The following is a 41,096-nucleotide window of genomic DNA, read 5'->3' on the forward strand; positions in this document are numbered from 1 at the left end:
CTCCGCGAAACAAACACTCACCCCTCGGCTAATAAAGCGTTGTGCAGAAGAAAATGTATTTGCCTCTCCCCTCTCTCACAGGGATCGGCGCAAATCGGCATCCGTGCCTCGCGCCGACCGCAACATCCTTGTTGTACGAGTGAGAGAGGGGAGAACATATCGGTATGCAAAAATACTTTCAGGCTGATTATTGATTTATTCCGTGTTTAATATTATGTGCAGCAAGCTCATGCGGAAGAATTTCTACTGGCATAGACCGGCGCTCAATGACCTGTCACGCATGGCTTGGGATTGTATCCTTGCTTTCATGTGCAATACGCTGCAGCAAGATGGACGCCCCGGAGCAGTACTGTCGATAGAAAGTGCATGAGAGTATCGTACGGAAGAGGTGTATGCGCCGAAAATAAAATAACGCGGGAAATGCCCGTTGGGTTCCCAAACAGCACGCAAAAGCGGGGCGGGTGAGATAGAATGACACGATGCAGGAACGCAGCGGATGGGGATGCGGTCCGATTTGACAGGAATTCGGCGGGTAATATACTGGCGTTTATGGTAGGAATCTGTGGTGAAAAATGCAAAGTACTATCCTTCTTTCGTTACAGCACATCCTGATTTTGGTCCAATTTGGCGAGAACATATTTCAGACGCTTTTAGCGGATTGACTACTCCTAGTTCTACTTTTTTCGAAGGTTCACTTTTAAATTATACATGGCCGGATAGTAAATGATTCATAAGGTGGTAAAATGGTCGTATTTGCTTTAATATTATCTATAATTCTTGGGTTAATTTTGTTTTTTGCAATGGTGGTGTTCGCCCCCTCCGCACGACAAAACATTAGCGATCGCCTTATTATTACATTTTTTATATCAGTTGGCATTATCGGGTATTACCTCGCGGCAAGCTTGGGTAGTGCTATAAGAGCTATCGTTATTTTTATTATTGTGCTACTCCCTTTTCTATTGTTATATATATTTCTAATAATTAAAAAGTATAAGAAAAAATAAGCTGAAATGTGAATCTATATAAATATATTAGTCGAAGTAAACCACAGTTTTATTTACATCACTTTAACTCGACACATATGCTAATGCCATCTCGATTCTATTGGTAACAGAATGAGATATTTTCTGCTAAATGGAATAGATATCCCGCTTGAGCCTTTACAGGCAAACACTCTGACAGTTAAATCGTCGGCGTTTTAATAACGAGGAAGTATGGAATTAACGATTGGCCGGTATTCGCCTCGCTCAGCAATGACATGAAAAACGAGTATTTTGCGGTGTATTTCACGAATAAAATTGTCTTCTCGAAGATTCAAGTGAAGCCTGAGCTTGATACTGTTGATGCTGATCTTGTGCGGCGAATAACGAATGACGGGATTCTTGACGGGTATGATGCGGTACGGTTGCGGAACAACGGGGCGGTGGAAATATTATGATGGATGTGTTATGATTGTATATCATACATTCTGTGGTGAGTCATGAAGAAGCATATCTTTGTCGGTTTATTGGTAATTGCTATATCGGGTGGATGTTTAACAGGGAAATCCTTGGTATTATTGCCGATTGATTCACGATTGACGGAAGAACGGTTTATGATCGGCAATGTATGGCAATTAGTTACAAATCGCCCAAGTATAATTGAGGTTGAAACAATATATGGGAAAATGGTCGGGGTACGAACAAATTCGGATAAAGTATTAACGATTGAATCTGCAAGTGCGGCAATTAGCATTAATTACCACTACAATGAATGGACGATCCTAAAATATCTCAGTAATGATAATGCGAATGAATATTTCAGCGTGTATTTGACCAATATGCTTTTATGTTCAAACTATATAATTACTGGCAGCTTGGAAAAAAATGATAAGGAACTATTACATCGTATAACAAACGACAGGGTTTTGGACGGATATGATTCGCTTCGATTAAGTGCTGCAAAAGGACGTGGAAGCGCTATTCAGATATGGTACATTAGTAATGACACTGCGTTTATTGGCGTATTTTCCAGCAACATGAATTTCTCAAATCAAGTAAGCAAAATATATATCCCAGTTTATTTTACGGATAAATATACAGCGCAAGAGTTTAATCTTGCTCTTGGGATCGGGTTAGGATACAGACATAAAACTGAATGGGGGGTGCTGGGCGGAAATGTGATACCGTTCATTTATAATTATCAGAACAACAAACAAATACCATATTTAGTATTTGAAAGTGATTTTATGTGGCATTCGATGGGGGAAGTATATCTTAGAGCCGGTGATTTCCTATTTTATGATAAAATCATGTACAGCAGAGCGCCAATTACATTGGGGACGTACCTTGATCCGGTAATTGATGGTTACAGACTAGTATCATATTCGAAATTGATTGAAAGCGCCAAATACACAAATGATACGATATCAAATCAAACACGGCTTGGAATGCGTTTTGGATTTGTTCGTTTATTCTATACACTGGATCAGATATGGGATTCAAGCAGTTCCGTTGTATATAACTATAGTACAAATGGAACCGTGACAAACACTAATTTTTTCAATTACCCATGGTCTTTTGGACTTAGAAATACTATCGAGATAATATGTACCGATAAAAAGATGGCATATGGCAATAATAATACATATTTCTTAAGCGCGCGGTGGTCGTGGCCGAGCCTTAATGTGGAATCATCAAGATTTTCATATAAAGGATTTTTCAATTATAACATAGATGAGGTGTTTTCGTTAACTCTTTTTGGAGAATTCCAACACTATTTGAACCCCAATGAGTACTTTTTTAAATCATTGGATAACTCATCCAGTTCATTTGGGTATCGTCCAGTTCAACTAATGCAAGGATATGACTATTTAGCATTTGCCGGAATAAACTATTGGGGATTCGGTATCATATCGCTCTATCTGTTATCGACAAGGATGAATGAAGTCTATGCCGGGAAAGTTGTAGTATATCCGGAATATCGGATTGGGTTTTCCTTGAATGCATTGCAAATTAAATGCGCCGTGGAGTTTCGGCTGAACCGCGGGAATGAGCTTTTCGCATCTAAAGATTGCTGGTGGAACAATTTCATTTTTAAAATGGGATATTATTTGATGCTTGGAGATGAATCTGATTATGAACGGTATGATATAGTTCGTGTATTTATGGATACAATGTAATGAAATGTATATTGAGTCTTACTTGTGGTGAATAGGAATTGACGATAATACAAGTTAGTCTTTGGAGATATTATATGCATAGAATAGTTACTCATGTAATCGTTATTATAATGTGTTTGGGTATATCCTTTGGGGATATAATCATTCACCCAATAGACAACAGGCTAACGTCCGGGGTATTTCTTGGCAGCAGTAATAGATGGGATTTGATCCAAAAGACTTCGTGCTTATCCAATATAGAGTCTGCGGCAAATACAATTCAATGGGTATATGGTTTCAACGAATGGGCGGTATTTACTCTTCAGAGCAATGATGCGAAGAATGACTATTTTACTGTGCATTTTGCCAACAATGTCGGTTTCAAAGATATACACATTGCATCAAACATAACAGAATATGACACCGATCTTGTGAAAAGAATTACGAATAACGGCATATTGGATGGGTATGATGTAATGCGGCTGCAGCAAGCAGTGTCTCGCGAGAGTACGCTGCAAACCTGGTATCTAAGTAATGATTCCGTCTATTTCGGAACATTCGCAGAAAATCCTGTGACAAATATACCTACAAATATTTCATATGGGTCGCTACAGATACCTTTGTTCTTGACTGCATTTGGGAATCCATACAATTATCAGTGGGGCATGGGCATTGGTGCTGGGTATCAGCATACGTTCGATTGGGCTGTTATTGGAGCGAATATCATCCCATTCACGGGAATAAGCCAATACATGAAAGTTGCATCGAATACCTATCTGTATAGCGACAGCGCATGGCAGATGTCAGGTGAGTTTTACATCAGGACCGGACTATTTCTGATACATGACAGGCTATCCTATTTTCATTCCGATGTCACTGAGAAGATGAATAGTGTCGTGACATCTGGCGGTATGAGGAATCTTGTCTTGTTGCGAATGACCAATGATGTAATATCCAATAGCGTTATCGCCGGGCTTCGCATCGGTCCCTTCCGATGCTTTTATACTTTTGAAAGCACTTGGACGACCGGAAAGGCCGTTGCATTTTCCTATGATACGAATGGAAACCTGACTGGTTCGTCCCCATACACAAATCCATGGCAAATGACAACGCTCAATTCACTTCGTTTGGTTTTGACCGATAAAAAGATGTCATTCGGCAATAATACCACATACTATTTGGATAGTACTTGGAAGCTCCCAGATTTTCAGTTCACTAACTCTCTATTTATTCATCGTATGTTTGGCAATCTTAATATAGACGAGTTGTTCTCAATATATGTATACGGTTATATGGCTCACTCTCTTAAGTTGTTGTACATTAATAAAATAGCCGATAGTTCTTATTTCACCTATACCACATCACAAAGGGCGGAGCTGGCTCTGCTTAGTAGTGATATGCATTTAGAAGGAGGGATCAATTATTGGAATCAATTGGGAACTATATCATTAAGCGCAGCCATGACGAGAATGCATATTGGATTCAATGAAAATGCGATAAAAATGGGCGTCTCAGAGTATAGAGTAGGTCTGACTTTTCGCAGCGCTTGGAACATTTTTGCATGCGGGGCAGAATATCGATTCAATTTTCAACCACAATATATAAAGGAAAATTGGTATGATGGAATATTACTAAAAGCAAAGATAACACTTCCGTTTACCGACAGCGATTTTGAAAAGTACGATATTGTTCGCGCATACATTGAATAAATGAATGCTTAGTCACCATGAAAAACATCTATAGAACTGTAGCGATTGCTTTTTCACTTTTCGTTCTTTTCTTTTCTTTATTATTCCTCCAGTTTCCGCTATCTAATTCATTGCCTGGCAATTGCGACTCATTGCTTGTGATCGCTTTATCAAACAGCTATATCGTAAAGATCAGTAGTCTTATTTCTGCAGTTCCGATAACAACTGCTATGTATCCGGCAATGAATACCCATGCATAGATGTCCGCTACGTGGACGAATTTGCCGATGCATGAGAGTATCGTACGGAAGAGGTGTATGCGCCGAAAATAAAATAACGCGGGAAATGCCCGTTGGGTTCCCAAACAGCACGCAAAAGTGGGGCGGGTGAGATAGAATGACACGATGCAGGAACGCAGCGGATTGGGATGCGGTCCGATTTGACAGGAATTCGGCGGGTGGTATACTGGCTGGTATCGGAGGAGGCGATGTCGGCGAATGAAAACTACTGTTCTTTTTATCACTTTTAGTATTTCAAATCTTTTTTCTTTTCCAGATGCAATAGTCAGCACAAATGAATTAATCTCTCAAGATTATTCTATATTAGATCTACAAATGGCTGACATCGACTCGAACGGTACAATTGATATTATTGCTGTGGCACAAATAAAAAATGAAATAAATGAGAAAAGATGCCTGCTTCTGTATACCGGTACAGATAATTACTATTTAAAAAAAGTTGAAAATTCCAACGCAATACATTTATCAGATGAAGATGGCATGCTCGGGGACCCATTTCGAGGAATAAAAATTACAAACGGTTCAATAGTATTATCTTTTTATGGAGGAAGTTATTGGCGATGGGCGCTGTCATTTCAATTTAGATTTAAAGAAGACAATTGGTATCTGATAAGATACGATTTAAATAACCTTAGCAGTGTGAACTCTGAAGGTTTTGAAGAAAGTTATGATTTTTTATCAAAGAAAATGAAAAGAATTGATACGGATAAAAATAAAAAAAGAAAAGAGATTTGGAGATCATTAGAAAACAAGAAATTGGTTTCTATATCCGATTTTGATATATATAATAAAGGGAAATACTTGAAATAAGAATTATGACACGATGGATAAACCACACATGCGTGCGCCTTTGGCGCAGCCCGGCGGCGAAGCCGCTATAGGTAGGTTGCGATGGTGGCAAATGAAAAGTCCTATCCCTTATTCCACCGTCACGCTCTTCGCCAGATTCCGCGGCTGATCTATCTCGCATCCCCTGCGTGCGGCGATGTAGTATGACAGGAGCTGCAGCGGTATAACGTTCACTATCGGCGAGAGCTCTTCGGGCACATCGGGGACATAGATGATGTCGCTCGCGTGGTCGCGTATCTTCGTGTCCCCCTCGGTGGCGACCGCGATGATGATGCCCTTGCGCGCCTTCACTTCCTGCATATTGCTTATCACCTTGTCGAGAATTGACGACATGGTGGCGATGACGACGACGGGCATGGCTTCGTCGATGAGCGCTATGGGCCCGTGCTTCATCTCGGCTGCGGGGTACCCCTCCGCATGGATGTACGATATTTCCTTGAGCTTAAGCGCGCCCTCGAGCGCCACCGGATAATTGTATCCGCGGCCGAGATAGAGCGCGTTCTCGTAATTGAAATATTTTTCAGCAATAGACTTGATATGTTCAGCCTGTTTCAATACGATGCGAACTTTATCCGGCAGCGAGCGGAGATTTTCTATATACGAACGGCCTTCTTTTTCAGAGAGATGCCGCCTGCGCCCGAAGAGGATGGCGAGGAGCATGAGCACGGTTATCTGCGACGTGAACGCTTTCGTCGATGCGACGCCTATTTCGGGACCGGCATGTATGTACACGCCGCCGTCGGTCTCGCGCGCTATGGTCGAGCCCACGACGTTCGTAATACCGAGCACTTTCGCACCGTGGCGCCGAGCCTCACGGAGCGCCGCAAGCGTATCGGCCGTTTCGCCGGATTGACTAATGGAGAACACGAGGGTGCCGTCCTCGATGATGGGGTTGCGGTAACGGAACTCGGATGCGTATTCGACGGCAACGGGAAGCTCTGCGATATCTTCAATGAGGTATTTGCCGACAAGCCCCGCGTAGAAGCTCGTCCCGCAGGCGACGATGAGCACACGCTTTATGTTCTTGAATTCATCTTCCGTGAGGTTAAGCCCCCCGAGCTTTATCGTCGCTTCTTCGTCGAGGAGGCGGCCGCGGAACGCGTTCTCTATCGTTTCCGGCTGTTCGAATATCTCCTTCAGCATGAAATGCTCGTAGCCGCCCTTCTCTATCTTCTCGATGTCCCAGTCGACCGTATGTATCTTCTTCTCGATATGCTCGGAAGCGATGGTCGTAGTCTTATACATGTCGCGTTTGACGGTGACCATTTCATTGTCTTCGAGATAGATGACGTTGCGCGTATAGGCGACCACCGCCGATACGTCGGAGGCGATGAACATCTCATCCTCGCCCACGCCGACGATGAGCGGCGAACCCTTGCGCGCGGCCACGATGATGTCGGGGTGGTGCGCCGAAAGCACCGCAATGCCGAACGTACCTTCCACATCGATGAGCGCCTTCTGTACCGCTTTCTCAAGATCGCCCTGATAATAATGCGCGATGAGATTGGGCAGCACCTCGGTATCCGTCTCGCTCTTGAAAACGATGCCGTGCGCGGAAAGATGTTTCCTCAGTTCACGGTAGTTCTCTATGATGCCGTTATGCACGAGCGATATCGTATTGCCGTTGTCGTGATGCGGATGCGCGTTCACTGCCGACGGGGCGCCGTGCGTGGCCCAGCGGGTATGCGCTATGCCTATGGTCGCAGCATCCATGGAAGCGGGGATCATGTTCTCAAGCGCGGCGATCTTCCCTTTTTCTTTCGCCGTGACAATGGAATTGTTCAGTATCACGGAAATGCCCGACGAATCATAGCCGCGGTATTCGAGGCGCTTGAGCCCCTCGATAAGAAGCGTCCGTGCGCTTTTTTTTCCGACATAACCGACGATGCCGCACATATGATACGAACTCCTTGGGATCCGATGACCGGTATAACGCTCGCCGGAAAAAACCGTGAAATTACGTGTCGGTCAAAGGGCGAGAAGCAGTATATCACGGATGCCGCACAGTGTAAACTGAAAATTGCATTTTGCCCCCTTCGTGGTATACTCGATCCGCCGGGGAGAATACCTGTCCGGCAAGGACATACGCGTGGGCATGCAATTCGTCGATCTCGCACGGCAATACCGGGAATACAAGGATGCCATCGATGCGAGCATTCGCGGCAACATCGAGCGGACATCGTTCATCGGCGGCGATGGAAAGAAACTTGAGGAAACGCTTGCTGCATATGTCGGCGTGAAGCACGGTATCGGCTGCGGTTCGGGGACCGATGCGCTCCTCCTGCCGCTCCTGGCCATCGGCATACAGCCCGGCGACGAAGTGATAACGACGCCCTTTACCTTCATCGCCACCGCGGAGGTCATCGCCTTCATCGGGGCGAAACCGGTTTTTGTCGACATCGATGAATCGACGTACAACATCGATGTGAAAAAGATCGAAGCGGCCGTCACGAAAAGAACAAAAGCGATGATCCCCGTGTCGCTGTACGGGCAGGCAGCCGATATGGACGCGATCAATGCGATCGCCGCAGAGCACAGGCTTGTCGTCATCGAGGATGCGGCCCAGTCGTTCGGCGCTGTGTACAAAGGGAGAAAGTCCTGTGCGCTGTCAGCCGTCGCGGCGACATCGTTCTTCCCGTCAAAGCCGCTCGGCGCGTACGGCGATGCCGGCATGGCGTTCACCAATGACGATGATATCGCTGCGAAAATGCGGAGCCTGCTCAATCACGGGCAGACGGAACGCTATGTGCACAAGTATATCGGCCTTAATTTCCGTCTCGATTCGATACAAGCGGGTATACTTCTTGCCAAATTCGGCGGCTTCGAGAAGGAAGCGGAAAGCCGTGCGCGCATCGGAAAGCGCTACACCGAACTCCTCGCGGGTGCGCCGCTCATAACACCGAAACTCGCTCCGTATACCGACCGCTCCGTGTTCGCACAGTATTCGGTGCGCGTGAAGGGACGCGAGAAGGTCATTGCGCATCTGACATCGAAGGGGATACCCACCGCCGTCCATTATCCCATTCCCGTACATCTGCAGGAAGCGTACCGCACGAAGGAATACGGCGAAGGGTCGATGCCCGTGAGCGAAATGGTCGCCAGAGAGATAATGAGCGTGCCCATGCACGCTTTCCTTACCGATGATGAACAGCGTACGGTGGCAGATGCGCTCCGCGAGGCGGTGACGGTATGATGCGCATCATTGCACTTGTTCTTCTCTGCGGTATCGCTCTCTTCGCAAAGCCGCTGGTGAAGAAAGCCGCGTCGGCCGCTCCCGATAATGCAACGGAAATGTATGCGCTTGAGCTCACGTATAACGGCAAAAGCGTCGGGGCGACACACGTGACCATAGAACATCCGCATCCGACCGCCGCCGATTACATCATCGAGATGTCGATGAAGGTGCCCGGCATGTTCCCCATCGCCCGTTCGGTGCGATACACGCTCACCAATGACCGCGACATGATGCATTACTACTGCAATTCGCAGATCGATTTTGCGTTCTATAAATACGTGCTCTATGCCACCAATTTCGGATCAAAGGTCTATATGCGGAAAATATTCACCGGCGGGCTTGAGAACGAACGCTGGATACCGAAGAGCGAATTCGATTTCATCACCGGCACCCATTACCGTGACTATCTCATCCCCGGCAGCATCGTGAGCCGCAGGATGCGCGTCCTTGACCTTGAAAGCTCGGAGCTCTATACCGCCGATTTCATGCTCTATTCGAACTATACGCGCATGGTCAACGGAAAAAAAACCGATATCTACGGCATGGCGATACGATCGGATTTTATCACGCAGGTGCTCGAGGTCATGACGAAGAACGAGGTGCCGCTTACGCTCGATATTTCCCTTCCTGTGCTCGGCATGGTCTACACAAAGCTCACCAATGCGTCGATAGGGCCCGTTACGAACGAGTAGCGGCGGCGAAGGAGACATCCCCATGGAATGTTCGATACAGAAGAACGCGAAGGATTGTTCGTGCACCTACCCCTGCTCACGCAAGGGAAAATGCTGCGACTGTGTGTCGTATCATAATGAGCGCGGGGAGATACCCGGCTGTTTTTTCAGCAAGGCCGGTGAACGGAGCTATGACCGATCATTGGATGCGCTTGTACGCGACCGCGCGTAGCGGCTTCGCCGCCAGGCAGCGCCCTTCGGGCGTACGCATAGACGCAGCGAAGCGCGAGGCGTAGCCGCAATATCGTTCCCTTCGCCCCTCTACTTCCACTGAGCGAGCTTCGCGATCTCGCCTTCACTTAAGGCCTTCTCGAACACGCGCACATCGTCGAGCGTCCCAAGGAAATACGTTTCCCCGTCCCCGCGGCCGATGCGGAGCGCTCCCGTGCCCTCGGAGCGTTCACCCGAAAGCGTGCCGGATGCGGCGAGTGTGCCGTCGATATACACGGCGATCGTATTGCCGTTCACAACAGCGGCCGCATGCATCCATTTCCCGCGCTCGACATCCTTCGTTGTCGCGCGCTTCCCGCTGTTCGCATCGCTCACGCCGAAGGATACGGCCCCGGTGGGCGTTACGCCGAGTATGAACTCATAGCCGCCGCCGTCGGGGGCAAGCGTCTTCGAGAATATCATGCGCGGTCTGTTCTCCGCATCCGTGCCGATGAGGCACCAGGTGCTGATCGTAAAATCTCCCTTAATAGCGGTAAGCGGTGTTTCGATGAAGTCGCCTGAGCCGCTGAACGCATACGCGCCGCCCCTGCCGAGACGATCGGGAGCGGGTGCGGCCCCGCGGACTACGCCCATCGGTGCGAACTGCTTGCCGGAGGCATCGACACGGCGGAAGGGATAATACGTCGTCGTGACGAGATTATCCGGGTACCCGCCCTCACGGTAGAGCTTGTCCGCTTCGACCGACGGCAGTGCATCCGCAAAGATGCGTATGTCATCGAGTATGCCGCGGTAGTACATCGTTTCCCCGAACGCATTGCCGATGACAAGATGACTGTGCTCGCCGCCGCTCGCGTTCTTCCGGTACGCCTTCGCCGCTTCCGGCGTGCCGTTGACGACGAAGGTATAGGTCATCTTCTGCGCATCGCGGATGAGGACGATATGCGTCCATTTGTCCGCCGGTACCGACGTATCCGAGGAGACCATCGTCTTCTCGCCGAGGGCGCTCTCATGCACGGCGAGGAGTTTCCCGCTTCGGATGTAGAGCCCCCAGAGCGCATTGTCCTTCTCGAGCTTGCCGTTCCCCTTGAACGTTGCGAGTGCGGTAAGCCCGTCGACGGAGGCGGGCTTCACCCAGAGCGATATGCTCACGCTCCCGGTTATCGAGTTCCCGCCGCGTTCCTTCGGCACCAGTATCGAATCGTCCGTACCGTCGAAATTGACCGCGCATACGCGGCGGCCGAAGCGGTCGATGGCCATTGCGGGTGAGCCGGATATCTCCACTTTATTCTTGTACGAGCTCTGGTCGCGGCCGGTTGCGTCGAAGGATTGATAGAGTATCGGTTCGAAGGTCTTTATCGGCGGGCGTTTTTCCTTTTTGGTCGCATCGTACCGTATGGTATAGGTAAAGAGGAATTTCCACTCCTTCGTTCCCTTCTGGCGTGCCCACACATGCATGAGATAGTCGCCCATGGCGGGGAGCGCAACGGCGATGCTGTGTCTGCCGTTCTCCGCTTTGTATGTACCCCACTGTGTTTTCTTCTCGCCCGTTCTGATGAGATTGTGGGTGAGCTCGGTGTCCGCGCGCGATGTGAAGATGAATTCCTCCTTCCCGTCGGAATCGACCTTGAGGAATTGATGGCTGAATTCCGCCACGTTCATGCCGAGCGCGGCGAGCGTATCGGACATGGGTATGCGCTCGCGCACTTCCACCTCGCCGAGTACCGCGAAGTTCTTCGATTCATAGTCCCCCACGGCGAGCCTTGGCTGAAGGAGCTGATAGCGTTCGTATTTCGGATAATGATAGTTCTGTCGAATCATGAGCTTGGGGTGCGTGAAGAACATATGCCAGGTCGCATCGAGCACGCGCCAGACACCGTCGGCCATGACGAGCGAATAGGCGTGCGCGCCGTCGTGTGAGAGCACCCATTTCGCGCGCATGCCCATGGCGGTGGCGAGCTCATGGAAGAGCTTCGAGTAACCGTCGCACTGCGTCACGCGCGACTTGAATATCTGGTTCACCTCGCGCGGCCCCTCGCGCACATACGTGAGATTGAGCTGCTCCCACTTGAATATCGCGCGGGCCTTCTCGCGTTCATTGCGTGCGCCCTTCATGAAGTACGCTGCGAGCGACGCTATGGTCGATTCGACATCCTTGGGCGTCTTCTTCACATGATCGTCGATGTAGGTGTAATCGTATTCGTAATCGGCGGCGATGAGCTCTTCCGTCGGCATGGCAGACCCGAGGAAGAAGCGTTTCTCATATTCCTCATCCGACAATGTCTGCTTTGCGTAGAAATTCACGGTGAAGAGCGTCTGGAATTCCGATTCGCTCCGCAATCGTGCGCGTATCGAAACAGCATGCAGGCCTGTTTCGATGAACCGAAGATCGAAATATCGCTTCCCGTCCAGCTGATACACGAAGCCGCCTTCGCGCTCGCTGTAGTAGCTTATCTGCGGCGTCTCGAATTCGATGTCGTCCTTCGCCGTTATGATGACGCGTGCGGTGCCGTCGCATACGACGGAGCTTTCCTTTATGTTGACATCGGACGGCGTGAATCCCAGGCGGGAGAACGCCTTGGTGAAGCTGAGCGGTGTCGATGCGCCGGCGCGGCCCAATGCATCGGCGGCCTCTTCGTCGCTTACCGTCTTGGTGACCTTGATGACATAATAGAAAACACCGTTGTAGGTGGAATTCTTCTGCTTGGAAGCGAACACCCAGACGGTGTATGTCCCCGCGTTCCTGGCGAAGAAGGTGAGCGTATGTTTTCCGTCGCTCGATGCGAGATTGACGGTAGCGCCCGGGGGGCTTTCCCTTGATGCGTTCGCCATGAGATACGTCGACGGCGAGCATGAGAACGATGCGGTGAATATATTATCCGCCGTTACCTCGGCGTTCTGTTCCGTGAAGCTTTCGATGGAGAACTCATGCTGCCGGAAGAAGTTGTTCTGCTGTACCGGCCGTGCGAACACGATGCCGATGGAAGCGATGACGACAAGGACCGTTCGAAGTATGCGCATAGCGAACTCCGGTGAAAGGATTTGAAATCGCCAGACTTGTCCTTATAGTATAGGCTATTTCATGGGGGAATCAAGTCATGGCGCGCAGCGCTTTGCGTGATGACGGGCTGCCGCGAAACGCATCGCCGCGTCCGCCGAAAAATGCGCTTGCAATCGGCGATATGCACTATATAATGCCCTCCCGACTTGACAATCATATCGATCTTTGCCCCCCAACGGATACCCACGTGCCAAAAAGAAAAGATATCAATAAGATCCTCATCATCGGGGCCGGGCCTATCGTCATCGGCCAGGCGTGTGAATTCGACTATTCCGGTTCGCAGGCATGCAAGGCCATACGCGAAGAGGGCTACAAGGTCATCCTCGTCAATTCCAATCCCGCCACCATCATGACCGACCCGGAAATGGCGGACGCCACCTACATAGAACCGATAACGCCGGAATTCGTCGAGAAGATAATCGCCAAGGAGCGCCCGGATGCGCTCCTCCCCACCGTAGGCGGGCAGACGGCGCTCAACACGGCGAGCGCGCTTTTCGAAAGCGGTGTGCTCAAGAAATACGGCGTGGAGATGATCGGTGCGAACTATGCCGCCATCAAGAAGGCCGAGGACCGCGACGAGTTCAAGAAGGCCATGCAGAAGATAGGCCTCGGGATGACCGAGAGCGTGTATGTGAAGACGTTCGATGAGGCGATGGAGATAACGAAGAAGATACCCTTCCCGCTCATCATCCGTCCCTCGTACACGCTCGGCGGTTCGGGCGGTTCCATCGCCTATAACATGGAAGAGTATCGTCTCCTCGCACGCCGCGCGCTCGATGAATCGCCGGTGCATGAGGCGATGATAGAAGAGTCCATCATCGGCTGGAAGGAATACGAGCTTGAGGTGATGCGTGATAAGCTCGATAACGTCGTCATCATCTGTTCGATAGAGAACTTCGATCCCATCGGCATTCACACCGGCGACTCGGTGACGGTGGCGCCGCAGCAGACATTGTCGGACACGCAGTATCAGAAGCTCCGCGATCATTCGGTGGCCGTCATACGCGAGATAGGCGTCGATACCGGCGGCTCGAACATTCAGTTCGCCGTCAATCAGTACACGGGAGAGATCAAGGTCATTGAGATGAACCCGCGCGTGTCGCGCTCATCCGCGCTCGCGTCCAAGGCCACGGGATTCCCCATCGCGAAGATCGCGGCGAAGCTCGCCGTGGGCTACACGCTCGATGAGATACCCAATGACATCACCCGCGAGACGCCGGCGTCCTTTGAGCCGACGATAGACTACTGCGTGGTGAAGATCCCGCGGTTCGCGTTCGAGAAATTCAAGGGTGCGAAGGATACGCTCGGCATACAGATGAAAAGTGTCGGCGAGACGATGTCCATCGGGCGCACGTTCAAGGAAGCGCTCCAGAAGGGATGCCGATCGCTCGAGATAAAGAAAGACGGCCTTGACGGCATGTTCCTCAACTATGAGAACAAGAACATCGTCCCTGACATAGAGAAGCCCGCGCTCATCGAGAAGCTCAAGCAGTATCTCACCTCGGCGAATTACAATCGTCTTTTCTATATAAAGGATGCGATGCAGCTGGGCCTTTCCATCGACGAGATCTACGATCTCACCAAGATAGACAAATGGTTCCTGTTCAATATGAAGGAGATCATCGATTTCGAAGGGACGCTCAAAGGCCATCTCAGGAAAATAGACCGCGACACATTGCTCCGCGCCAAGCAGATGGGGTTCTCCGATAAACAGCTGGCATATCTGACGAACACCAATGAGCGCGAGGTGCGCGAGTACCGCAAGTCGCTTTCGATACTGCCGACGTACAAGCTCGTCGATACCTGCGGCGGCGAATTCGAGGCGAGGACGCCGTACTACTATTCGACCTACGATGTCGAGGATGAGATCGTCGAGCTTGCCGGTAATAAGAAAGAAAAGGTCATCATACTCGGCGGCGGACCCAACCGCATCGGGCAGGGGATCGAATTCGATTACTGCTGCGTGCATGCCGTGTTCGCGTTGAAGAAGCTCGGCTATGAAACGATAATGATAAACTCGAACCCGGAAACGGTATCGACCGACTACGACACATCGGATAAATTGTATTTTGAGCCGCTCACGCTCGAGGATGTGCTCAATATCGTCGAGAAGGAAAAGCCCAAGGGCGTGGTGATACAGTTGGGCGGTCAGACGCCGCTCAATCTCGCGCTCAAGCTCGAAGCGCACGGCGTTCCGATACTCGGCACATCGCCCACATCAATCGATATCGCGGAAGACCGCGACAAATTCAAAGAGCTCATCGAGAAGAACAAATTCCTCCAGCCGAAGAACGATACCGCGTATTCCGCGGAGCAGGCGCTCAAGATCGCCAATCACATCGGCTATCCTGTCGTCGTGCGGCCGTCATACGTGCTCGGCGGACGCGCCATGCAAATAGTGTACGCGGACGCGGAGCTAAAGGATTACATGACGCATGCCATCATGGCATCGCCGGAACACCCCATCCTTATCGATAAATATCTTGAGATGGCCACCGAGATAGACGTTGACGCGGTATGCGACGGGGAGAACGTCATCGTCGCCGGCGTCATGGAACATATCGAAGAGGCGGGCATACACTCGGGAGACAGCGCCTGTGTGCTGCCGGCGTACACGCTCACCAAAGAGGTCATCGCGCTCATAGAAAAGCAGACGACGCTCATCGCGAAGGACCTCAAGGTCATAGGCCTCATCAATATACAGTTCGCGCTCAAGGACGGAGACCTCTACTTCCTCGAAGTGAACCCCCGCGCCTCGCGTACGGTGCCCTTCGTGTCGAAGGCGACGGGCATTCCCTGGGCGAAGGTCGCCGCGAACGTCATGGTGGGCAAAAAACTTTCCTCGCTCGACCTTCCGCCGGTGAATATGCGCTATGTATCGGTGAAGGAAGCGGTGCTCCCGTTCAATAAATTCCCCGAAGTGGACATCATACTCGGGCCGGAAATGCGCTCAACCGGCGAGGTCATGGGCATCGATGTGTCCTTCGGCGTAAGCTTTACGAAATCGCAGATAGCGGCCAATCAGGCATTGCCGTTCAAAGGGAGCGCCTTCATCAGCCTGAAAGAAAAGAACCGCGAATTCCTCCTCAATCACGTGAAGCTCCTTGCGGAGCTCGGCTTCAAGATTCTTGCCACCGAAGGCACGCAGAAGCATTTCGCGGCCAACGGCATACCCGCGGAAATAGTGCCGAAGTACAGCGATGCGGTACGGCCGAACATCGTCGATAAGATAATCAACGGCGAAGTGTCCATTGTCTTTAACACACCCATCGGCAAGGGCGCGCATGACGACGATATACCCATACGCCGAGCCGCGGTGAACAATCGCGTGCCGTGCGTGACGACGATACCGGGCATCATCGCGTCAATAGAGGGGATAGCGCAGGCGAAGAAGACGGATATGGTCGTGCGGAGTCTTCAGGAGATACATGGGGATATATTGGGGAAGATAACGATATAAGTGAAAAAAGGTTTTTGGGGATTGATGAAAAAGAATTGCATTTCAAATCCGCTTGTTCCCCTCGTATCAGCGATAATGATGCTGTTCGTTATCTTGTCTTCGTGCGATTATCCGGCTTATATAAAGCCGGGGATGTTCATGAACCCGATCAATCATGGTGCCGACCCATGGATGACCTATTACGAGGGGAATTATTATCTTTCCACAACGCAGGATGATTCAATACGGATATGGAAGGCACCGACACTCGCGTTGCTGGGCATTGTAAGTCCGGTGACGGTATGGCGGGATGATGACCCAAGCCGTTCGCGCGGCATGTGGGCGCCGGAATTCCATTTCATAAGCAATCGCTGGTACCTGTACTATACCGCGACAACGAGCGACAACAGCGACGATGATCACCGTATGTATGTGCTCGAAAGCACCGGTACCGATCCGCTCGGGCCGTACAGCTACAAGGGCCGCCTCTTCGACCCGGCGAACGATAATTATGCTATCGACGGAACCGTCTTTCAAAAACCCGACGGTACGCTGTATTTTCTCTGGGCGGCTCGCCCGGGGCATGTCATAACGATCGCGCAAATGGCGAATCCCTGGACATTGACGGGCAATGGTGTCGTGCTCCCGGCATCGGGATTCGGGTGCACGGAGGTCCGCGAAGCGCCCGTTGTCTTGAAGCGTAACGGCAGCCTGTTCCTTGTCTATTCTGCATGCGATACCGGCGGACCGGATTATAAGCTCGGCATGCTGGTGGCGAATGAAAATGCCGATGTGATGAACACTAATTCCTGGCTGCAGTATCCGGTCCCCGTTTTTGAGAGGAACGATGCGAACGGCGTTTTTGCCCCCGGACATAACGGGTTCTTCCGCTCGCCGGATGGTGCCGAGGATTGGATCGTCTACCTTGCAAAGACGACTTCGGTCTACACCTACGGAGGCAGAACGACGCGCGCGCAGAAATTCACCTGGAATTCCGATGGTACACCAAACTTCGGGTCGCCGCTCCCGCTGCATACATTGCAGCATGAACCATCTGGGACCCGTTAGATGTTCATTCGCATGCAAGCAGCAAGAGCGATAGAGGGGATGAAGGGGAGCGGATAACGTATGGGAAAGATCGAAATACTCACTACGATAATGCTGACGGCGGTCCTGAGCGGCGCATTCGTATTCGCGGGACCCATGAACAGGATAGAACTTCGCGATGAGAATGTGATATCCTTCGTTCCGTTCCTATATCTCCCGGGTGTGGGCATCGGTTACGAGCGAACACTAGATGATAGGTTCACGATCCGAGGTCATATGACATGCCTTTTCGTCAGCGGTACTGCGGACTTCGCCATTGCCGCCGGCATGAATTATTACCCGCACATACTCGGCACCGGGAACAACGGATTGTTCATAGGCGTCTCCCCCGTCGGGAATTTTCAATTCGTCGGAACGGCGGGGTATTCACTTGCCGTCATGGCGATCGGATTGCTTCCCGAGGCGGGATACCGATATACGTTCGGGAATGACGGCGGGTTCTATTTCGCGGCCCATGTCGGCTATCAAATGTCGTACCTGTTGATATATGCCGGTTCGATCGGCGGTACGCCGATGGCAACGGCAGTGAGGTTCGGGTTCAACGGCTCGATCAATTTCGGTGCATCGATCGGGTACGCCTTTTGAGGCCATGCAACCCTATGCCAGCCTCATATTATCGATAAGCCTCGTCTTTCCGCAATACACCGCCATGATCATACGCGTGCGATTATCGGCACGGGTATGCGGCGCAAGCGTTACCGGATCAACGAATTCGATATAGTCGAGCTTCAGGCTTTTCCCTTCGGCAAGAACGGTCTTCATGCTGTCCTTCAGGCGTGCGGGGTCGCGAACGCCCTCGCGGTATGTTTTCCGTGCCGTGATAAGCGATCGATAGAGGAGCACGGCGTCCTTACGCTCGGTCGGCGAGAGATAGACATTGCGCGAGCTCATCGCAAGCCCGTCGGGTTCACGCACGATGGGGCAGGCGCGTACGGTCACCGGAATGTTGAGATCTTCCGTCATGCGGGAGATGATGGCCGCCTGTTGAAAATCCTTTTCCCCGAAATAGGCTTTGTCCGGCGCCACGATGATGAAGAGTTTTGCGACGACGGTCGCGACTCCGCGGAAATGCGTCGGGCGGCTCATGCCGCAGAGCATCGAGGAGAGGCTGTCGACGCTTACCGCGGTGGCGAAACCCGACGGGTACATCATGCGTGCGGACGGATAGAACACGGCATGTGCGCCGATGGTCTCAAGAAGCGCACGGTCGTGCTCAAAGGTCCGCGGATATTTGGAAATGTCCTCGTTCGGTGCGAACTGTGCGGGGTTGACGAAAATGCTCACGATGACGATATCGCATTCCTTTCGTGCCGCGCGTACGAGCGACGCATGGCCTTCGTGAAGAGCGCCCATGGTCGGCACGAATCCGATGATACGCCGTTTGCCGCGCATCCCTTTCACATAGCGGCGCATCGCATCGATGGTATCGAGCACGGCGATATCGCGCGGATGCGGCCGCTTTTTCGAGGGTGATCGTTTCATGCGTCGCCTTTCCTGCGGTCAGAAAGCCTGCGAATGAGCGTGACCTGATTGCCGGATTCATTATAGCGTATCTCCGAGAACACATCGTTCGCCATGCGTATGCCGCGCCCGTGCGAGAGGCCCGCTTCGTTCTCCTTTTCTGCGCTCACCGCAAGGCGCTTCTTCCAGTCGAAGCCGACCCCCTCGTCGCGTATGACGAAGGTTATCGCCATGGGGTTGACGTCATAGCGCACCGTGACCCGCCGTGCGCTGTAGCGTTCATCGTCCTTGCGTTCGCATATGAACTCGACGTAGCGGTCGTTCATCTGCGCCTCGGTCTTCTCATCGAAGGTTATGTTGAGGTTCCCGTGTTCCATTGCGTTGATCATCATCTCCCGGAGTGCCAAGCGTATGAGCGATATCGTGTTGAAATCGACGTAGCGGCGGAGGTTCTTCGTAAGGCGGCGCGTTACATCCTCCACGAGCGCAAGGTGGTTCTCGATGCGGTAAATGCCCGCCTCCTCGGCGAGATATTTCCCGAGCGTATCCTCGCCCACCGGCACGGCGCGCACGAGTATCTCGGGCGTTCCCTCGATGGTCACATGCTCGAAGCGAACCTGCATCTCACGCGGTTCATTGAACGCAGCGGTCGCGAATTCGAGATCGAGCGTGAGCGCTTCCTTCACGGCGGCGAATTCCCTGAGGCGTTCGTTGATGACCGCCTGCGAGAGCGTGTCGTCCCCGGCACGCATGTAGATGAGCGAGGTGAACGGCATGCCGATGACATTCTCAGGGCGGTGTTTGAGATGTGTCGCGACGGCGGCGTTCGCCGAGCGTATCGTGAGGGTCTCGTCGAGCATGAGGATGATGTCCGAGGAGCCTTCGAAGAGACGCCGATAGCGCACTTCCGAAATGGACGCATTGCGGCTTGCCTTTGCAAGCTCGGTGACCTTCCCCGCGAGATCGACGTTGAGCGCCTCGTTCATCGTCGCGAGCGAGATGAAGCGGTTGGTGATGACGAACGTGGTCCCGGTGACGAAGAGGAGGAACCCGTAGGTGGTGAGCACCAGGTTGTAGGCGAGCGCCATGGAATCCACGATATCGAAGATGGCGCATCCGACGACCACCAATGCGCCGATGATAAGATTCCCCGGCACGGTCCTGATAAGCGCATGGATGGACCGACGGATGAGAGGCGGCCGCGGCTGAACATCGGCGAACGCACCGCGCACTTCTTTCCGGAATGCATTGCCGATGCGGAAAAAGATGAAGAAGAGCATTGCCGGTATCGCGGAGATCTGCCAGATGCGCAGAAGGTCGATCCGGAAGGCGCCGCTCGGCGCGACGAACGAGACGGCGGCGATGAGCGAGACAATGACAGAGTACACGATGGTCGCAACGGTGATCTTCCTGAGAAAGAGCGTATCGAAGAACATCGCAATGAGCGGGAGGAGCAGATACAGGCTTGTGAGCTCGACGGAGAGCATGAGATCGGAATGTATCGGGAGCTCATACATGAACGGGGTGCGGCTGAAGAGATAGATGAACAATGACATCGAGAAAAGGCCGTAAAAGAGATTGTAGCGTTCGGACATGCGGCGAAAAAAGATGAACAGATGAAAGAGCCCGACGAAGGCGTAGAGCACGATGAGCGAGAGGGCGAAGGGATTACGCACTTCCTTGATGAGCCTCGAGTAGTAGTCGATGCGCGGGTGCGGCACGATGCTCGTATCGATGTATGACGGCTCTCCGATGAGGACGAAGGTGAGCATGTTCTCCCCGCGCTTGAGCACTCCGAACGGTATGGACGCGATGAGATTGCGGTACATGAGCGGAAAGACGACCTGGCCGAGCGCGTTCGTCCCGAGGTAATGATGGATACGATGAGCGTTCACGTACACTTCGTAATTGAGGCCGAGCTGCGGTACGAAAAGTGCGCGCGGTTTTTCCGAGGAGAGGAATGCATCGTCGGCAACGAACGGCATGGCCGCCGTATAGATCTTATCCGGGCTGCGCTTGAGCGAGAGGAATGCATGTGCTGCGTCAGGATCGTTCAATACGACCCCGGGGATGAGCATGCCGGGGCGCTTCTCGGCGTGTATGCGCATGCCGTTGGATAATATGCGTGTATCGGTGAGCCAGCGCGCATCGAAGCCGTTCGTCACGAACACCGGGACTTTTGTGAGATCGAGGCCGCGGGCGTATGCGGACGCGGCGAGCGTGACCATGGCCGCGGTCAGATATATCGCGCGTGCGAAATGCTGCATGACGTCCGCCGTTCCCCGATAGGATCGAGCAAAGATACGCCATTGTAGACTTTCCCCCGGCACCTGTCAACAACGGCACCGTGCGCGGCTCATTGACATTTTTGACAAGCGATGGTAGTATCGGCGCACATTTTTTCCGGGATAGCTCAGTCGGTAGAGCAGGTGACTGTTAATCACCGGGTCGCTGGTTCGAGTCCAGTTCCCGGAGCATGAGCCCTCTGTACGGGCAGTATCGCGTGAACAGACGCGGTACGAAATCGATCGCAAGGCAATCGCATTGGAACGTTACACCGCATCCATCCGTGCTGTGGCGAGTTATGTCCCCAAGCGCACGATGACCAACCGTGACCTTGAAAAAACGCTCGATACATCGCATGAGTGGATCTATGAGCGTACGGGTATCGCCGCACGGCATATCGCCGCGGAGGACGAACCCGCCTCAGCACTCGGCGTACGGGCGGTGCGGGACCTCATGGCAAAACACCCGATAGCCCCCGAGGATATCGATCTCATCATCGTGCCGACATCGACGCCGGATATGGTGTTCCCGGCCACCGCGTGCATCGTTCAGGCGGCCATCGGCGCCCGCAATGCCGCGACCTTCGATCTTTCTGCCGCCTGCACCGGGTATATCTATGCGCTCAATACCGCTGCGACGTTCATCGAATCGGGTTTCTATCGGAACGTGCTCGTCGTTGCGACGGAAAAATACTCGAGCATACTCGACTGGACCGATCGTACGACGGCGGTGCTGTTCGGCGACGGGGCTTCCGCCACGCTCCTTACGCGTTCGTCGGACGCAAGCGGCATACTGGCCATGGACAGCGGCACCGACGGCGGCAAGTGCGAACAACTGTACATACCCGCCGGCGGATCACGCAGCCCCGTGACGAAAGAGACCGTTGAAAAGAAATTATCCACAGTGCACATGAAGGGCACGGAAGTGTTCAAGAACGCCGTGCCCCGCTTTCGTCAGACGATCGAACGTGTCCTCGCAGCGGCGAAATGTTCCATCGATGACATAGCGCTCATCATTCCGCATCAGGCGAACGTGCGCATCATCAATGCGGTCGCCAAGGACATGAAGGTGCCGCAGGAGAAATTCTTCTCGAATATCGAGCATTATGCGAACACATCGTCGGCGTCCATCGGCATTGCCATCGTGGATGCGCTCGCGCAGGGGAAGATAAAGAAGAATGACCTCGTGCTGCTCACCGCATTCGGTGCCGGTTATTCCTGGGGCTCAACACTCGTCCGCTGGTAGCCTTCGGCATACCGACGAGCCTTCGGCATACCAATGCGGTTTCCAGATTACGTCGGCATATCGGTCTCGGCCACTTGCTTGAGATATTCGCCATATTGGTTCTTCGCATAGAGCCGTGCGCGCTCAAGCAGTTTCTCTTTCGTGATGAATTTCATCCGATATGCTATCTCTTCGATGCAGGCTATCTTCAGACCCTGGCGATGTTCTATCGTCTCGACGAAATTCCCCGCTTCAAGAAGACTTTCATGCGTACCCGTATCGAGCCACGCCATGCCGCGTCCGAGAACCTCGACAGAAAGCGCGCCCTTCTTGAGATAGACCTTGTTCACATCGGTTATCTCAAGCTCTCCGCGCGGCGACGGTGCAAGGTGCTTCGCTATCGAAACGACTTCGCGGTCGTAGAAATATAATCCGGTGACCGCATAGTTCGACCGCGGCTGTTTGGGTTTCTCTTCGATCGAAAGGACTTTCCCGCGCGCATCGAATTCTGCCACGCCGTAACGTTCCGGATCACGCACATAATAGCCGAACACGGTGGCGCCGTTCGTGATGGCGCCCGCTTTCGTCAGTATCTCGGACAGGCCGTATCCGTAGAAGATATTATCGCCCAATATGAGCGCACAGGTGTCGCCGCCGATGAAACGCTCCCCGATAATGAACGCCTGTGCAATGCCGTCGGGCTTGGGCTGTTCCGCGTAGGAAATGGAAAGGCCGATGTCCGTGCCGTCGCCGAAGAGGTCCTTGTAGAGCGGCAGATCGCGCGGCGTGGAAATAATGAGTATCTCGCGAATGCCCGCGAGCATGAGCACCGAGAGCGGATAGTATATCATCGGTTTGTCGAATACCGGCAGTATCTGCTTTGAAATGGAAACGGTGAGCGGATAGAGCCGCGTGCCGCTGCCGCCGGCGAGAATGATGCCTTTCATGATGCCTCCGCGCTGTGGATAGTTACGTGATTGTATCTATCCGTCGGGAAAATGCAAATGAACGGCCGTCATTGGAACGAAATGAATGATACGAAGGGCAATGTTTCCGCAGGGGGGCAGGCCGGGTCACGTGGTCCCCGAGCCTGTCGAGGGGTGACCCGGCCTGCATTTCATATGGATAGTATTTTGTAATGTATGCCTGATTGTGATAATGCATCGAACCGGAGATCGATTGCATTATCATCGCCAATGGATATAATCTTTCCATGCGCATCATCCTCGGCATCACGAGCTCCATATCCGCGTATAAAACGCCCGATCTTGTAAGGCGTTTCTGCAAACGCGGCACCGAAACGTTCTGCGTCGTTACGAAGAACGCGCGCCATCTCGTCGGCATAAAAGCGCTCGAAACGGTGAGCGGCAACCGCGTTATCGTCGATCTCAATGAGGCGAAAGACCCCCTTACGCACATCAATCTATCCCGCGATGCGGACGCATTCCTTATCGCGCCCGCCACTGCGAACATGATAGCAAAGCTCGCCGCCGGCATCGCCGACGATGCGGTGAGCACCATGGCGCTTGCGTTCACCGGCGCACGGTTTTTCGCCCCTGCAATGAACAGCGAGATGTGGAAGAACGCGGCCACTGTGCGCAATGTCGCATCGCTCCTTCGGGACGGCTGGCGCATGATACCACCGGAAGAGGGCGATCTTGCCTGCGGTGTCACCGATGTGGGCAGGCTTGCGGACCTCAATACCATCGTCGATACCGTTCTCGGCAGCGTGAGCGATCTTGCCGGCAAGCACTTCATCGTTACCGCCGGCAGCACGCGCGAATGGATAGACGATATACGCTTCATCGCCAACCGCTCGAGCGGTAAAATGGGCAGGGCGATACATGACGAGATTCGGAAACGCGGCGGTGTCGTCGTGTATATCGAAGCGCAGGTGAGCGCGCGCGTACACGGGCCGCATGTCATCGGTGTCGACACCACGAAGGAATTACAGGACGCGGTGTTGCGCTCGCTCCCGAACGCCGACTGCCTTATCATGGCGGCGGCCCCGCTCGATTTCCGCCCGAAGACGCGTGCGGAAGGCAAGCTCAAAAAAGGCGGCATGAACGCGATAGAGCTTATCGAGAACGACGATATACTGAAACGCGTGCGCGAAGCCGATGCGAAGATAGCCGTTGTCGCATTCGCCGCCGAATCGTCCGATCTTGCCGAGAATGCGAAGGCGAAGCTTTCCGCGAAGGGCGCCAACATCATCATCGCGAACACCGTCAGCGACGGTTTCGGCACCGATGACGACCGCATCACCGTCATACGTACGGACGGTACGAGCACCGAACATAAGAAGATGAGCAAACGGGACTGCGCTAAAGAGATCGTGAACGAAGCACGCGCGCTTATCGGCTGATGGACATCATCGCTGCGTGCGTCATCGCTGCTTCCATCATCATCCTTGCTGCGGTGCGCATCCTCGACGCGCTCATGCGACGACGTGCAGCGGATAGATTCCATGCACGGCAATTCGCCGCTGAGCGCATCTATACCGTCGATGAGGTCGCAGCGGCGTTCCATCTTGAGCGGCATCAGTTCCTGTCGCTTATCAAGGTGCTCGAGGACTTCGATCATTTCCGTTTTTTCAACAAGCGCGGCGTTGTGTTCGCCAAGGATTACTATTCGCCGTTCGAGCTGAAAGCGCTGGTGCGTCTTGTGTCGCGGAAGAACAGATTACCGGTGTAACGATCCGCGCCGCCTGAAAAATCGCGCAAGAAGCGGCGCATAATCAGTGCCGGTAGAAAGCGTCACCGTATCCACCGCATGCCGGCGGAAGAACAGTGTGCGCGCCTCGCTGCGCTCTGTGCACGCGCGCTCGTAGCGTTCCCGGGCACGGCGATCGAAGGTGTCTATCCGTGCGATCTTCCCGGTCTCAGCGTCCGCACATTCCAATATGCCCACGGCGGGGAGGGAGCACTCCCGAGGGTCGGACAGCCGTACCGCGACAAGGTCATGCGTGCGATTGGTCATATCGATCTCACGCTCCGGCAACGGCGCATGAAAATCGGAAAGAAGGAATATGACAGCGCGCTTCTTCTGTATGCGGCTTATGTATGAGAGTGCTTTTGCAAGGTCCGTCCCGCGTCCGCGCGGCGTGTGGTAGACGGCGGTGCGCAGTATCGCAAGGACGTGATTGCGCCCCTTTTTCGGCGGCAGGTATTCCTCGACCTCGTCGGAGAAGAGGGCAAGCCCGACCTTGTCATTGTTCTTCATCGCCGAGAAGGCGAGCACGGCGCCCACTTCCGCGGCAAGATGCGAGGTGAGCTTGTTCGTGCTCCCGAACACCGTCGAGGGCGATACATCGACGAGGAGCATGACGGTGAGTTCGCGTTCCTCGCGGAATCGCTTCACATGCGGGACGGCGTACCGCGCGGTGACGTTCCAGTCCATATCGCGCACGTCGTCGCCCGGTATGTACTGGCGAACCTCGTCGAATTCCATGCCGCGGCCCTTGAACGCGCTGTGGTACTGGCCCGAGAAATATTCGTTGACGATGCGCGACGTCGTTATCTCGATGCGGCGTATGTTCTTCAATATTTCGCTGTGCGTCATGACGAGGGGAAGTATACAGCGGGCAATGACGTTTGCAATATCACGCCGCGGGCGGTTTATTGACAAATCGACATCCATCGGGTACTATGCCTCGACCGTGACAATAATATGCGTGGAGTCGTCCGTGGCAAAAGCAAAGCGATCGAGCAGCGAAAAAAGTTTTTTTGATGCCATGGCGGGCGTTGTGGCGAAAAGCGATCATATCGCGCCGGACCAGTATGTCCGCTACAATGTCAAGCGGGGGCTGCGCAATCCCGACGGCACCGGCGTGCTCGTGGGTCTCACCGACGTCGGCGATGTACACGGCTATATCATCGATGAAAAGGAGAAGAAGCCCGTCCCGGGTCGGCTTTCCTATCGCGGCATCGATATCAAGGAGATAACCCGCGGATTCCACAAGGAGAAGCGGCACGGTTTCGAAGAGATAGTGTTCCTCCTTCTGTTCGGCATGCTCCCGACGAAAAAAGAGCTCGCTGCGTTCACCGCCATACTCGACGAACGGCGCATGCTGCCCGACGGGTTCAAGGAGAACATGATACTTCGCCATCCGAGCAAAGACCTCATGAACCTCATCGCGAGGAGCGTGCTCAATCTTTACTCGTTCGATGAAGCAGCGGAAGATCGAACGCTTGCGAACGTGCTCCGCCAGAGTGTCGAGCTCATCGCGCGCATACCCGCCATCGCCGCGTACGGATATCAGGCGAAGATGCATTATCACAATGACGGGAGCCTGTACCTGCATAAGCCCAAGCATTCGCTTTCGACATCGGAAAGCTTCCTGCATCTTCTGCGCCCCGATTCGAACTACTCGCCGCTCGAGGCCGACCTCCTCGATCTCGCCTTCGTGCTCCATGCGGAACACGGCGGCGGGAATAATTCCACCTTTGCGGTGCACTGCATCGCCTCGACGGATACGGATACGTATTCGTCCATCGCCGCTGCTGTCGGATCGCTTAAGGGGAAGAAGCACGGCGGGGCGAACATAGAAGTGATACAGATGATGGACGATATCAAGAAGCACGTGCGCGACTGGTCGAGCGAGAAGCAGGTCGAGAAGTATATCGTGAAGATAATCGAGAAGAAGGCGTTCGACCGCACCGGCCTTGTGTACGGCATGGGGCATGCGGTGTATACGCTCTCCGACCCGCGCGAGGAGATACTGCGAGAACGCGCGGAGGCGCTCGCCGCCGAGAAGAAGCGTTCGGACGAGTTCAATCTTTATCGCCTCGTGCAGACGCTCACCCCGAAGGTGTTTGCGGACGTGAAAAGATCGGACAAGCCCATCTGTGCGAACGTTGATTTCTATTCCGGCTTCGTCTACAGCATGCTCGGTATACCCACCGATCTCTTCGCACCGATATTCGCCATCTCGCGCATGGCCGGGTGGACGGCGCATCTGCTCGAGGAGCATGTGAGCGGCGGACGCATCATACGCCCTGCGTACAAATACATCGCCGGCGAACGGTCATATATGCCGCTCTCGATGCGTGTACCGTCGGAGCGATGAACGCATCATGAGCGTGCTTCGTGCCGTGTTCTTCGACTGGGGGGGCGTCGTCATCGATGATCCCGCCCCGGGTTTCATACGGACGTTCGCGGACCATTTTCATATCGATGCCGACCGAATGAAGGCGTTCTTTTCGCCGTACGAACACCTGTTCCAGACCGGGCGGATGACGGAGCGTGAGCTCTGGGAGAAAGCATATCTCGCGTTCGGGAAAAAAGTGCCGGAAGGGATATCGCTCTGGAAAGAAGCGGTGCGTGCGGTGTTCATCGATAAGCCCGGAACGATAGCGCTCGTGCACACGCTCAAGTCCCGCGGGATACGGACGGCGCTCGTGACGAACACCGAAGTGCCGACGCGCGACTATTATTTCGAGAAGGACTATCCGTTCGACAGAGCCGTATTCTCCTGCGACGAGGGTTCGGCCAAGCCCGATGAGCTCATATACCGGCGGGCGCTTGAACGCGTATCGGTAACCGCTGCGGAAGCGGCCTTCATCGATGATAAGCCGGCGAACGTGGAAGCGGCCGTATCGCTCGGCATGCGCGGCATTCTCTTCACCACGATAGAGGATGTGACGCGCTCGCTTGCCGATGTGCTTTCAGAGCGGTGACTAGCGGCGTCCGGCGTAGCGCAATGATGCGAGTATGGTATCGAATTTACCCGAGGCGGACGGCGCTTCGCCCTCCGACGATTCGGCGGTGATGAAGAGCACGGCATTCCCCGAATATCCGCGCCAGTATACACGGGTGTACGGCACCGGCTTCTCCTGGTACATACGGGTAAAATGCTCCACGAGATGCATGTATTCCGCGCTCCGCTCAATGCTCCCGAATACAGAATTACCCACAGCCGGGGCCGCCGATCCGCCGGAGAGCCGGTCGTACTGCGATGCGAACGCCTCAAGTGTCGGCGCCTTCTCTTCGGGTATCAAGAGCACCGTGAAAAGCGCGGTGGCCGGCGAACGCACAGCGATAAAACGTACTGTGTTGGTCTCGTCGCGAATGACCTTCCAGCCGTCCGGATAACTGAACGATATGCCGGCATTGCGGTAGATATTCGGGTATGTCATGCGCGGATCGTTGCCGCAGGACGCTATGGCAAGAAGAACGGCACCGGCAAGGAGCATGGATCGATATGTGTTTTCCATAGTGCGCACAGTATAAACCGATTTATGGGGATTGACAAGGGAACATATCGTTCATCTTGCTTTTTTCGCTGAAAAACTGTACATTCCCTGCACTCGCTGCGCGGGGCTGTAGCTCATCTGGTAGAGCGCTTGAATGGCATTCAAGAGGCGACGGGTTCGATCCCCGTCAGCTCCACAGAACTATATGGAACAGACCGCTCTTATTTCAGTATCGTCCCGCAGCATCGGCAGATTGCTCGAATCGATACTCACGCGTATGGGATATGCCGTACGCAACACCCGCCGTTACTACGATGTCATAGCGGAAAGCAAAGCCCCGACGACGGGGCTCATCGTCATCTCCGATTCCGTGGGCAACCGCGACGGCTACGACCTTGCGCGGCGCATCAAGAACTTCGACGCCAACAATACGAAACGCGTCATCGTCGTCAATATCAATAGGCGCAATGCGGACGCCCGGACGCTTGAGCGGCAGCTCATCTATCCTTTGACGGTGCCCTTCCGCGAGGAGGACATACGCAATATCATTCAGCGCACCGCTCGAAGACGCCGCAGTATCGCCGCTGCGAAGGATAAGCAGGTAGCCGTGTTCTCGCCGAAGAAGGAGAGCGCGTCCTCACTCGAGGCGATGCTCCGTGCGGAGCATTTCCGTGCGTATGCAGTGACAAGTCTTGCGACGTTCAGGGAGCGCGTGACCTCCCGGCGGCCCGACGCCGTCATCATCGATGCCGACAGCGTACGCCGCGAGGCATATGCGCTCGCACGCGAGCTTCGCACGCAGAAACAGTACACGCAGATACCGATCATGTTCGTGACCGGGCGCGACATCCTGCACGAGCATGTGCGCGGGTTCGACAACGGCATCACCGATTATCTGCGCAAGCCCGCGGACGGCAGACGGCTCTTCGACCGGCTCACGGTGCTCTTCGATAATATCGCCTCGCCGGGGAAAGCGGTGACGCTTGCCGTCTCCATCGACCCGTCGGTCCGTCATACCATCGCTTATACGCTCGCGAAGAACCGCTTCGCGTTCCGCACGGCGGGGAGCGTCGATGAAGCGATGCGTGCGCTCCGGAGCCAGCGCATCGATGCGGTGGTCGCCGACCTCGAATCCGACCGCATGAAGATACTCCCCCTTATCGGCGCGATACGGCGCAATCACAAGTACGACGATGTGTCCATCATGACCATCGTCGAGCGGGAGACCATCGGCCTCATCGACACGGAAAGCTCCGCGGGCATCACCGATTATCTCCTCATGCCCTTCGACGAGACGCCGTTCATACGGCGGCTCAGGAACAATCTCATCATGAAGAACGTCATCGACAGCATCGAGTACCAGAACAAGCAGCTCATGCTCGTCAACAAGCGGCACAACGACCTCTTGACGTTCACCGGGTACGATATCAAAGGCCCCTTGTCGCTGATACGCAACTATACGAAATTCTGCCTGGAAAAACCCGAGCTCCCGCGCGAGGAGATAGTGCGCTCGGTGAACGCTATCGACCGGCAGGCACGGCTCGCCACACGCATCATCGATACGACGATGCATTACAAGAGCATAGAGACGGGGCGCATATCTCTCGAGAAGACGGACGAGGACGTGGTCGAGCTCCTCAACCGCTGCATCGAGGACAACATGATATTCATGGAGAACCGCGGGCTGAAACTCCGCGTCGAAGTGCGCGATGTCATACCCCCGATGCGCATCGATAAGCTCAAGATATACGAGGTATTCAACAATCTCCTCCATAACAGCGTCAAGCACAGTGCGCAGGGCGGGAGCATCGTGGTCACCGTGGGGCTTCTCGATTATCAGGACGAGTTCTATTCTCTCTTCTCCGAACTCGGCGAGGCGGGCAAGCGCCTCAATAAATTCGTCGAGATACGCTTCATGGACGAGGGGCGCTCGCTCAATGACCGCGTGCAGTCGCGCATATTCGATCTTATCATCAAGAACACGCAGGGGCAGAACGATGATAAGAACCTCAATATCGCCCTCTATATCGTGAAGGCCTTCGTCGGCGCGCACGGCGGCAAGGTGTGGGTGGAGAGCGAGACCGAGGGCGGCAACGCGTTCATCATACTGCTCCCGGTTTCATAGTCATCTCCGGTCATTTCCCCAATTCCTCATGTAAGAAAAATGCAACCGGTGGTTTTCTTTATCCTTATGTGATGCATTGGGTTTACACGGCGTGTTGACAATTACCGACGAAATGTAATATACTGAAGTCATCACAAGGAGTGCATATGAAGCACATCATCATCCTTATATCGTTCGCTGCGATGCTGACGGCAGCCGATTGGCCGCAATTCCTCGGTCCCGACCGGAACGCTGTTTCATCCGAGACGAAATTGATACGCTCGTTCCCCGAGGGCGGCCCTGCGATAGATTGGAAGACCAGCACCGGGGATGGGTTCGGCGGGGCGGCGATAGCGGCGGGGAAACTGTATTTCCTCGACCGCGCGGGCGATAATGATGCCGTCCGCTGTCTTGATGCCGCATCCGGCAAAGAGCTCTGGCGGTATGCGTATCCTGCGCCGGCGAAGATATCGTATCCCGGTTCGCGCGCAACGCCGACCGTCAACGGGGTGCTCGTGTATGTCGTCGGCCCGAAGGGGCATTTCACCTGTCTCGACAAGGAGACCGGCAAAGTCGTCTGGCAGAAGAATATCATGGACGATTACGGATCGAAGCTGCCGACGTGGGGTTATTCTCAGAACCCGCTTGTCTATAAGAAGACGGTCATTGTATCCGTGTTCGCCGATTCGGCAGGATTGGTCGCATACGATCTTGCGTCGGGAGATGTGGTCTGGAAATCCCGCACGCTTTCCGGCGGCGCATGCTATGTTTCGCCGGTTCTCGCCGAGGTCGACGGTATCGAGCAGGTGCTCATTATCAGCGCCAAGACGAAGAGCGGCTCGGGAGAGATAGCGGGTTTCGATCCGAACACCGGTGCTGATCTCTGGTCGTATGACGGCTGGCAGTGCACGATACCCATATCGTTCCCGCTCGCTGTCGGCGACGGGAAATTCTTCATCACCGCCGGGTACGGTGCGGGCTCGGTCATGATACAGGTGAAAAAGAGCGGGTCGTCATTTTCCGTTTCGAAAGTGTTCGCAACACAGGATTGCGGGGCACAGATACATCTCCCGCTCTTCATCAACGGCTATCTCTATGCGCACAGCAATGACAACAGCCGCCGTGACGGACTTGTATGCCTCTCGCTTGACGGCGAGAAGAAATGGGGCACCGGGAAGGAGCCGAATTTCGAGAAGGGCGGCATGCTCTCTGCGGACGGCGTCATCTACAGCGTCGACGGTGACAGCGGTATACTCTATATCATCGACCCCTCGCCGGACGGCTATAAACCGCTTGCGCAGGCGAAAGTGCTTACAACGAAGACGGCGTGGGCGCCGCTCGCGATAGCCAACGGCAAGCTGTATCTCCGCGACCAAAAGACGATATACTGCGTATCGATAGCGCAGTAACGGATACCCTACTCGGACGTATCCCCGGTCGCCACATCGACAGTAATGGAAATGCCGTCCGCGGTCACGGTCACCGTGCGCGTGCCGCTCATGGAGAGCGCCGCCGAGCGGTCTATCGTCCGTGTGCCGCGCGGTCCCGTATAGGTCCCGAGCAGCGTCATCGCGATGGTGCCAGTGAACGCCGCGTATACGACGCCGTCTGCTGACACGCTCCGCTTTACATCGAGGGCGCTGAATGTCTGCGTCGTTGTCCAATCGCCGGTGTAGAGCGATGACCCCGTTGCATGGTTCGACGCCGTGCGCGAACCGCTCAGGGTAACACCCTGTGAACCGTCATTGATGCCGGTGGCCGTGAACACGGTCGCCGTCGACATGGTACGCTCGATGGCACGCCTGATGTTATTGAGCGAAACCGCGGACGCCCGGCTGTACTTGAGCGAGCGTATGGACGCGTTCGCCGCGTCGCCGAGCGATTTCGCGACATTGGGGAGCGGCACCGGTACGCCGCTGGCGTCCAGTGTCGTGAAGAACCAGACATATATGGTTGCCGACTGTATCGTCCCGCTGTAGCGCCCCGGTATGGATACACCGAGATTCGACACGGTGCGCTTGTAGCCGTTGGTCGTCGCATCCCAGCTGAAACCGGTGAGCGTGCCGTTGGAAGCGGTTATCTGTACCGTTGCCGACACGGTCGTAGTGCTCGTGCCTGAATCACCGCCGATGAAAAGATTCATGGTATCGTTCACTTCGGTGGCGGTGCCATTCTCCTGGCTGGCGAAGTCTTCGGCCAGTTCGTTCGCGACGAATGCCTCATCGGACAGGCTGCAGGAGATGAATGTGAGCGCGGCGAGCGCCGCAGCAAGAAAATATTTCATCGAGATCCCTCCTTCGGGGAAAATGGAATTACCTGAATGTACCCCGCATCCCGGGGATTTGTTACAGGGTACTATCGATGCCTAGCCGCAGATGACTGCCCGCGATCGGGGAAAGGATCAAGATCTGCGTTCGATGATATACCGCGCAAGGCCGGTCAGCTGTTCGGCGCCTTTGCACGAGGCTATCGCTTCGAGGGCTGCGTCCACCGCGGCGGCCGCTTTCTTCTGCGCGCCGTCCAGCCCAAAGAATTTCACATACGTCGATTTATCGTTCTTCTCATCGCTCCCGACGGGCTTTCCAAGGGACGCAGTGTCGCTCGTTACATCGAGTATGTCGTCCTGGATCTGGAAGGCGAGGCCTATCGCTTCGCCGTAACGGGTGAGCGCTGTGAGCGTGTCGTCATCCGCACCCCCCGCAACGGCCCCGATGCGTACCGCGGCGCGTATGAGCGCCCCCGTTTTGAGCGCATGTATCGATGTGAGCAGTTCGAACGCGATCGCGCTCCCCTCGTTGCACAGGTCAAGGAATTGCCCGCCCACCATACCGCTGCATCCCGCGGCATCTGCCAATTCGCCTGTCACCGCACGCACCGCGCTGTCCGAAAGCGGCGATCGTGCTGCGAGCGAAAAGGCGTACGTGAGAAGCGCATCGCCCACGAGTATGGCGTTCCCCTCGCCGTAGCGGATATGCACCGTGGGCTTGCCGCGGCGAAGTTCATCATCGTCCATGGCAGGGAGATCGTCATGTACGAGTGAGTAGGTATGGATGAGCTCAAGCGCGCATGCCGTGTCGAGCACGGATGCATCCGCACCGCCGAACGTATCGTTCACCATGAGCACGAGCACGGGGCGCAGGCGCTTGCCGCCGGCATCGATAGGATAGCGCATCATTCTGTAGAACGGCGCGAGATGAGGCGGTGCATCGGTAAAAAGCCTCGACAGATGCGCTTCGACGGATCTCTGTTTCAGCGAATAATAGGACTTAAAATCCGTCATTTATTGTTTATCGTCAGCCCCGGCCAGGAATCGGTGCGGAACGGTGAGGCGGGGAGATACGCCGTGTTGTACAGCGACACATCGGGATTGTTCGCCCAGCCGTAGCGCACTGCCACCGGGTTCGGCACGCGCGGGCTCTTTACGACCACGGTATTCGATTCGATGACGGCTGTCGCCCAGTGGAATTTCTTATCATCACCGGCGATGCTGAACCCGTAGAGATCGTTCGTGCCGTATACGGAAAGACCGCCGGATACATAGTCAAAATTGATGCGTATCGCGGAACCCTCGACGGACATGGAGCGATAGAGGGGCCCCGAGCTCGATACACGCATACCGTAGATATTCTTAAGCGCGGGATACGCGAGACGTCTGCCCACCGCCTGTTTGTTCCAGGGATGTATGTTCGACGCTTCGCCGACATCGATGATGACGGCCATGGCGGTCGCCGGGAGCGAGAGCGTCATCGTCTGCGCTTCACGGAGCTCCGCCCATGCGCATTCCCCCGGTGCCGGTGTCTTCGCCATATAGTTCGCGAGCTGCACGAAATAGAACGGGAAATCGCCGATGCCCCAGCGCTTACGCCAGTCCTTTATCATCGCGGCGAAGAGCTTGCGGTATTGATACGCGCGCCCGGCATTCGATTCGCCCTGATACCACACGGCGCCGCGTATGACGAAATTGGTGAGCGGTGCTATCATCGCATTGAAGAGCGACGAAGGGATGTTCTGCGGACGTGATATGTCCGCGGGACCGACCGGCCGCTGCCCGCGCGGCTCACGGGGCTTTGCCTGCATTTCGATGAAGTATCTCCAGGTGCCGGTAAGCGCTATCGCATCCTTCGGTGCATCTTTCGGGAATATCTTCATCTCGCCCGCCGGGCCTACCAATCCGCCGCCGCCGTAATTATCGAATGCGCGGACGGCGATGATCGCCTTCCCCTGCTTCACCTGCGTTGCGGGAACGGAGTAGCGTCGCGGGTATGCCCACCAGTTCGTCACGTTCGTGCCGGTGGCGCCCACCTCGAAATTATTGAAATAGGTCACATCGAAATCATCAACGGCGCCGATGGCAAGCACGAGGTCTTTATTGTTCCACGATGCGGGGATATCGATGGTCTTTCTGAACCAGAGCGCACCGTCGATGGCAAGCCCTGCGTTTTCCCAGGCCTGCGGGAGCATCATGGTCTGCCACGATGCGTCGTCGAGGTCTGCGCGGGCATAGCCCCTGCCGAAACCTTTATTGCCCGGGTCCTTCAGGCGCTGCGAATCCTCCCAGGCGGCGAGCTTCTTCTGATAGACGATCATCTCCTGTTTATTGTCCTTCTTCGTGAGCGCGTTCGTCATCTGGACAAAACGCGTTCTGAATATCGCGAGTTCCGGATCGTCATCGAATCCTTCCATGCTCGTCCACGATTCTGCCGGCGTGCCGCCCCATGAGGTGTGAACGAGCCCTACGGGCACCTTGAGCCGTTCATGGAGCTCACGGCCGAAATAGAAGAGCGTCGCCGAGAAACCGCCGACATTGCTCGGCGAGCAGGATGCCCAGCCGATGACATCCGCATCGTTGGTGGGCGACATGAGCACTTTCTTTTTTACGGTGAACAATCTGAGCGCCGGGAAGTTGGCGTTCGATATCTCATTGGAGAAATCGATGGTGCGTATCACCGGCCATTCCATGTTCGACTGCCCGGAGCCGATCCACACCTCGCCGAAGAGCACGTTCGTGAGCGTAATGGTATTCGAGCCTTTCACCGTCACCGTGAACGGTCCGCCGGCGGGACGCGGTTTGAGAACGGCGGTGAAGCTGCCGTCGTCCGCGGCTGTCACCGATACGGTCTCCTTGCCGATGGTAACGCTCACGCTCTCGCCGGGTGCGGCGAAGCCGAAAACACGTACGGGCTTTTCGCGCTGGAAGACCATATTATTGCCGAATATCGACGGGAGTGAAACGGCAGGGAAGGCGGAAGAAGCGACTAGGAGAGAGAGGATGACCGGGAGCATATGGCGGGATATCATAACCAACTCCTCACGAATGATGGTGTGATTATATCGCTAAAATCACATGACGCAAGGCCTGGCGCCGGAAGCAATGATCACGCATGATAAAGTGCATTTATCGTACGAGATAGTATGTTTTTCGCATCCGAGAGCACTCACCCCCGCGGGTCCCCCTTCTCTCACCATTCTGCTCGTTTCAGATGGTGGTAAACGGCGAATAGGTTCTCATCAGGAGCGCCGTAATCGATATCAGTGATGTTGAGGGAAAGCCGATGCCATTGACCCTTCGTTGTATCAAGCAACGCGTAAATCTTCTCACCGACTTGTGCCGGAGAACCGTTATTCATGATTTTAGCGTCAATGATCTGAGAAATATCTGCCTCGGGAAATCCAGCCATCGCCTTTCGCGTATTGGAATCATGCCCGATATCGAGCGTCTTAATCTTTGGCGAAAGCTGCCGATACAGACCGATGTAGTCATCGAGCCTTCCGCAATGATGGATCGAAAAATCCCAATGCTGTGCTGTGCATACGTCGGCGATCTCGCGATCCATCGGCAACAGCCATTCCGCATAGGTTTGGGGGCCCACGAGGGGAATGGTGCAATTGAAAATCATGCATCCTGCAGCATTCAATGCCAGCTGCTTTAAAATCAGGTTGGAACTGAAATCCAGAACTGCCCGGGCTTTCTCCGGCGATTCGAACATATCGACGAAGAGGGCATCTCCCCGCAAAATGACCGCTTCATTTAAAACGCCGCGGATCGGCACGGCTGGTATAATGTCTGTGTTAAAACGGCGATTCATGTAGTGGATCTGTCGGGCCAGTTCGTTGTATGGATAGACCGACCACAGATCATCAGGCACACGCAGGGCTGCAGTTTCTTCTTCCGGCAGGTGATGTCCTTGCGGACAATTATCGATGGGGTATTCCACCTTAGCGCCGACTAATGCGGAGGTAATGGCATTTTGCCAATCCGGCAAAACAGGATACGGCTGGGGGGATTCTTCTCCAATATGGATGGTGCTGAAACGCTTGTGTAATAAGCGTCGCATCTCCTGGTGCATGGCTATCCTGTAGTCCGGATCCTTGATCATTTTCTCGCCATATTCGATGCCATAGTTGCGATACCACCACGATGGCATGAAATTGAATTTAACGCTCTGTATGCAGAGTGAATCGTTAATTGCCGCACTGAACCACATAAAGTCTCCTGTCACTATAATATGACCGGGAAACTCTCAGGGCTTGCAGAATTCCATAGGGTGAAATTGTATACATTAAGGAGACGAGAGATGATTGAACACAATCAGTATCGTTGGTTGGAATACGAGTTGTGAAGTAGCGAAGTGCAGTAAAAAGATGCAGATTGTCGAATATGCGCGGCGGGGGGGCAAGGTATGGATTATGAACGATTCGTGCCGCTCACACCCCTTTTGTAATTGACAGAGATTCGGCGGGTGGTATACTGCACATCAGCGGAGGAGGCGATGATGGTGGATGAAAACTATAATCCCTCTATCCCTCATATCCGATGCCAGCGAGTGGAGTTCTCATGCGAGCCATTATCATCGCGATCATCGCCGTCGCACCGGTGTTCTCGGCGTCGATGGCAGCCCTGCCGCGGACGAATTCGATCACTATCGATGGCGATCTGTCGGATTTTGATCGATCAGCACCGGTACGGATGAATGAACGGACGAATGTTGCGTTGGAAATGGCGCCCGGGGCATGGCGAGGGACGAACGACCTTTCCGCAGAGGTGTGCGTCAATTATGATGACGAATATCTTTACATCGGATGCATCGTGCGCGATACTATGCGCAGGCATAAGCACCGCACCGGCGCGTACTTCGACGGCGACGGCGTAGAGCTGTTTCTGTCATCAAGGTATTTGGTGAACCGGACGAATGCAGCATCGGTGCCGGGCGATTTTCAGATATACCTCCTTCCGCCCACCGCCCCCGGTGAGAAACTGCTCGTGTACAAAGCGAGAGGCGGCGGCTCGGTACCCGTGCTGACACTGTTCGGCATAACCGCGGCATCGAAGGAACACGGCGATCATTATACGATGGAGATTCGCGTCCCTCTCCATCTGGTTTCGGCAGGCGTTGTCCATGATATCGGCATCAACGTGGCCGTTGATGACGCAGACGAAGATGGATACAGAAAAACGCAACTCTCTATCAATGGGAGTTCAAAGGCGTATGTCTCGGCGCGTTATCTTCTTCCTCTTTCGTTCAAGGGGTTCTTCTGGCGGCCATTGCGCTTCAAATTCCCGATGCCGCTCGCAGCCGCGTTCATCATCGGTTTCGTTCTGTATGTCGGCTACTGCATTGCGCTCGAGCGCATTGTCGCGCTGCCGTTTCGCTCAAAGGTCAAAGCGGCGGTCATATCCATCGGTGCGCTTGTCCTTTGCACCGTTCTTTACGGCGCAGTGTTTTTCGTTCTTGAATTTCAAAGGGGGATGCTCGTCTCGCGTATTCAAGAGATAGACCGCGGTGTCGTGTCCAATGCAAAGGCGTTCTTTGAAGGAAAAATGGACAGCGACGATATTGCCCGGAGGATGTATGCGGCAGTCACGGGTGGAACACAGTCTGCATTTTTTCCCTATTACTCAGTTCCCCTCGCTCCCGAGCTGCCCGTCATTACGAGCAGGCAGGGGACACCGTTCCGCTTCGAGGCGATGATCCCGAATACATCGTCCATCGCGCAGGGTATCGCCCCGGTCAGGGCGACTGGTGTGCGGCTCATCATCAACGGCACATCGGCTTATCCGACCGTAAAGGAGATAGCTCCCGCATACCGGCTCTCATTTCTAAGCTCCGCTGGCCGGCGTTTTGATCTGGTACTTACCAACGGCGTGAATCTGTTTTTGGGACAGTATCGCCTGCAGAACCGTACGAATATCTCAGGAGACGCGAAGGAAGGGCTTTTACTCATCAATACCGATTCAAAAAAGGTGGTGTCGCTGATAGGTGAGTATGCGCTGGATTTTGGCGGTACCGCGGATATCGTGAGGATAGAAGGCTCGAATATGCTTCCGGCAGCAGGGGCGATGGTCCGTGCCGTCACGTTCGTCGATACGATCCGTGCAGTGAACCATCCCGGTCCGTTCGTGATGGTGTCCACGAGCCCGCTTAACCACAGCTGGCAGGGTACCGTATACTATCGATACTATCCGCTGATACAGCACATTGCCGGTTTTCCGGAGATGAAGTCGGTGAGATATCCGGTCAGCATGCACATGGACGAGGTGCGTGTGCAGTATTCCGGCAGCCGTGACAGTATGTCGCACAGCGCTATCCGTTTCGCCGGCATGATCGCCCGCATCGATGTTCGGTATGCGGATGGCACCGTGGAGAGCATACCCATAATTGACGGGCTTTCCTACAGCTCAGGGTCCGATCTGTTCGGCCACGGATTTCCGCCGCACTTCATATCGGAAGTGTCGCGTCGGGCGACCGGTCTGAGCGGTCTTGTATCACATGAACATGAGCTTATCGTACCCGTTCGTCCGGAAAAGCAGACAGCTGATGTTATCGTTACGATAAAGGAATCATCCGCGCAGTTCACGCCTTTCGGCGTTACCGCGATCCGCCGTATTCCCGGGCCGGCATCGAACATATCCCTTCGTGCGCATGATCTGAACATACTGTCGCATGCCGTTCCCTTCGTGTCAGTGAACGGTGCGTGTATCGGTGCCTCCAATGCGTCAGAGGAGGCGACTGCTGCTGTTCGGTCGTTTAACATCAGGCATCGGCAGCACGATGCTGACTACACGGCAGAGCGCGTTATGTCGACCGCGTTCGGGGATGTCATCGCTTCTCCGGTAGAGTACGGGGACGGGACTTCTTCGGTCGTGCTCCTTCATGTTCTGCCCCGAAAGGATGCATTTGTTCTTTCCTTCATACGCGTCCTCATCTTCGTTGCACTGTTCTTCGCGCTGATATCGCTCATCCTTATTGCCGTGCACCGTATCATCGAAGCCCGTCACCTCTCGGTCAAGATGCTTGCGGTGACCGTATCGCTTGCGGTCATGCCGCTCATCGCAGGGGTGATACTGTTCCTTGTCGTGTACAATCAGAGCGCGGTGCACGACATGATAATGAGCCGCACCTCCGCGGCGGAGAATTTCATCCGAACGGATATCAGTGATCGGCTTACGGCGCTCGCGAAAGCGTCCGCTCGGCGCTGTGATGCGCTCATTGCGCACGGCGATCCCGGGTCAAGCGATGATGCGTACTACCTCATGCACGATGTCAAAGGCGATAGATCGATGTCGCTCACGTATTCGAAAGGGACGCCGGAACGCTTCATCATCCCGGAAAGTCTCCGGCTGCTCAAGCGCTCGGGTCCGCTTATGAACTCGGTGTTCGGTTTCTGTCTCGCCTGGACCACGGTGCGCGTTGTCGGGGACAGGGTGGTGAGCGTTACCGCCTTCCGTGATATCGATGCATCGGTGCTTGAGCATTGGAACAAGCGGACACTGAGCCTTCTTAGCCTGCATTTCCCCAACGGGTATCAGGCCGCCCCGTTCGCCGTTCCCTACAACATCCGGGTACACACGGAAGCGGGCGATGTCACAAGAGAGAGCGGGGAACGTGATATCGGCGGGGCCAGATACTATGTGCGTGCGTTCCCGGTCGAGAACGAAATGATGGAACCACAGCTCCTTATCGGCATCGCCGTCAATGTGGACCATCTTTCTGCGACGAGGCTCATCATCATGATGGGGGGCGTGCTGTTCGCGGCGATATTCGGGGCGCTTGCCTTCGTCATAGCCCGCTGGTTCTCGCGCCGCATCGCTGGCGCGGTGCTGGCGGTCGCC

General features: G+C 54.2%; 28 protein-coding genes and 2 tRNA genes. 19 read left to right on the forward strand and 11 right to left on the reverse strand.

The window, feature by feature from the left end:
* Positions 1 to 1,480: 1,480 nt before the first annotated feature.
* The 3 genes from AABZ39_02920 (at position 1,481) to AABZ39_02930 (ending at position 5,936) form a co-directional block, all read left to right on the forward strand.
* Entirely contained in the window at positions 1,481 to 3,160 is a 1,680-nt protein-coding gene (locus tag AABZ39_02920) for a hypothetical protein (protein ID MEK6793703.1), read from the forward strand.
* Positions 3,161 to 3,234: 74 nt separating this feature from the next.
* A complete protein-coding gene (locus AABZ39_02925; protein ID MEK6793704.1) occupies positions 3,235 to 4,848 on the forward strand; it encodes a hypothetical protein in 1,614 nt (537 codons plus the stop codon).
* A gap of 476 nt (positions 4,849 to 5,324) precedes the next feature.
* On the forward strand, positions 5,325 to 5,936 hold the full coding sequence (locus tag AABZ39_02930) for a hypothetical protein (GenBank protein MEK6793705.1): 612 nt from the start codon (positions 5,325 to 5,327) through the stop codon (positions 5,934 to 5,936).
* Positions 5,937 to 6,044: 108 nt separating this feature from the next.
* On the opposite strand, the gene glmS is transcribed toward AABZ39_02930, so the two are convergent.
* Entirely contained in the window at positions 6,045 to 7,871 is a 1,827-nt protein-coding gene (gene glmS / locus AABZ39_02935) for a glutamine--fructose-6-phosphate transaminase (isomerizing) (GenBank protein MEK6793706.1), read from the reverse strand.
* A 199-nt stretch (positions 7,872 to 8,070) separates the two neighbouring features.
* Here glmS and AABZ39_02940 point away from each other — a divergent pair, with 199 nt between their 5' ends.
* Genes AABZ39_02940 through AABZ39_02950 form a run of 3 tightly spaced genes read left to right on the forward strand, consistent with a single transcriptional unit; the run spans position 8,071 to position 10,113 of the window.
* Entirely contained in the window at positions 8,071 to 9,168 is a 1,098-nt protein-coding gene (locus tag AABZ39_02940) for a DegT/DnrJ/EryC1/StrS family aminotransferase (protein MEK6793707.1), read from the forward strand.
* On the forward strand, positions 9,165 to 9,902 hold the full coding sequence (locus tag AABZ39_02945) for a hypothetical protein (GenBank protein MEK6793708.1): 738 nt from the start codon (positions 9,165 to 9,167) through the stop codon (positions 9,900 to 9,902). The genes AABZ39_02940 and AABZ39_02945 overlap by 4 nt, the downstream gene beginning before the upstream one ends.
* A 22-nt stretch (positions 9,903 to 9,924) precedes the next feature.
* Entirely contained in the window at positions 9,925 to 10,113 is a 189-nt protein-coding gene (locus AABZ39_02950) for a DUF6485 family protein (protein ID MEK6793709.1), read from the forward strand.
* Between the two features lie 89 nt (positions 10,114 to 10,202).
* Here AABZ39_02950 and AABZ39_02955 read toward each other — a convergent pair whose 3' ends face one another.
* Complete coding sequence (locus tag AABZ39_02955; protein ID MEK6793710.1) at positions 10,203 to 13,130, reverse strand: LamG-like jellyroll fold domain-containing protein; 2,928 nt, start codon at positions 13,128 to 13,130, stop codon at positions 10,203 to 10,205.
* 227 nt (positions 13,131 to 13,357) lie between these two features.
* On the opposite strand from AABZ39_02955, the gene carB reads away from it, so the two are divergent.
* From carB to AABZ39_02970, 3 genes are all read left to right on the forward strand, one after another.
* Positions 13,358 to 16,630, forward strand: a complete 3,273-nt coding sequence (gene carB, locus AABZ39_02960) for a carbamoyl-phosphate synthase large subunit (GenBank protein MEK6793711.1) — start codon at positions 13,358 to 13,360, stop codon at positions 16,628 to 16,630.
* 138 nt (positions 16,631 to 16,768) lie between these two features.
* Entirely contained in the window at positions 16,769 to 17,677 is a 909-nt protein-coding gene (locus AABZ39_02965) for a glycoside hydrolase family 43 protein (protein MEK6793712.1), read from the forward strand.
* Positions 17,678 to 17,737: 60 nt separating this feature from the next.
* On the forward strand, positions 17,738 to 18,301 hold the full coding sequence (locus AABZ39_02970; GenBank protein MEK6793713.1) for a hypothetical protein: 564 nt from the start codon (positions 17,738 to 17,740) through the stop codon (positions 18,299 to 18,301).
* Between the two features lie 12 nt (positions 18,302 to 18,313).
* Here AABZ39_02970 and panC read toward each other — a convergent pair whose 3' ends face one another.
* Positions 18,314 to 19,156: a pantoate--beta-alanine ligase gene (panC, locus tag AABZ39_02975; GenBank protein MEK6793714.1), complete on the reverse strand. Its 843-nt coding sequence runs from the start codon at positions 19,154 to 19,156 to the stop codon at positions 18,314 to 18,316.
* A 38-nt stretch (positions 19,157 to 19,194) separates the two neighbouring features.
* Complete coding sequence (locus AABZ39_02980) at positions 19,195 to 21,444, reverse strand: ATP-binding protein (GenBank protein MEK6793715.1); 2,250 nt, start codon at positions 21,442 to 21,444, stop codon at positions 19,195 to 19,197.
* A 135-nt stretch (positions 21,445 to 21,579) separates the two neighbouring features.
* On the opposite strand from AABZ39_02980, the gene AABZ39_02985 reads away from it, so the two are divergent.
* Both AABZ39_02985 and AABZ39_02990 read left to right on the forward strand, forming a co-directional pair.
* Positions 21,580 to 21,652 (forward strand) — tRNA-Asn (locus tag AABZ39_02985).
* A gap of 69 nt (positions 21,653 to 21,721) precedes the next feature.
* Positions 21,722 to 22,708 carry a beta-ketoacyl-ACP synthase III gene (locus AABZ39_02990; protein ID MEK6793716.1) on the forward strand — a complete coding sequence of 329 codons (987 nt, stop codon included), beginning with the start codon at positions 21,722 to 21,724 and terminating at the stop codon, positions 22,706 to 22,708.
* 47 nt (positions 22,709 to 22,755) lie between these two features.
* On the opposite strand, the gene rfbA is transcribed toward AABZ39_02990, so the two are convergent.
* On the reverse strand, positions 22,756 to 23,634 hold the full coding sequence (rfbA, locus tag AABZ39_02995; protein ID MEK6793717.1) for a glucose-1-phosphate thymidylyltransferase RfbA: 879 nt from the start codon (positions 23,632 to 23,634) through the stop codon (positions 22,756 to 22,758).
* 266 nt (positions 23,635 to 23,900) lie between these two features.
* On the opposite strand from rfbA, the gene coaBC reads away from it, so the two are divergent.
* Positions 23,901 to 25,052, forward strand: coding sequence for a bifunctional phosphopantothenoylcysteine decarboxylase/phosphopantothenate--cysteine ligase CoaBC (gene coaBC / locus AABZ39_03000; GenBank protein ID MEK6793718.1), 1,152 nt, complete (start codon positions 23,901 to 23,903; stop codon positions 25,050 to 25,052).
* A complete protein-coding gene (locus AABZ39_03005; GenBank protein MEK6793719.1) occupies positions 25,052 to 25,381 on the forward strand; it encodes a hypothetical protein in 330 nt (109 codons plus the stop codon). The genes coaBC and AABZ39_03005 overlap by 1 nt, the downstream gene beginning before the upstream one ends.
* Here AABZ39_03005 and AABZ39_03010 read toward each other — a convergent pair.
* Positions 25,370 to 26,314 carry a DUF58 domain-containing protein gene (locus tag AABZ39_03010; GenBank protein ID MEK6793720.1) on the reverse strand — a complete coding sequence of 315 codons (945 nt, stop codon included), beginning with the start codon at positions 26,312 to 26,314 and terminating at the stop codon, positions 25,370 to 25,372. The two genes, AABZ39_03005 and AABZ39_03010, sit on opposite strands and share 12 nt — an antisense overlap.
* A gap of 58 nt (positions 26,315 to 26,372) precedes the next feature.
* Here AABZ39_03010 and AABZ39_03015 point away from each other — a divergent pair, with 58 nt between their 5' ends.
* Positions 26,373 to 27,755, forward strand: coding sequence for a citrate/2-methylcitrate synthase (locus AABZ39_03015; GenBank protein MEK6793721.1), 1,383 nt, complete (start codon positions 26,373 to 26,375; stop codon positions 27,753 to 27,755).
* Positions 27,756 to 27,762: 7 nt separating this feature from the next.
* Positions 27,763 to 28,365, forward strand: a complete 603-nt coding sequence (locus tag AABZ39_03020; GenBank protein MEK6793722.1) for an HAD family phosphatase — start codon at positions 27,763 to 27,765, stop codon at positions 28,363 to 28,365.
* Here AABZ39_03020 and AABZ39_03025 read toward each other — a convergent pair whose 3' ends face one another.
* On the reverse strand, positions 28,366 to 28,902 hold the full coding sequence (locus AABZ39_03025; GenBank protein ID MEK6793723.1) for a hypothetical protein: 537 nt from the start codon (positions 28,900 to 28,902) through the stop codon (positions 28,366 to 28,368).
* Positions 28,903 to 29,004: 102 nt separating this feature from the next.
* Between AABZ39_03025 and AABZ39_03030 the strand changes: the two genes are divergently transcribed.
* The 3 genes from AABZ39_03030 to AABZ39_03040 all read left to right on the forward strand — a co-directional run bounded on the left by AABZ39_03030 (position 29,005) and on the right by AABZ39_03040 (position 32,394).
* Positions 29,005 to 29,077: transfer RNA gene (locus AABZ39_03030), tRNA-Ala, on the forward strand.
* A 9-nt stretch (positions 29,078 to 29,086) separates the two neighbouring features.
* Complete coding sequence (locus AABZ39_03035) at positions 29,087 to 31,006, forward strand: response regulator (protein ID MEK6793724.1); 1,920 nt, start codon at positions 29,087 to 29,089, stop codon at positions 31,004 to 31,006.
* Positions 31,007 to 31,152: 146 nt separating this feature from the next.
* Complete coding sequence (locus AABZ39_03040; protein MEK6793725.1) at positions 31,153 to 32,394, forward strand: PQQ-binding-like beta-propeller repeat protein; 1,242 nt, start codon at positions 31,153 to 31,155, stop codon at positions 32,392 to 32,394.
* A gap of 8 nt (positions 32,395 to 32,402) precedes the next feature.
* Here AABZ39_03040 and AABZ39_03045 read toward each other — a convergent pair whose 3' ends face one another.
* The 4 genes from AABZ39_03045 to AABZ39_03060 form a co-directional block, all read right to left on the reverse strand.
* Complete coding sequence (locus AABZ39_03045) at positions 32,403 to 33,269, reverse strand: hypothetical protein (GenBank protein ID MEK6793726.1); 867 nt, start codon at positions 33,267 to 33,269, stop codon at positions 32,403 to 32,405.
* Positions 33,270 to 33,386: 117 nt separating this feature from the next.
* On the reverse strand, positions 33,387 to 34,265 hold the full coding sequence (locus AABZ39_03050) for a polyprenyl synthetase family protein (protein MEK6793727.1): 879 nt from the start codon (positions 34,263 to 34,265) through the stop codon (positions 33,387 to 33,389).
* Positions 34,262 to 36,283: a sialate O-acetylesterase gene (locus tag AABZ39_03055; protein MEK6793728.1), complete on the reverse strand. Its 2,022-nt coding sequence runs from the start codon at positions 36,281 to 36,283 to the stop codon at positions 34,262 to 34,264. Before AABZ39_03055 ends, AABZ39_03050 begins: the two co-directional genes overlap by 4 nt.
* Positions 36,284 to 36,444: 161 nt before the next feature.
* Positions 36,445 to 37,470 carry a uroporphyrinogen decarboxylase family protein gene (locus AABZ39_03060; protein MEK6793729.1) on the reverse strand — a complete coding sequence of 342 codons (1,026 nt, stop codon included), beginning with the start codon at positions 37,468 to 37,470 and terminating at the stop codon, positions 36,445 to 36,447.
* A gap of 350 nt (positions 37,471 to 37,820) precedes the next feature.
* On the opposite strand from AABZ39_03060, the gene AABZ39_03065 reads away from it, so the two are divergent.
* The coding region (locus AABZ39_03065) for a sugar-binding protein (GenBank protein MEK6793730.1) at positions 37,821 to 41,096 on the forward strand (3,276 nt) is incomplete at its 3' end.

Source organism: Spirochaetota bacterium, assembly GCA_038043445.1.
Taxonomy (GTDB): domain Bacteria; phylum Spirochaetota; class Brachyspiria; order Brachyspirales; family JACRPF01; genus JBBTBY01.

Bases quoted from the DNA above. Each gene is read 5' to 3' on its own strand.
- AABZ39_02930 (MEK6793705.1), top strand. From the start codon at position 5,325: ATGAAAACTACTGTTCTTTTTATCACTTTTAGTATTTCAAATCTTTTT.
- AABZ39_03035 (MEK6793724.1), top strand. From the start codon at position 29,087: ATGGAACAGACCGCTCTTATTTCAGTATCGTCCCGCAGCATCGGCAGA.
- AABZ39_02940 (MEK6793707.1), top strand. From the start codon at position 8,071: ATGCAATTCGTCGATCTCGCACGGCAATACCGGGAATACAAGGATGCC.
- AABZ39_02965 (MEK6793712.1), top strand. From the start codon at position 16,769: ATGAACCCGATCAATCATGGTGCCGACCCATGGATGACCTATTACGAG.
- AABZ39_03060 (MEK6793729.1), bottom strand. From the start codon at position 37,470: ATGTGGTTCAGTGCGGCAATTAACGATTCACTCTGCATACAGAGCGTT.
- AABZ39_03055 (MEK6793728.1), bottom strand. From the start codon at position 36,283: ATGATATCCCGCCATATGCTCCCGGTCATCCTCTCTCTCCTAGTCGCT.
- AABZ39_03040 (MEK6793725.1), top strand. From the start codon at position 31,153: ATGAAGCACATCATCATCCTTATATCGTTCGCTGCGATGCTGACGGCA.
- AABZ39_03050 (MEK6793727.1), bottom strand. From the start codon at position 34,265: ATGACGGATTTTAAGTCCTATTATTCGCTGAAACAGAGATCCGTCGAA.
- AABZ39_02945 (MEK6793708.1), top strand. From the start codon at position 9,165: ATGATGCGCATCATTGCACTTGTTCTTCTCTGCGGTATCGCTCTCTTC.
- rfbA (MEK6793717.1), bottom strand. From the start codon at position 23,634: ATGAAAGGCATCATTCTCGCCGGCGGCAGCGGCACGCGGCTCTATCCG.
- AABZ39_03045 (MEK6793726.1), bottom strand. From the start codon at position 33,269: ATGAAATATTTTCTTGCTGCGGCGCTCGCCGCGCTCACATTCATCTCC.
- AABZ39_02955 (MEK6793710.1), bottom strand. From the start codon at position 13,130: ATGCGCATACTTCGAACGGTCCTTGTCGTCATCGCTTCCATCGGCATC.
- AABZ39_02970 (MEK6793713.1), top strand. From the start codon at position 17,738: ATGGGAAAGATCGAAATACTCACTACGATAATGCTGACGGCGGTCCTG.
- AABZ39_03025 (MEK6793723.1), bottom strand. From the start codon at position 28,902: ATGGAAAACACATATCGATCCATGCTCCTTGCCGGTGCCGTTCTTCTT.
- AABZ39_02950 (MEK6793709.1), top strand. From the start codon at position 9,925: ATGGAATGTTCGATACAGAAGAACGCGAAGGATTGTTCGTGCACCTAC.
- AABZ39_03005 (MEK6793719.1), top strand. From the start codon at position 25,052: ATGGACATCATCGCTGCGTGCGTCATCGCTGCTTCCATCATCATCCTT.
- AABZ39_02925 (MEK6793704.1), top strand. From the start codon at position 3,235: ATGCATAGAATAGTTACTCATGTAATCGTTATTATAATGTGTTTGGGT.
- coaBC (MEK6793718.1), top strand. From the start codon at position 23,901: ATGCGCATCATCCTCGGCATCACGAGCTCCATATCCGCGTATAAAACG.
- AABZ39_02920 (MEK6793703.1), top strand. From the start codon at position 1,481: ATGAAGAAGCATATCTTTGTCGGTTTATTGGTAATTGCTATATCGGGT.
- AABZ39_02980 (MEK6793715.1), bottom strand. From the start codon at position 21,444: ATGCAGCATTTCGCACGCGCGATATATCTGACCGCGGCCATGGTCACG.
- AABZ39_03020 (MEK6793722.1), top strand. From the start codon at position 27,763: ATGAGCGTGCTTCGTGCCGTGTTCTTCGACTGGGGGGGCGTCGTCATC.
- glmS (MEK6793706.1), bottom strand. From the start codon at position 7,871: ATGTGCGGCATCGTCGGTTATGTCGGAAAAAAAAGCGCACGGACGCTT.